Below are 54,965 nucleotides of genomic sequence, written 5' to 3' on the forward strand. Positions count from 1 at the left end.
CACAGCCTGGGCCCACCGCACCCAAACCACCGCAGCTTGACACCCCTAACAGCAGGGGTGTCTGTCGACCTTGCACCCCGACCCGCCTCCACTTCCGCCCAGACCCTGGGACACCACCTGGCGACCTCGGACACGCCGCGCCATGTCCCAGGTCCCCAGCACCTGTCCACGGTCCGCGGGTCCGGCGACTCCCACCGATCAGCTCAAGGCACCCCCGGGTATTCGGACGTTGCCGGCCACATGCCGGGCACCCAGAGCCGCCCGCGACCGGATCCGGGTCCGCTCCTGCGACCAGCACTCCCAGGGGCCAACCAACACCCACACCAAGTAGAACGGCCCCATTTCAAGGGTTAACCCATCACCTGGTGGGTTGCCCCCCGAGATTCTGAGGGGGCAACCCACCAACTCAGTGGTTAACCCTTGAGATGGTGGCGGGTGGGAGTGCTGGTGTGCTCAGCTGGGTCGGAGGGCATTGACGGCGGGTACGACAGCAGCCGCAACGACGAGTGCGGTCAGCCCGAAGGCCAGTGGGAATCCGGTCCCGGCGACCACGGCGCCGAAGATGATGGCGCCCATTCCCCAGCCACCGTCGTACGCGAGGTTCCACAACGCGCTCACCTGGCCGTAGCGGGATGCCGGGACCCGGTTGTACATCAGGGTGAGGGTAAGGTTCTGCGCGGCGCCGAAGCCGATGCCGAACAGGGTCGAGCCCACCACGATGGCGATCGGGGTGCCGATCAGTACGAGCGATCCCGCACCCAGCCCGGCGAGGACCAGGGCGGGTGCCAGCAGCTTCGCCGGGCCGACGCGGTCGCCGTACCGGCCGGCCAGCCAGCGCGCGCCGGGCGCGGTCGCGGCCTGCAGTAGCAGAGCGGTGGCGACGAGGGAGTGCTTGTCCGCGGCGACGGCCAGCGGCAGGAAGGTGACGCTGATCCCGGCTGCCACAGTCACGGCCGCGAAGACGAAGGTCGGCATCAGCAGACCGCTGCGCCGTACGCCACCGAGCACCTTCACGTGCTGCTCCTCGGCTGAGACCCGAGCCGGCAGACCCACGAGAGTGACGAGTCCGGCGAGCGAGCTGAACGCCGCGAGGACGAACAGCGCGTCGAAGCCGATCCGGTTGGTCAGGTAGACGCCGAGCGGCAGACCGATTACGGCCGGGACGCCGACTGCGATGCCATAGATGCCCAGTCCCTCGCCGCGGCGGGCCGCGGGAGTGAGGTCGGCGACGAGGGCGACCGCGCCGACGACCAAGATCGCCAAACCGGCGCCGCGGACGACGCAGACGGCGAGGACCGCCGGCAGCGACGCGGTGGTCAGGAGGACCAGCGAGGGCGCGCCGAGGAGGATCAGCCCGAGACCCAACACGACCTGGTAGCCCCAGCGGGCCAGCATCCGCGGCACAAGCAGCTCGACGCCGACCGCGGACAGCATCATCGCGCCGGTCGACAGCCCGGCCCCGATCCCGCCCGAGCCGTTGGCGGCCAGGTAGAGCGGGACGACCGAGGTGAGCAGGTACATGCTCAGCCCGGATCCGAACACCATCGCCAGCAACCGCCCGAACTGGCCGGTCACCAGGCGCTCGACGGTGGCTACCTGGACGGTGGGGATCTCGCACGCGGTGGTCATGACTTCACGCTAGAAGTGGACCGGCACGCCCTACAGATCCAGTTCCGGACCGTCCGGGAGGACCAGTTACGGCAGTTGGTCGGCGATGAGGGCGGCCAAGCGGTTGAGAGCGGCGTCGATCTGGACCGGTGTGACGGCGCTGCAGGACAGGCGGAGGGCGTGGATCGGGGCGTCGCCGTCGTAGAAGTGACTCATCGGGGTCCAAAGCACGCCGTACTCGTGGGCCGACCTCGTCAGCAGTACGTCGTCGACCGGGAACGGCACAGTGACGACCACGAAGAAGCCGCCGGACGGCACCGTCGTGGTGATCTCACCACCGGGGAACTGGGCGGCCAGGCCGTCGGTGATCGCGCGGAGGTTGCCGGCGTACGTCGCGCGCTCGCGCCGGTTCGCGGCGACCAGGCTGCAGTCGTTCGCGAGCAACTTGCCGCCGATCACCGCCTGCGCGACCGGTGAGGTGTTGACGGTGAGCATGCTCTTGAGCTTCGACAGCTCGTCGGCGAGTAGTCCGACCCTTCCGTCCGGCGCTTCCACAGTCTGGTCGGCCACGACGTACCCGACGCGCGCACCCGGCATCCCGGTCTTGGCGAACGAGCCGAGGTAGATGACGCGGCGCTCGGTGTCGAGTGCCTTCAGGGTCGGCATGCGGTCGACCCCCTCGGCCGGGAACAGTCCGTACGGGTTGTCCTCGAGCAGCAGCAGATCCTGCTCGGCCGCGACCTCCAGCAATCGCCGCCTGGTGTCCATGTCCAGGCTGAGACCGGAGGGGTTCGCGAAGTCCGGCATCACATAGCAAGCTCGCGGGCGCAGCCCGTCCGCGCGGGCTGCCTTCACCACCGCGGCGAGATCGTCGTCCTCGGTCACCGGCAGCACGGGGAAGTCGAGCAAGCGAGCCGCACCGGTGATTCCGACGTACGTCGGGGAGATCGCCAGCAGCACGTCGTCCGGGCCGGAGCGCAGTGCCCGCAGGGTGAGGACCATCGCCTCCTGGCAGCCGACCGTGACGACGATCGCCTCGGGATCGACGTGGATGTCCTCGTCGACCACGAGGTTGCGGGCGACCAGGTCGTGGATGATGCCCTTGGTCCGGCCGTACTGGAAGATCGTCCGCCGCACCGCCGGCTCGTCGTACCCCTTCGAGCGCAGGTGATCGGCGAACAGGTCCAGGTCGCGATGCAGGTCCTCGAGCGCGAAGAACTCCTCGGTCGGGCGCCCGGCGGCGAGTGAGATCGCGTCCGGGTAGTGGTGCGACACCTCGTTGAGGAAGTTCATCGAGTTCAGCGCGCGGTCGGTGAGCGAGCCGTGCAGCTCGGTCAGCTCGAGATCAGCCATGGCGTCCTCCCCGTGGTCAGCCGCGCGACCGCGGCCAGGTCCGCGCATCCGGCCAGCAGCATCGCGTCGCGCAGCTCCCGCCGCAGCAGAGTCAGCGCCTCATCCACAGCGTCCACAGCCAGTGCCCACAGCAACGGTCGCCCGACCAGTACGGCGGACGCTCCGAGGGCGAGCGCCTTCATCACGTCGACGCCGCTCCGCACTCCACCATCCAGTAGCACGGCGCAGTGTTTGCCGACGGCATCGACAACCGGTCCGAGTGCATCGATCGAGGCCGGCGCGCCGTCCAGCTGGCGTCCACCATGGTTCGACACCACGACACCGTCGACGCCCAGCTCGACGGCCCGCTTGGCATCCTGCGGGTCCAGAATCCCTTTCACCACCAGCGGAAGTTCACTTGACCTTCGCAGCCACTCCAGATCGGACCACGACACGGCGGGATCGAACGCGGACGCCGTATGCGCCGCGACCGCCGACAGCCCGGGTACGGCGGAATGTGCCTCTGTCACCATATCGACAATGTTGGCCGCAACGACCTCCGGCGGCAGTGCGAACGAGTTGCGGACGTCGCGCAGCCGGCGTCCCATCACCGGCACGTCGACGGTCACCATCAGCGCAGAACAGCCAGCCTCGGCCGCGCGATCCACCAGTGACGCGACGATCGCGCGATCCCGCAACCAGTACAGCTGGAACCACGAGGGCGCCGCAGCAGCGATCTTCTCCAGCGGGACGCTGCTCAGAGTGCTGATCACATAAGGGATACCGGCCGCCGCGGCCGCAGCCGCGAGCAGGAGTTCCCCTTCGGGGTGCACGAGCCGCTGGTAGGCCATCGGGGCGACCGCAACCGGCATCGCGAGTTGACTGCCGAGCAGCGTGCGGGACGTGTCGGGTTCGTCGATCCCGGCGAGCACGCGGGGCGTGAGCGCGAGCGCGTCCAGAGCCGCACGGTTGCCGCGCAGCGTCAGCTCGGACCCGCTGCCACCGGCAACAAAGTCCCGAACTGCGGCCGGGAGAACCGCTGCCGCCAGGGACTCGTAGTCGGCGAGGCTGTCAGCCATCGTGGCTCGGCGATTCCTCAGGCATCGCGGAAGATCTCCGCCAGCCAGGTGGACGCTTCGGCCATCGCTTTCTTGCCGCCGTCGAGGATGCCGGACATCGCGAAGAAGCCGTGCACCATCCCGTCGTACCGGCTGAGGGTGGTCGGGACGCCGGCGGCATGCAGCTTCTCGGCGTAGTACTCGCCTTCGTCGCGGAGCGGGTCGTACTCCGCGGTGATCACCAGGGCGGGCGGGAGATCCGCGTGCGACTCGGCGAGCAGTGGTGACGCGAGTGGGTTGAGACCGTCGGCCGGGTCGGTCAGGTAGTGGTCCCAGTACCAGCCGACCGAGGTCTTGTTGAACAGGTACGGATCGTCTCCGGCTCGCATCGAGATGGTGTCCGAGTCGTAGCGGGTGTTCGGGTAGACGAGCAACTGCCCGGCCAGCTCCGGACCGTTGTCGCGGGCAAGCAACGTGGTCGCTGCCGCAAGGTTGCCGCCGGCACTGTCACCGCCGACGACGAGCCGCGACGGATCGACCTGCAACTCGCCGGCGTGCGCGGCGATCCACTGCGTCGCGTCGTGGCAGTCGTGCACCGCGGCCGGGAACGGATGCTCCGGCGCCAGCCGATAGCCGACCGTGATCAACTGACAGGGAACGGCATTGGCCAGCTTGCGGCTGATGCCATCGGCGGTCTCGATGCTGCCCAGCGTCCACCCGCCGCCGAAGAAGTAGATCACCGTCGGCAGTGGACCGGTCAGATCCGGCCGGTAGACCCGCAGCGGTACGCCGCCCTCGGTCGTGAGGTTCTCGACGTGGTGAACGGGCTCGACATCCCCACCCGCGGCCTGGATGGACGCGAGGTCTGCGGCCCTGGCCTCGGCCAGGGTCTGGGTGTAGAGCTGTGGCACCTGGTTGCCCTCACGCTCGGCGCGCATCGCCTCGACCTGCGGGTCCAGCGGCATTGGTTCACCCCAATCGGATCGGCATGGAACTGTGTCCACGCAACAGCAGGCTAGGACTGCGCACGGGCTCTCCCACGAACCGCAGGTTCGGGAACCGCTGGAACAGCTGCCCGAACGCCGCACGCCCTTCCATCCGGGCCAGCGCGGCCCCGACGCAGTAGAAGGGACCCGCTCCGAACGACAGGTGTTGCAGATCGTCGCGTCCCGGATCGAAGGTGTCCGCGTCCGCATGCTTGACCGGATCGCGGTTCGCCGCGCCGGGCAGGATGAGGACGAGACTCCCCGCGCTGATCGGCTCGCCGGCCAGCTCGAGGTCGACGGATGCCTTCCGGCTGATCAACTGCACCGAGCTCTGGTGCCGGAGGATCTCCTCGACGTAGTCCGCGGCCAGCCCGGGATCGTCGCGCAGGGCCTCGACCAGCGAGGGCTGGGAGAGGAGCTGCTCGAGTCCGTTGGTGAGGAGGTTCATCGTGGTCACGAAGCTGGCGTTCACCAGCACGAGCAGGTTGTCGATCAGCTCCTGCTGAGGTAGGTCTGCATCCACCAGAGAGCTGACCAGGTCGTCGCGCGGGCGGATCCGGCGGTCGGCGATCATCCGGGCGTAGTAGTCGTTGAGTTCCCCGGCCGCCTGGTTCGCCGCCGCCAGCCGCTCGGGCGCCTTGCCGCCGAGGTCGAGGTAGTCGTCGATCCGCTGCGTCCGGTCCCGGAACCAGCCGAAGTCCGAGCGCGGGATGCCCAGGAACGTGCCGATCACCGTGATCGGCAACCGGTATGCGAAGTCGACGAAATCGATCACCTGGCCGTTGGCACCGGCCTTGCCCAGGTCGTCCAGGAGCTCTGAGGCCAACGCGTCCACCACCGGTTCGAACCCGGTCAGCCGGCGTGGCGTCAGGACCGCCTGGAACACCTTGCGCATCCGCAGATGGTCCGGCTCGTTGCGGAACATCATCGACCCGCCGAGCCGTTGCAGTACCGGCTCCTTCGGGTTCGGATCCGCCGACAGCAACCGGTGGAACCTGGTGTCCTTCAGCGCCTCCTGGGCGGCGTCGTACCCGTTGACGACGACCGCGTACGGCGAACTGCCGGGAGCGAGCCGGCAGACCGGGCCGATCCGATGCAGCTCGGCGAAGAGCGGCATCGGATCGCGGCGCCCGTCCTCGGATCCCAGCGCGGCAAGGATCTCGTTGGCGGTGCGCATCCCGGTCAGCGCACCAGGTTCAGCGGCACGGAGGCGGCCATCGCCTGGTAGCCCGTGTCGTTCGGGTGGATGTGGTCGCCGGAGTCCAGCGCCGTCAGCAGCTTCGAAGGCGCGGCCGGGTCGCGCAGCACCTTGTCGAAGTCGAGCACGCCGTCGAACTCGTGGCTCGAGCGCAGATAGCTGTTCACCGCCTGCCGGGTGGCCTCCTTCGCCGGCGTCCAGCTGTCGGTGCCGGAGAGTCCCTCGAACGGCGTGATCGTGGTGACCAGGCTGCGCAGTCCGCGTTCCTTCGCCTGGACGTTGACCTGCCGGAGCGCGCCGATGATCTCGGCCGCCGAGTCGTCGGACATCCAGATGTCGTTGATGCCCAGCTGGGTGATGACGGTGCGTGCGTCGGTCTGCGCGAACACGTCCTCGTTCAGCCGGGCCAGCGAGTTCACCCCGACCTCACCGAAACCGGGGAAGGCGCCGTTGTCGGACGGCTCGGTGCCTTCGTGGTTGAGCCGGCTCCCGGCCAGACCCGCGTTCAGCACGCTCGGGAACGGCTTGTGCCCGGCCGCCGCGGCCAACCGTTCGGCGAGCTGGTCGGGCCAGCGGTTGTTGGCGTTGAACGTGCTGTTGGTGCCGTCGGTGATCGAGTCGCCGAGCACGACGATCGAGCCGGCCGAGTCGTCGGTCTGCACGTCCACGCCGGACAGGAAGAACCAGCAGCAGCGCCGGGTCAGCGTGTACGCCGCACCGCCCGGCTGGGTGACCAGGTTCGTCGGGCCGACGAAGTTGTCCTGGATCGACGAGCCGTGGAACGTGGTCGGGCCGGTGTTCTCCGGGAAGTAGAGGCTGATGACGAGGTCGTCGAGCGTGCCCAGCCGCAGGTTCACCGGATCGCTCAGCAGTTCGCTGCCCTTCACCATCGATGCGCTGCCGGAGCCGTTGAACGTCAACGTCCGCAGGGTGTTCGGGTCGATGTCGGACAGCTCCGGCGTCGACTTGTTGGGCTTGGCAACGGTTGCCGCGCCGACGGTGACGGTCTTCTCGCCGTAGATGTTCGACAGCCGGATCCGGATCTTCTCGCCGCCGACGGTCGGCCGGACCACCAGCCGGACGCTCTGGTCGGTCAGGCCGGTGTTGGTCGAGCCGGTCGCGTCGCCGTGGGTAACCGCGGTCGCCCAGGTGCCGACCCACGCATCGTCGTGACGGCTCTGGCTGGAGCTCGCCCCGGCCAGGCTGGAGCCGGCCAGGGTCAGTGCGGCGGTCACCGCGACCGCACGCCAACTGCTGGAAATGTGCATGGACGGACCTCCTGGCGGAATCGGATGCGGACGGAACGTAATACGCGGCGAGGAATCCGGTCAATGCACAGCAAATGCATTTCCGAAATTCATCGGCCAGCGGTTAGCGGACCCCTTCCGGACCCGTTTCGCAGGGGTATTCCTTCACCCGCGCGAGGGTGTGACCGGCCGACTGCGGAGCGCGACGGTCCGCCTACCGTAGAACGGTTTCCAGCCTCTGGCGGGCGCCCGGCGCTTCCAGTAGAGTCGCCCCGACGGCTGGGGGTGGCCGGAGTCGAGGGGAACCTTACGAAATGCCGCCTGAATTCGTCATGCCCAATTACGTGCTGCGGGTATTAACGCTGTTCGAGCAATTCCCGGAGCGGCTCGCGCTGGTCCGCGGAGTTCGGCGGGCGACGTACGGCGAACTGACCGCCGACGTGCTGCGGATCGCGGCGGCGCTGCGCGACGCGGGCATCCGTCCCGGTGGCAAGGTGCTGGTGATGGCGGCGAACTGCTTCGACGCCCCGGCGCTCCAACTGGCGCTGCACCTGCACGGCTGCCGCGTGCTCTGGAGCGCGCCGATCACGTCCCGCCGTGAGATCGACCGGTTCGCGGCGCTGTCCGATGCGGACGCGTTCGTCTACGACCCCGACGGCACCGGGGACCTGGGCCGTGAGCTCGCCGCGTCACTGGCGCCGATGCCCGTGTTCCAGGTGGCCGAGCTCTTGGCCGGCGGAGCGCCGTACGTGATCGATCCGTCGGTGCCGGCGCCCGACTCGGTGCTGCAGACGAGTGGGACGACGGGCGATCCCAAGCTGGTCCACCACACGCAGAGCTTCTACGAGCAGATCCTCGAGCTGGCGGACGCCTTCGTCGCCAATGGGTTCCCGTTGCTGCGGCACTACTCGGGTTCGCCGCTGTGGCTGGCGAGCGGACAGATCACCAGCTTCTTCAACCTGTTCACGGGTGGGGTGCTGTTCCTGACCGACACCTGGTCGCCGGACGAGTTCTATCGGACTGTGTCGGCCGAGCGGATCACATCGACGTACGTGACGCCGCCGATGCTGTACGAAGTGCTCGATCATCCGGGTGGTGAGGACGTCGACTGCAGCAGCCTGTTCATGCTCAATGTCGGCGCCGGACCAGCGACGCCCGCCCGGCTGCGACAGGGGATCGCCCGCTTCGGTCCGGTGCTGCGGATCGTCTACGGGCTGAGCGAAGCGGTCGTCGTCACCGCACTACCGGGCTTGACCGAGGACCCGGCCCATCCGGAGCGGCTGGCTTCGGCGGGTACGCCGTACGGCGATGTGCGGCTGGAGATCCGGGACGACGATGGGAAGGTGCTCGACGCGGGACAGACCGGGGAGGTGTGGGTGCGGAGCAAGCTCACCTTCGCAGGGTATCTGGGCCGGCCCGAGCTCACCGCCGAGACCCTCGTGGACGGCTGGCTCCGCACCCGGGATCTCGGCTACCTGGACTCCGACGGGTACCTGTTCCTGGTCGACCGCGTGCACGACATGATCGTCACCACCCGCCGCAACTGGGCCATCTTCTGCCGCCCGATCGAGGACGTCCTCGCGAGTCACCCCGCAGTCCGAACCGCTGCGGTCATCGGCGTACCCGATCCTGTGGTCGGCGAGGCAGTCCACGCCTTCGTCGTCACGCGCTCCCCGGTCACCGCAGACGACCTTCGGCAACTGGTCACCGACACGCTGAACGAGATGTGGACTCCGGCTGCCATCGACTTCGTGGACGAGTTGCCGCTGACCCGGATCGCAAAGGTCGACAAAGTTGCCCTCCGCAAGCTCTACCGGGAACTGCGTCCGGTCCGGCGACCGGATCACGCGGAGGCGGGTTCCGACGGCCCGGCCCGCCAGCCCGCCCGGCGCGGCGTCGGCGTCGGGGAGGCGGGATGAGCGCACGGCGGGGTCTGGTCATCCTGTTCGTCGCGGACGTTCTGTCAGCGGTGGGGAGCCGGATCTCGATGGTGGCGATCCCGTGGTTGGTACTGGTGACCACGGGGAGTGCGGCGCGGATGGGGCTGGTGGCGGCGGTCGAGATGGTGCCGTACATCGTGGCCAGCATCATGGCCGGGCCGATCATCGACAATGTCGGGCCGCGGCGTACCTCGATCCTCGCGAACCTCTGCAGCGCGGTGGCGGTCGGGGCGATCGCCGCCACCACGCACCTGGGGTTCGCCGCTCTTCTGCTGCTGGTCGCCGTGGCAGGTGCCCTGCGTGGAGCCGCCGACCGCTCCAAGGACCTCCTCGTCCGACCGATGGCAGAGGCAGCCGACGTCGAACTGATCCGCATCACCTCGCTCCACGAGGCTTTCGCCCGCGGCGCAACCCTGCTCGGCGCTCCCCTGGCCGGCCTGCTGATCTACTGGACCGACGCGGCCTCTGTGCTCTGGATCGACGCGATCACCTTCCTGGTCTGCGGCCTACTGGTCGCGGGATTCGTCCGTCCACCGTCGGTGGTCGCCGCGATCAGAGACAAGTACTTCCACTCCCTCGCCGAGGGGTTCTCCTTCGTCCGGCGCGACGAACTGCTCGCCACGATGCTGATCACCACGTTCACCATCAACATCTTCGCCAGCGCGAGTACGGCGGTCTTCATCCCGGTGTGGGTCGCGGACCAGCTCGGCTCCCCGGCGGCCCTCGGCCTCACGCTCGGTGCGTTCTCGGCCGGGGCACTGCTCGGCAGCATCGTCTTCGCCGTCCTCGCCACCAAGGTGCCGCGGTACCTGACCTTCGCGGTAGGCGCCTTCGTCGGCGGCAGTCCCCGCCTGCTCGTGCTCGGCCTCAGCGACAACCTGCTCCTGGTGATGGTGGTGACGTTCCTGTCCGGCATCGGCATCGCCGCGATCAACCCCGTCTTCGGCGCAGCCCTCTACGAGCATGTCCCGAAGAACCTGCAGGCTCGGGTGATCGGACTGGTCGCGGCAACGTCGTTCGCCGGCCTCCCGCTCGGCGCGCTCCTGGCCGGTGAGCTGGTGAGCGCCGTAGGCCTGACCCCGGCGCTGATCTCTTCGGGCATCGTCTGCTTGGTCGTCAGCAGCTACCCCTTGCTCCGGCGCGGACCTGGCAAAGTCCTCGACGCCCCGGCATCGGTGGAGGCCACATGAACGAATCCACGGACCCGTACTGCCTCAAGCCCGGCGAGAGCCGCGAACTGCTCGCCGGTCACCCCTGGCGGCGATTTGTCGTGCTCGGCGACAGCGTCGCGGAGGGGTTGTGCGAACCGGTCGACGGCTACAGCAACCTGCAGTGGGCCGACCGGATCGCCGCCGAACTCCGCGCGGTCCAGCCCGAGCTCGTCTACCGCAACCTCGGCGTCAGCGGCCTGCGTACGCGCGAGATCCTGGCCACCCAACTCGAGTCGGCGCTCGTCTTCGGCCCCGACCTCGCGCTCGTTGTCGGCGGCGGCAACGACGCCTTCCCAGCCACGTACGACGCCGACCGGGTGGATCGCGAACTCACGCTGATGATCACCACCCTGCAGGACGCCGGCGCGGACGTGATGACGCTCGGCATGTTCGACATCTCCTACAGTCCCGCCGTCGCGGACTGGCTCAGACCGGGCCTCCGGCAACGAATGCGAACCCTCTCGGACCGCACCGCCGCACTGGCCGGCAAGCTCAACACCATCCACATCCATCTGACCGACCACCCCCTGTCCGCCGACCCCACCCTCTACAGCACCGACGGCCGCCACGGCAACGCCCGCAGCGACGCCGTCGCCACCGCCGAAACCCTCCGAGCTCTCGGCCGCCACCTCATAGCCGCGCCACATCAGGATTCACCTGGCTGAACGTCAGGGACTCGGTGGGTGCCGGTGGGATCGACGTGGAATCGGAAGCCATGGGGTGTCGTCCACTCCAGGGTCTGGTGGTCGAGGCGGTGGACGGTCCAGCCGCGGGCGTGAGTCTTGACCCGGTGGCCGTACCGGCCGAGGGGTGCGAGGTTGGTGGTGCTGGTTTGGCCGGGTGGGCCAAGCGGGTCGTAGGGCTGGAGGTGGTCCAGGTCCATGCCGCGGTGGGTTTCTTGGGTGCCGTAGGGGAAGAGTTCGACGGGGTGGGTGAGTTTGATGCGTTCGCGGATCCGGTCGGGGATTTCGTAGGTGTCGACGCTGACGGCAGTGTTGAGGTCGATGACCGGCTTCACGGTGTACGGCCCGTAACCGATGAGCTCAGCTAGCTGGTCGGCGAGCAGGGGCCCGATGGTTTCGGCGCGCAGGACGCCGGTCCCGGTGGCCAGGGTGTGGTCGGTGAGGTGGACGTAGATCTGGGTTTGTCCCGGGCGTAGCCGTCCACCGCGGCGGGTGCCGCAGCCGGCGGGGCCGCTGCCGGCGGGGTGGTGGGTACAGCCGGTGTGATCTGTGCTGCCGCTGGTGGTCGGGTTGGTGTAGGCGTCATGTTTGATCTGGGCGAGGCGGGCGTGCAGGGTCCGTTGGGCGGCGGCGTCCAGGGGCTCGCCGCCGCCGTCGGGGTCGAGGCGTAGGCCGGGGTCGGAGGGGTCGACGGGTTCGATCGGCACGGTGTCGGGGGTGTCGAGGGGGTCGGGCAGGTTGCTGGTGCTGGGGTGGGGTGCGTCGCGGTCGGCCTCGTCGTCCGGGCCGGGTTCGTCGCGGACGCTCGCCCGGTCGTCGAGCGGGTCTACCTCCGGGTCCACGGTGTCGGGAGCGGCGGTGTCCGTAGCGGTGCTGCCCCGGGCGGTGCTGCCCCGGGCGGTGCTGTCCCGGGCGGTGCTGTCCCGGGCGGTCGCGCCGTCCGCGGCGCCCGGAGCGCGAGTGCCCGGCTCGGTGGCGCCTGGCTCGGTGGTGCCCGCGGTGGCGTCCGCGGCGCCGGTCGTGTCCGCGGCGCCGGTCGTGTCCGCGGCGCCGGTGGTGGGTGGAGTGGTGTTGTCGTGTGCGGTGGCGTCCGGCGCGGTGTCGGTGGTGGTGTGGAGGTGGTGGTGGCGGGCTTGGGTGAGGAGTTCTTGGGTGAAGCGGGGGTCGGCGAGGATCCCGACCGCCTCGGCGCGGCGGTGCTGGACGGGGCGGGTGTCGCCGAAGGTCTTCAACGCCTCGGCGATCGCGTCGAGGGCGGCCTTGTTCCGGATGACTGCACCGGCGGCGCCTTGATGTACATGGTCTTGGTGCCGTGTGGGTCCGAGCGGCCGACGAACACACCGCGTTCGCAGGCCTGCTCGGCGGCCTCGGCCCGCGCTAGGTCGGGGTCGGCGTGCAGTTTGGCGGCGGTGACGATCTTGTTCAGCCGGTACGGGGTGATGGAGTCGATGAGGTTTGCGATCCGCTGGTCGACGTAGGCGGCGGCGTCCTGGGTCAGGTTCGCGCAGTCGGCGACGATCCGGCACGCCTTCCACGGGGTGGCCTCGCCGGCCTGGACTCTGGCCCAGGTGAAGGGAAACCGGTGCCGCAGCGCCAAGGCTTGGCCGAGGTAATTCGCCGCGACCCGCGGTGAGATGCCCAGCATGACCGCGAACTCGGCGATCGCGAACTCCAGGATCTCCGGGCAGCCGTCGCCACCCAGCACCACCGCGCGTTCTCGGCCGTCGCAGGCACGGCGGCCCGCCCGGCCCGGGTGGGCGGAGGGGTGGTGGCGGTCGGCGTAGACCTGGGCGTGCTCGAGGCGCCGCGCGTCGACCCGCCGGGCCTCGGCGTCGTGTTCGGCGGCCGAGGCCAGCAGGTCGGCCGTCGTCAGCGTCGCCAGGTCTCCATCGAACATGTGTGCGATTCTACGCACCGCTAGCGAGTCGCGGCAAATCCGACGAGACCCCAAAATCCCTTATCCACAAGGGAAAACATCACACCGCGCGCGGTGGATGCAACGGATATACAAGTTACGGAACCAGCAGGAGGCCGCTCGTCAGCGCCCCCTGGCCCACGTTGACTACCGGGCCGGCGCCGGGGACGGTGAAGCGGAGGTAGGCGCCGCACGGGGTGCCGGCGAAGAGGTACGGCGCGATGCAGAACGGTACTGCGGCTTCGTGGGTGTCGCCGGTGGCGATCTCGACGAACTGCATGGTGAGCCGGTCGACCTCGACGTACGCCTGCAGGATGTAGCAGCCTTCGTCGAGTGCGGCATCGACGGCGTCCTGCCAGGTCTGCGGGGTGACCTCGGGGCCGACGACGACACCGACTCCGCCGTACGAACCGGAAGGCTTCAGGACGAGCTGGTTCTGGTCGGTGATCGCGTGTTTGCGGAGGTCCGCGGACAACACCTCGGTGCGAGGGACGTGGCGGCGGACTACCTCGGCGGCCTCCCCAGATAGCAAGGCCAGGTCTTCCCAGAGCCAGGCGAAGATCGTCTTGCTGGCCAGTAGCCAACTGGCCGTGTGCGTGAACATCCGCACGGCACCCGTCCGGACCGCCGTGTGCAGAGCCTGCAACCCATCGCTCGGCTTCATGCCCTGCGGGACGAACATCCGGAGTACGGCGTCGATCGGGCCGTCGTCGACGCAGAGCCGACCGGCGTCGTCCAGGGTGAGCCACTCGACCGGGTACACACGCATGTCGAGACCGAGTTCGCGACCGCGGTCGCTGAACGGCTCGAGCAACTTGATCATCGCCAGCCCGTCCTGCGACCCCGGATACGTGCCGCCGGTGGTGAACACCATGGCGAGCCGATCCGACTCGGTCAGCTTCAATGCCGCCCGCACCGCCTCGTACCGTGCGTCGACAGCGGACGGCGGCGCCGTCAGCCCGACCTGATCCAGCACCGGATCACCGGCGTACGCCTCGAGGAACCGCCGGGCGACCCCGTCGGAGTCGTGGGCGCCGCCGAGGGCGCTGTCGATGTTGGCCTCGACCACGTACGGCGTCCCGTCCGCGAGCAGGATGTCCGCCCGGACGCCACCGAGAAGGTCCTCGGTCAGCGGCAGCTCCTCGTCGAGCAGGTCGATGTAGCCGACGGGTAACCCGAGCGCGCGCCGCAACTCCCCCGCGGTCGTTGCCCGGCGCAAGCACGCGTCCAGGATCAGCCGGGCCACCGTCGCCGAGATGTCGGTCAACGATCGATAGGTTGCCGCCGCCATGATCGGCGGCCGGAGCGGTCGCCACTCCTTGTTGTGCGTGGCGACCCCGTCGTACACCTGCTGCCAGGACTCGCTCCCCCGCGCGACAAGCGCCGTACGCGTTGCCTCGGGCAACTGGTGCCACAGGTCGGTCATCGTTCCTCCAGTACGGCGTGAATCGCGGAGACGAGCTGGTCGCGGCCGGGTTGGACGGCGCGGTCCAGGGCCAGGGCGAACGGGAGCACGGCTCCGTCCGGGCGGGTCACTCGGCGCGGCGGTGCGTCGAGGGTGAAGCGTTCGGCGGCGACCGCGAGGACCTCCGCGGCGAAGCCACTGGTCCGGTTGGAGTCGTCGATCACCACCAGCCGGTGGGTCTTGGTGACCGACGCTGCCAGACCGTCCGTGTCCAGTGGGTAAACGGTCCGCGGGTCGAAGACTTCGATCGAGATTCCCAGCCCGGCCAGTTCGTCCGCGACCGCCAACGCATCCTGCACGAGGTGGCCGACGGCAACAACCGTCACGTCGCTGCCGGCACGTGCGACCCGGCCGACGCCTAGCGGCACCGGTGCGAGCGTGCTGAAGTCGACATCGTCACGGACACCGAGTGCACCGGACGGCGCGAACACCACGACCGGATCGTCGTCCCGGATCGCCGAGACCAGGAGTCCGTAGGCGTCGGCCGGAGTCGCGGGTACGACGGTCTTCACACCGACATGGGCGAACAGGGAGTACGGGTGGTCGGAGTGCTGGCCGGCCCATCCGGTCCGCGAGCCCGAGCCGGGAACGACGTACGTGACCGGGACCTTGCACTGGCCGCCCGTCATCAGCGAGAACTTGTGCGCCTGGTTGGCGATCTGCTCGAAGACCAGGAACAACAGCGACGGGATCTGGAACTCGATCACGGGCCGCATCCCGGCGAGCGCGGCGCCGGTCGCGAAGTTGGTGAACGCCTGCTCGGACAGCGGCGTGTCGAGCACGCGGTCCGGGCCGAAGCGGGCGAACAGGCCGGCAGTCAGGTTGGAGGCCGCGACCCGGATGTCCTCGCCCAGCACGAAGACCGACGGGTCCCCGGCCAGGGAGTCGCCGAGGGCGCGGTTGAGTGCCTTCAGATACGAGAGTTTCGGCATCAGCGAAACACCTCCGGCGAGGCGTACAGGTAGTCGAGAGCGGCCGCCGGATCCGGATGAGCACTTCCCAAGGCGAACTCGACCGCCGCGTCGAGCAGAACCTCGACCTCCGTGTCGACCGCCGCGCGTTCGTCGGTCGTCAGTCGGGCGCCTTGGATCTCCACCGGATCGCGCGACCGGCCGGCGGCGAGCTCCTCGGGCGAGCGGTAGGTGAGCCGAGCCCGGTGCTCGAAGGTGTGGTGCGCGTCGAAGCGGTAGGTGATGCACTCCAGGAACGTCGGTCCCTTACCAGCCCTGGCCCGCGCAACCGCCGCCAAGCTTGCCTTCAGCACCGTCTCGGGATCCTGCCCGTCGATGGTGAAAGCCGGAATACCGAACGCCCGCGCCCGGCCGGTGATGCTGCCGGCGACCGCCGATTCGACCGGCATCGTCGTCGCGTACCCGTTGTTCTCGCAGACGAAGATCACCGGCACCCGCCAGAGCGCGGCCAGGTTGAATGCCTCCAGCAACATCCCCTCGTTCATCGCGCCGTCACCGAAGAACGTGACGGCGACCGAGTCACGACCGCGCTGCCGCAAGGCCCACGCCGCACCGGTGGCGATCGATCCGGCCGCGCCGACGATCGCATTCGCACCAAGGATCCCGAGGCTGAAGTCGGCCGCGTGCATGGACCCGCCACGACCTTTGTTCAGTCCGCTCTCCCGCCCCATCAACTCGGCGAACAACCGCGCCGGGTCCACACCGCGGGCCAGCACATGGCCGTGCCCGCGGTGCGTACTGGTGATCACGTCGGCGTCCGTCAGTGCTGCACACACGCCGACCGCGATCGCCTCCTGCCCGACGTACGGATGAATCCCGCCGACGATCTCCCCGGACCGCACGAACTCGATCGCCCGCTCCTCGAACCGCCGAATGATCCGCACAGTCCGGTAGAGATCAGTACTTGCCATGGTCAGCCTTTGACCGCGGCAAGGATCGCGTCCCAGAGACGGGCGCGGGCGGCGAGCGCGGTGTTGATCGTGTCTGCACACGCTTCCCACTTGGCCTGGTCGTCACCGCAGAGATCCGTGACCATCTGCATCGCCATCGGGGTGTGCTGCTCACCGTCCACCTCGATGTGCCGCTCCAGATAGTCGACGAAGGTGTTGAGCTTGTTCGACCGCTCGTTCACCGCGACCACCTGGGTGAACATGTCGGGGATCAGGTCCTCCCGGCCGAACGCGAAGGCAGCCGCCTGGCAGTGGATCGGTGCGTTCTCGATGATGTCCCAGGTCGTCCCGGCGAAGTCGATCGACGGCTGCGGTACGCCGGCCGCCCGCAGCGACTCGACCACCGAGCCGCCGTTCCGGAGCAGGTCGATCAGCCCTTCGATGGCAGCCACGTCCGCCCCGGCCTCGCGCATGCCGTTGACGTACAGCTCGAAGTGGCTGATGAAACCGTCGCCGAGTTCGTCGCTCTCCTCGACCATCACGATGTCGTTGATCAGCCTGCGGCTGCCTGAGTGCGCGGTCGGGATCCAGGGCACGGTCACACAGGTGAGTTCGCGCTGCAACGACTTGAGCAGGGACATGAAGTCCCAGACCGCGAACACGTGGTGTTCCATGAAGGTGACCAGCGCCTCGTGGGTGTCCAGGTTCGCGTAGAGCGGGTGCTGGACGACTTTGTCGCGGGCCGGGGTGACGGCCTTCTCGAGCTGTTCGATGCCGGGGTGGGTCTGACCCCAGTCGTAACGGGACATGGGCGGTTCTCCTGTCAGCGGTCGGCCCAGAGGATTGGGCAGTAGTCGGGGTCGGCGTAGTCGGGGTGGCCGGCGGGAGTACGGCGTACCAGGACGTCGTGGTTGTAGGCGGCCAGCGTTCCGTCGGACAGCGGGAACTCGCGGTAGTGGTTGGCACCGTCCTGAAGGTGCAGGGAGATCGCGCGGCGAGGGCGGTCGCTGACGTTGGCCCCGCTGCCGTGGTACGTGCGGCAGTGGTGGAAGTTCACGTGACCGCGCGGGATCGTGATCGGGATCCTGGTCACCTCGGCGTGGTTGTACGCCGCGTTCTCGGCCAGCATCTGGTCGAGTTGCGACCTGTCCCGCTCGGCGAAGTGGCGTGCGACGGTGTCGTCGGAGCCGATCTCCTGCCAGCGGTGACTGCCGTCGACCATGGTGATCGTGCCCATCTCCGGCGGACAGTCGTGGAACGGGATGAACGCGGTCAGCATCCGGTCCGATGCCGACGACGACCAGTAGTGCTTGTCGAAGTGCCAGGGCACGATGTTCGACGGCTCGCCCTTGATCGGCGGCTTGTAGATCAGCGTGGATTGGAAGATCCGGATCTCGTCGGTCTGTGCGAGCCGGGCCGCGACCGCACCGATCAGCGGCTTGCGGAGGATCTTGGCCAGTCCGTCGTGCTCGTAGTGCACGTAGTCGTTGTGCCGCTGGACGTCGCCCTTCGACGGATCCCAGTAGGCCAGCTTCGGCGGGGCGGTCGGGAGGCTGCGGTCGCGGTCGCCGGCGTAGTAACGCTCGCTGGCGTTGACGAGCTCGTCGGTCTCGTCGTCGGTGAGCAGCTTCTTGGACAGGTACCAGCCATGCTGGTTGTAGAAGGCAACGTCTTCGTCAGTGGGCAGGAGCTCGATCTCTTCTTCGGAAAGCTTGAATTCGAGGGTCATGAGGCCGACAGCTCGCGTTCCTTGGCCTCGTAGAGCGCCTTGATGTTGCCGCTGCCGAAGGTCATCGCACCGCGCCGCTCGATGATCTCCAGGAACAGCGTGCGCCGGACGTGCATCGACTCGGTGAAGATCTGCAGCAGCTGACCCCAGTGGTCCCGGTCGACCAGGATGCCGAGCTTCTCCAGGTCCTCGATCGGCGTCTCCACCTCACCGACGCGTTCCGGCAACGCCGTGTAGTACGCCGACGGCGAGGCGAGGAAGTTGACGCCCCGGCCGGCCAGCGTTCCGACCGCCTCGACGATGTCGCTGGTCCGCAACGCGATGTGCTGCACGCCGGCGCCGGCGTGCCAGGTGAGGAAGTCGTTGATCTGTCCCGGCCGGCGGTTCGGATCCGGCTCGATCAACGTGAAGGTGACGTGCTTCGACGTACTCTGCACGACCGTCGACTCCATCCCCTGCCCGGCCACCTCGATGTACTCGGCGAAGATCGGCAGGAACCCGAAGACCTCCTCGTAGAACTCCACCGTCGGCCTCAACTGCCCCGACGGCACACAGATCGCCAGGTGGTCGATCTCGCTGAACAGCTTCTCGTCCGGCCCGCTCGCCGGCTCGGTGATCTGGAACGCGCCCGGCAGGAACTCGCGGCGCGGTCCATGCCGCTCGACCAACCGGTGAATCACGTCGCCGAACCCCGCCACCTCCGCGACCACCACGGTCGTCTCCTGCTCGTCGGTGTAGGTCACCGGTTCGGCGACCGACTCGGCACCCCTGGCCAGCAGCTCGGTGTAGGCCACGGACGCGTTGTCCACCTCCAGTCCGACCACGGCGACGCCGTCACCGTGGCGCTGGACGTAGAGGCCCGCAGCGTGGTCGGCGGCCAGCCCGGACGTCAGCACGATCTGTACGGCGTCCTCACGCAGCAGCAGCGACCGCTGGTCCGGCAGACCGGTCTCCGGTCCGCCCTGCCCGTGCACCTGCAGGCCGAACGCGTGTCCCAGATAGAACGCGGCCTGCCGAGCGTCGCCCACGTACAGCTCCACGTGGTCGATCCCGTAGATCTCCATTTACGGCTTCTCCTCACTGTTGATCTGTCGCCGCTCCGGCGTCGTGGCGGTGCCGAGGAGCAGGCTCACGTTCTGGCCGCCGAATCCGAACGAGTTCGACAGCGCGTACTCGAGGTGGACTTCGCGGGGTTCCTTGCGGACGTGGTCCAGCGGGCAGGCCGGATCCGGATCGTCCAGGTGGTACGTCGGGGGCAGCAGACCGCTCGTGATCGCACAGGCGGCGGCCGCGGCCTCGACGACACCGGAGGTGCCGAGCATGTGCCCGGTCAACGCCTTGGTCGAGCTGACCGCGGGACGGTGCTCACCGAACGCCAGCCCGATCGCGACCGACTCGGCCACATCACCGAGCTTGGTGCTGGTGCCGTGCGCGTTCACGTAGCCGACCTTGCTGGGATCTATTGCTTTGAAGGCCTTTCGCATGCACTCGGCGGCTCCGGTCCCATCCGGCCGCGGAGCGGTCGGGTGATGCGCATCCGAGTTGACGCCGTACCCGGCGACGTCCGCGTAGCCACGCGCACCTCGAGCGGCCGCATGCGCGGTGCTCTCCAGCACGAGGAGTGCGGCACCTTCACTCAGCACGAACCCGTTGCGGCGCAGATCGAACGGCCGGCTCGCCTCGGCCGGGTCATCCCACCCTCTGGCCAGGGCTCGCGCGTTGGCAAAGGTCTCCGCGAACGTCGGAAACAACGGCGCCTCACTCGCCCCGCACAAGACCACGTCAGCCTCGCCGCACCGGATCAACCGAGCAGCATCCGCTATCGCCTGAGCCCCGGACGCACACGCCGTACCAACCGCGGAGGTGTAGCCCCGCAACCCGAACCGAATCGCGACTCGGGCGGCGGGCATGTTCGGCAGGACCCCCGTCAAGAGGTACGGACTGACGGCCGCCCGCCCACGCTCGGCCCGCGCGAGCACCTGCTGCTCGAGGGTCGCCATCCCTCCGACCCCACCGACAATCACACCGACGCGGTCGGCGTCGACGTTCTCCCCGATCGTCAGGCCGGCGTCCGCGAGTGCGTCCTCCGCAACCAACTGCGCGAGGATGACCGTCCTGTCCATCACCTTGCCGTCAGGCCCGGAGGCGATCTTGCCCGCGTCGAAGGGTGGCAGGATCCCGGCCAGCTCGATCGAGTTGGCGATCGCGTGCTCGGGCGGCGGCTTCACGATCCCGGATCGCCCGTGCAGCAAGGCGTCGTACACCTCGTCGATGCCGCGGCCGACCGGGGTGAGCAGACCCATTCCCGTGATGGTGATGCCGCCGACCGGGCTCATGCGTCTGCTCCGGTCAGGCGTTCCGCACGCAGGGCGACCTTGCGGACCTTGCCGGTGACGGTGACCGGGACGTCGTCCGCCCGGACCACGCTCACGCGGCGGATGATCGCCGCGACCTCCGCGCGGACCGCCTCCTTCACCGCGTCCGACCGGTCCACGTCCGCGGCATCCGGTGACAGCTCGAGCAGTACGTCGGCGACGTACTTGCCGTTGTCCGGAACGATGACGACGGTGCAGTCGGCAACCTCCGGAAGAGCCGCGAGGATGCGTTCCTCGGACATCGACGTGAAGAGTTGCGGGCCTTCGAAACCGGCGACCGCATCGGGGACCCGGTCGAGGTGGAAGTAGTGACCGGTGTCGTCGCGGTAGACCAAGTCACCGGTGAGGAACCACCCGTTCAGCCGGAAGCGGTACGTGTTGACCGAGTCGTTCCAGTAGCCGGGTGACACCGACGGTGAGCGGAAGCCGAGCAGGCCGACCTTGCCGAGCGGCAGTTCCTCGCCGGTCGACGTCAGTACGGCGGCCTCCGCGAACTGGTACGGCTTCCCGATACACCGCCCGTAGTGATCACTGTCGATCGTGTGCGTGATGTGGAAGCCATTGTGCCCCATCTCGCTCGACCCGAGACCGTCGACGAAGTGACTGCCCTTGACCGTCACCCGCCCTTCCCGCGTGACGGTCTCCCGGGTGCCGACGGCAACGAGTTTGCGGATGTGCGGCTCATGCGCACAGTCGCCCGTGTTGAACCACATCCGCACCGAGTCGAGATCGTGCTTGCCCAGATCCTCGCGCGCCAACCCCGCCCACGTGACGGCGAACCCGTAGACGGCACGCGGTTTCCACCGCTCGATGTGCCGCAGGACGTACAGCGCGTCCTGGCTGGACAACAGCAGCATCTCGGCGCGGTTCCCGAGCACCTGGTTGACCATCAGGATCGTCGCGGTGTGCGGGATCGGGAGCGCGTTGAGGATCCGATCCGTGCCTTGCGCCTGTGGCATGGTCAGCAGGTGCTTGAGAGCGGCGTACAAGGTGGTGTGCGTGTGCAGAACAGCCTTGGGTACGCCGGTTGTGCCGCTGGTGTGGGTGATCACGATCGGGTCGTCGCGGTGGTGCCGGTAGTGCTCAGGTGCCTTCGCCGGATCACCGGTACCGAGCTCCTTCGGCTCCGCGAGGACCTCGGTCTGCAGGAGCGGACGATGGGCCGCGTCGGCCAGGACGCCGTGACGCGTAGGCGCCGGATGTATTCGTCCGCGATGGCCGGCGCCATCTTGCCGTTGAGCAGGGCGGGAATCGCGCCGACTCGGGTCAGCGCGAGGAAGCTGAGCACGATGTCCACCGCCTCGGTGGCCCAGATCGCGACCACGTCCCGGCGGCCGATGCCGTGCTCGTGCAGCCACGCCGTACGGGCCTGGACCCGGTCGTCCAGCTCGCCGAGCGTCAACGGGTGCTCGGCCGGGAAGTGGTCGACGGCTGTGTCGAAGGTCAGGCCGGGGCCGTCCGGGTCGGCGCCGTGCTCGATCACCCGGGCGAGGACGTTGCCGGCGCCGATCGCCGGATCCGCGGCGAGCCGGGCTCGCAGGTTCTTCATGTCGGGTCTCCCCCAGTCACGATCACGGCGGACGCCTGGCCAGCCCCCACCTGCACGATCAGCACCTGATCGGCATCCCCGTCACCGATCAGCAAGGCGGCCTCGTCGAGGCCGCCGTCCGTCACACACACCACCGGGCCGCGCAGGTCCCACCGCGCGGCGATCCATCCCGCCACGCTGTTCGGCACCGACTGGAAGAAGAACAACGGCCCGAGTCTCTTGCCCTCAGCAACCGTTTGGCGCACATGCTCCGCACTGACCCGGTCCCCGTCGCTCACCAGCACGATCCCGGTCCGCGCCGTACGGTCGCTCAGCCGCCCAAGGCATCGCTCCGCGACCACCGCCGCCAACGGACTGAACGCCGACAACACAAACCCAGGCAGCGCCGGCGGCTCACCCGCATCACCTGCTTCGGGCCAATAGCCCTCGGCCAACACCACCAGCTCATGGACTTCCAGCAGCCCGCTCATCCCACCCGCACCACCAACGCCGTATTGGCTCCCCCGAACGCCGAGTTCAGTGACATCCCGTACGGCGAACCCGCCGGCCGCGGCGCATCCAGAATCAGATCCAGCCGACAGGCGGGATCCGGCTCGAGGAACCCGGCGTTCACCGGCAACTTTCCCTCCCGCAACGCCTGGACGGTCACCACGAACTCGACCAGCCCGGACGCTTCCAACGCGTGTCCGTGCAGGCCCTTGGTGGAACTCACCGGCGGAGTACTGCCGAACGCGGTGTTGATCGCCGCCGTTTCCGCCGCATCGCTGAAGGTTGTGCCGGTGGCGTTTGCGTTGACGTAGCCGATGGCTTCTGGTGGTAGGCCGGCTCGTGTGAGGGCACGCTCGATGGCTGCGGCTAGGCCTCGGCCGTCGGGGGATGGTTGGCAGGGGTGGTAGGCGTCGCCTGCGCGCGACCAGCTGGTCAGCTCGGCCAGGCCTTCGCCGGGTTGGAGGACTACTGCGGCTACGCCGTCGCCCAGGAGGGTGCCTTGGCGGTGGCGGCTGAAGGGGCGGACGGCGGCGTCGGTGGACAGTGCTCGACCGGCGTCGAAGAGCGCGTACTGGTAGGGCTCGACGAGGTAGGCCGCGGCTACGACGACGCGGTCGACCCGGCCGGCGCGGATCAACGTTGCGGCGTCGGCCAGCGCCGTACTGGCTGAGACGCAGGCGCTGGTGTAGACGCGGCGCTGGCCGAAGTCGCGAGGCGGGGCAGTGTGGAGGGCGAGCAGGAGCGGCGTCGTGCTGCGGTCGACGCCGGCCTGCGCGCAGGCGGTCGCGATCGCCTGGTCCAGTTCTTCTTCCAGCGTGCCGGTTTCGGCTACCGTCGCGGCGTGGTGCACACGGCGGCTGCTGGTGTCGAAACGGCTGACCTCGGTGAAGGCCGGCGTACCGGTGAGCTGCGCCTCCGGTCCGCGGCCGAGCGCGGTCAGGATCGAGAGGCCGGTGACGGCGACCGGTCGGGGTTCAGACATGGCTGGTCAGCACCTCGGCGATCACGGTGACGGCGTCGCCGATGGTGGCCATGCGTTCGAGCTGGTCGTCGGCGAGCTCGACGCCGTACCGCTGCTCGACCTGATGGACCAGCCACGCCAGTTCCATCGAGTCGAGCCGCTCGGCACCGGGTGGGCGCTCGCCGAGACCGGCCAGCCAGGTGAGGATCTCGTCCCGCGTAATCATCAGACCTGCTGGGCTACCCGGCCGGCCACCTCGGCGGTGAACTCGCCGACCGTCATCAGCGCCAGTTGCTCGGACTCGTCGTCGGAGAACCTGACCCCGAACCGGTCCTCGACCCGCACCGACAGATCTGCCAGCGCAAGTGATTCCAGGTCCACCCCGGCCGGGCCGAGCGTGGTGTCGTCGTCGATGCCTTCGGTGTCGTAGTTCATGTCCTGCAGTTGCGCGATGACGAACGCGCGAACCTCGTCCTTCATTCGGATACCTTCTTTCGGTGGGTGATTCCGTACATGTCTGGTTGGCGCCGGCCGGCGATTCACGTCTCTCGGCCCACGAACTCCTGCTCGCGCTCGCGAGCACCCTTGTCTCTGACCCGGTCCTCAGCCATGACCCGGCCGGGCGGCCGCACATCCCCGGTCTCGCGGTGAGCATCAGCCACACCCACCACCTGCTCGCCGTCGCCGCGTCGTACGCCGGCCCTCTCGGCGTGGACGTGGAGGAGGTGCACCCGCGGGAAGTGCGCGCCCTGGCCGAGCGCTGGTTCCACCCGGCCGAGCTGGCGTGGATGACTGACCAACCCGACGAGCTGACAGCTTTCCTTCACATCTGGACCGCGAAGGAGACAGTAGGCAAGGCGCTCGGCCAAGGTCTGCGCAACTCCGGCTTGCGCCGCCGAATGCCACTCCCCGCCTCCCCTGCTGCCGGCATGGTTACTGGCGAAGCCGGCCTCGCAGTTCTCCATGTGCCTGTGGAGCAGGCGGTTCTGGCGGTGGCTCTGGCCTCGACAGCTTCCGAGGTGGTGGTGACTGTGCATCACGAGACGGCCTTGCGGAGCGTGGTCAGGTCGCGGACGAGCTTTCCAGTGGTTGTTCGGGGCAACTGATCGAGGAAGTGGAGGGTTCGGGGGCGTTTGTAGGGGGCGAGGAGTTGGGCCAGATCGCTCTCCAGCTGGGAGACCGTCCGTGGGGCACTGAGCTGGACGTAGGCGGTGATGGCGCCGTCGAAGGCCACGACCGCCGCGTCGACGCCGCGGAGTGAAGCGAGCGTGTACTCGACCTCGGTGAGGTCGACCTTGAGACCGCCGACAGAGACCTGGGAGTCGAGGCGTCCCTTGATGCTGACCAGTCCGGTCTTCTCGTCCACCACCCCGGCGTCGCGGGTGTGCAACCAGCCGTCGGACCAGCGGGTCGGGTCGGACAGGCCCAGGTACGGCGATTCCGGTCGGCGGACCTGCAGTTCGCCGTCGACCGCGCGGACCTCCATCCCGGGCGCGGGCCGGATCGCCGGCCGGTGCTCGCCGTACAGATCGGTGCCGATCACCCCGACCTCGGTCATCCCGTACATGTTCCCGAGCGGTGCGCCGTACTTCTCCTCGAAGGACCGCGACACCGCCGCCGGCACCAGCTCGCCGCCGGTCGTCATCCGCTTGAACTGCGGCAACGACGGCGGATCCTGTACCGACGCGAGCAGCCCGATGTGGAACGGCACCCCGAGTACCGTCGCCGGAGTGGTGGCCGACCCGATCGCCTGGACGATCGCATCCCCCGTCAGCCGGGCCGGCGGCACCAACTCGACGCCCGCATGCAGGCCGTAGAGCAGACCGCCGACCAATCCGAGCACATGCACCATCGACGGCAGCAGGATCAGCCGCTCCCCCCGCTGCGGTACGCCGTCGATCCGCGTGTACCGCAGCACCTCCTCGACCAGGTCCTCGGCACTCCGGCCGATCACCTTCGACGGCCCGGTCGACCCGGAACTCAGTTGTACGACGGCGTGCGTCGTACCGGCCGGATGACCGGAGTAGCTGGCCAGGTCGGCGTCGACCTCGACGAAGGTCCGCAGCCCCGCCGGCACCGGCCGCGCCGGTGACACCACCACCTGCGGGACCAGCCGCTCGATCGCGCGCCGGACCTCGTAGTCGGTCAGCCGGTGATCCAGCAGGATCGCCTGGCCGCCGCTGCGCCAGACCGCCAGCAAATGCGTGACCAAAGCCATCGACGGCGGCAACCGCAAAGCCACCGCCCCGCCCGGCCTGAAACCGGACCGAGCCAGTTCCGTTTGCCGATCGCGGACCAATCGGCGCAATTTGGCCCGGTCGATAGGATCGGGTAACCGAAAGCAAATGTCACCGGCCGGACCGGCCAGCAGGATATCGTCGACCCACTCCGCACCCTGGCTGGTTCCGGGCACCACGACAGTACCGTCCATGGTCATCCGAGCTCCAAAGTTTCTTTGCACACAAAGGATTCGAAGACCAGAACCCCCACCAAGGCCTGGCGATGACGCGACGATACGACACGATCACCCAACTGCGCTATGGACCAGCAGTAATGACTCCATTACCGCCCGCAGTCACTGCGCCGGCGTGTTTCCGGAGGCTCAAAGCACACCTGGACAAAGGCTTGCAGAGGTTAGTAATCGTCCCAGACATTTCGCCCACCGCGGGTTTACCCGCAGACCAAACAAACGCAGAGATCCGATGCAAAAGGCGGACCCGCGATGAGGAATTTCGGTTGCGCTCGCGGAGGCCTCACCGCTTGACTGCGGGACTGCTTGTATCGGGGCATCGGTGATGCGGGCCGGCGGTCGTCCGGTCGGCATCGACAACTCAGCCGAGCAGCTCGCGACCGCCGAAGCGCTCCAACAGGAGTTCGGCCTGGTGTTCCCACTGATCCACGGCAACGCCGAGCAGGTTCCGCTGCCGGACAACAGCTCGACGTGGCGATCAGTGAGTACGGCGCCAGCAGTTGGTGTGACCCGACGCTGTGGATTCCAGAAGCCGCGCGGCTGCTCCGGCCCGGCGGCCAGCTGATCTTCCTGCGCAACTCCACCCTCGTGGAACTGTGCACGGCCCCTGATGCCGAAGCTGCAGGAGACCGCCTCAGCCGACCGTAGGCAGACGTCACACGGATCAACCGGCCCGATGGCGGCACCCACTTCCAGCTACCAACCGGCCCGATGATCAAGCTCCTTCGCGAATCCGGATTCCAGCTCGACGAACTCACCGAGTACGTCACCCCAGCAGATGCCCACTCCGACTACGGCTACCGTCCCACCCGAATGGGCCTCGACTTGGCCGAGCGTCGAGCTGTGGAAGGCGACGTACCAGTAGGACCGTCGGCAGTCGGGACCCGATCCAAATCGGTTGAGCGACTGGCCGGCTCGGGCGATGCTGGGCGCGCCGATCCACCCACGGGAGGTTGCAGTGCGACGACGAGAGTGTCGGCTGCGCCCCGGAGTACAGGCGGCGAGGGCTGGGCCAGGCGGTCAACCTTGCCGCGCTGCACGCTTTGCGCGAGGCGGGTGGCACCGACGCGCTGGTCTGTCCGCGCGGTGACGACGGCTATCCGCAAGCGCGGGCGCTGTACCAATCCATCGGCTTCAACCCAGGAGCAAGAACCAAGCTCTACATCACCTGACGCACGAGCCGCTCCGCATTCGGCATGACCGGACGAGGAAGGCTGCTCCATGGTCGAGATGGAAGCTTCGGCATTCTTTGCCGTCGGCAAGCACCGCGGCGTCCGAGTCGGGCAACTCCTGTACGCCGGCGACACACTCGCTGCGGACGACTGGGACGGCCGCGACTGGACCAGCGCCACCCAGACCCGGCAAGCGCTGTTCGACATCTGCCTGGACGCCGCCGCCGGCCTCACCCAGGATCCACGCCAGCCGGAAGAAAGTCGTGACCTGCGAGGTTGGGGCTGGTATGACCACACTTGTCGACCGCGCCGTCGCGGCGCTGCGCGCCAACCACGACACCCTCGCCGCACTGGTGCCGACCTTGTCCGAGCAACAGCTGAGGGGCCGCAGTGGGGCGACGGAGTGGACCGTCGCGCAGGCGCTCTCGCACCTCGGAAGCGGTGCCGAGATCTCCCGCAGGCCGATCGCGATCGCCGCGGGCGAGCAGGTCGAGGCTGAGGACAACCAGTCGATCTGGGCCCGGTGGAACGCCGCGTCCCCGGCCGACCAAGCGGCCGGGTTCGTCAAACACGACGCGGCGTATCTCGACACGGTCGAGGCGCTCAGCGCCGAGCAGCGCGATCGCCAGATCGCCATGGGCATCCTGCCCCAGCCGGTGCCGCTGGTGGTCGCGCTCGGCATGCGGCTCACCGAGGTCGCCAACCACGCCTGGGACGTGCGCGTCGGAGTCGACCCGTCGGCGACCGTGGATCCGGACTCGGCCGAGCTGCTCGTCGAGCTCTACGGTGGGCCGCTGGCCTTCCTTCTGGGCTTCGCCGGCAAGGCCGACCAGGTCGAGCGGGAGGTCCGCCTGGCGATCCCGGGCGGCGGCATCCAGATCACCGACACGGTCACTGTGACCGACGCGCTCGACGACCCGACGGCCACATTCGAGGGTCCGGCGGAGGCTGTGGTGCGGCTGCTGAGCGGACGCCTCCGCGCGGAGCACGCCGCCGGCGTGAGCGTGACCGGCAACGTCACGCTGGACGAGCTCCGGAAGGTGTTCCCCGGCTACTAGGCCGCGAGGCTTTTGAGGCCGCGCCAGACCGCGCTGGGTCGGTTCAGTGGCGCGTGCTCGGGGGCACCTCGCGCACCATCACGCAGTTGCCCTGGCCCTTGGGCCGGTCGTAGGTGAAGCCCTCGCGCTCGTACATCGTGCGGGTGCCGTTGTAGAGGAACGACGAGTTCTTCTTCCGGACCCCGCCGGTGTCGTGCGGGTAGCCCTCGACCAGGCCGCCGCCGGCCTGCGCGATCAGCTCGACGGCTCCGCGCAGGGCGGTCGCCGCCAGGCCCTGACCGCGAAGGCCGCGCTCGACCAGGATGCAGGTGACCCGGTAGTCGGGCAGTCGCTCGGCAGTGGCGACGTACTCCTTGCGGTGCTGGATGTCGGGCAGTTCGTCGGGTGATCCGTACTCCGCCCAGGCGACGGCCCGGTCGCCGTCGTAGACCAGCGCCGCGTGCGCGATCCCGTCCGCCACCAGACGTTGCTTGAGCGCCCGGTTCCCCTCGGCGCTCTGGCCCTTCTCCGCGCAGTCGGGATGGAACTTCGTGCACCAGCAACTGGCGAACATGCCCTTGTTCCGCTCGACGAGAGCGGCGAAATCGTCGAACGTCTCCGGCGTGAGCGCCTTGATCGTGAAGTCGGACATGCCGGCAACGTACCCCCGATTCCGGACGTTCAGCGTCCGGTAGCTCAGCTGCCGGGGCGGCGTATCCGCTCGAGACGACTCTCGTCGAAGATCGCCGCATCGCAGACCGCAAGCACGGCGGGCGAGCACTGGAGGAATTGTTGCGCCACCTGCCCATCGGCTGCTCCGAGCGGATCGCGGGATGTGCGTGTGTTCCAAGGGGCCCTGCGACCGGCCTCTCCGAGGTGGCCTAATCGGCTTGTGCGGGGTGTCGAGGGCTGCTTCGCTGTTGCCCGTGACCGAACTTCGTACGCCGCGACTGCGCTTGCACCCCATCGACGCAGCCGAGGGGGAACGCATCGTCGGGCGGCACGCCGGAGCCGGGGATGCCTGGGCCGAGGACTATCCGTTCGACGGCGACGTCATCGGCGTCATGGCTTTCCTCGCAGCCACGGCCGCCCACGGGGACCAGCGCCCGTTCGGGCACTACCGGATCACCCGGACCGCCGACGGGAAGGCCATCGGCGGAATCGGTTTCAAGGGTCAGCCGGACGACGGATGTGTCGAGGTCGGTTACGGCCTCTCCCCATCGGCCCGTGGTCACGGCTATGCAGCGGAGGCACTCGTCGCCCTGCTGACCGTCGCGGCCGATCACGGATTGTCTCGAGTTATCGCCGACACCACGGGGGACAACATCGCTTCCCAGCGGACCCTCGAACGCGCCGGGTTCCACCAAACCGGCACCAACGGTGACCTCTACCTCTACGAAGTACTCGTCGACGCCCCTGCGAGACCGGCTCAGACGCAGTAGCCCGATAGCCCGTTGGGCTTAGGCCGGGGCGCCGAGCGCGGTTAGGGCTGTGGCTACCCGGCCGTGGGCGGCTTCCAGGGCGGCTCGGGCGGCGGGGATGGGGGTGCCGGTGAGGAGGTGGACGAGAGCCGGCTTGAGTTCGCCGTCGGCTTCGGCGAGGGCGGCCTCGCAGGCGTCGGGGTCGGCGCCGGTGGCTTCGGCGAGGATGCGGAGCATGCGGCCGCGGAGTTTCTTGTTGGTCGCGACCAGGTCGACCATCAGGTTCGACCAGGTGCGGCCGAGTCTGATCATCAGCGTGGTCGAGAACGCGTTCAGGATCAGCTTCTGCGCGGTGCCGGCCTTCAGCCGGGTCGACCCGGCGATCACCTCAGGGCCCGTGTCCGCGGCGATCACGATGTCGGCCAGCGGCGCCAGCGGGGCGGACGGGTTCGACGTCACCAGCACGGTGGTCGCCCCGGCCGCTCGCGCGGCCTTCAGTGCCCCGGCGACGTACGGCGTACTCCCGGAGGCGGCGAGTCCGATCACGAGGTCCCGGCCGGTGACGGTGACCGCGTCGGCGGCACCGCCCTCCTCGGAGTCCTCGACGTTCTCGACCGCGCGGAGCAGCGCCTCCATGCCGCCGGCGTGGTGGGCGACCACGAGACCGTCCGGCACATGGAACGTGGGCAGCAGCTCGGCGGCGTCCAGGACCGCCAGGCGCCCGGACGTCCCGGCGCCGAAGTAGTGCACCCGGCCGCCGCCGCGGATCGCCTCGACGCCGGCGTCGACCGCGCGCGCCAGCTCGGGGATCACGACCTCGACCGCACCGGCGACCCGAGCGTCCTCGGAGTTGACCATCCGGAGGATCTCGGTCGTGCCCACGGCATCGATGGCGAGCGTCCTGGGGTTGCGCTGCTCCGTCGGTGTGGTCACAGGTCCGATGTTAGTTTTCTACTGAAGGATTTTCAATTCCGTTCATCGTTGACGGAACCGGTTGACATCATTCGGAGCCCTTGAGCCGGTGCCCGCGGACCGCGCTGGCGGTCTCCTCGAGTGCCTTCCGGGCGTCCGGCAGCACCTGCTGGGCGACCCCGATGAACAGGCAGTCGATCACGGTCAGCTGAGCGATCCGCGAGGCCATCGCCCCGGACCGGTACGTCGTCTCCCGGGCGGCCGTGGTCAGCACCAGATCGGCCGTCTTGGCCAGCGGCGAGCGCGGGAAGTTCGTCACCGCGACCGTGGTGGCGCCGTGCTTGGCCGCCTCCTCGAGCGCCTCGACGACCTCGACCGTCGTACCGGTGTGGGAGATACCGATCGCGACGTCGCCCTCACCGAGCAGCGCGGCGCTGGTCAGCGCGATGTGCACGTCCGACCAGGCGAACGCGACCCGGCGGATCCGGTGCAGCTTCTGCTGCAGGTCCAGCGCGACGAACGCGCTCGCGGCGAACCCGTAGATATCCACCCGCTGCGCCTTCACGACCGCGTCGACGACCTTGGCCAGCGCATCGACGTCGACCTGCTGCGCGGTCTCGCGGACCGCCCGCTCGTCGGCGAAGGCGACCTTGCTGACCACATCGGCCAGCGAGTCGCCGGGCTCGATGTCACCGCCCACCTCCGGGCGGATGCTCTCCTGCGCCGACTGGGCCGCCAACTGCAGGCGGAGCTGCGGATAGCCGGGGACGCCGATCTGCTTGCAGAACCGGATGACCGTGGTCTCCGAGGTGGACGCCACCTCGGCCAGTTCGGAGATCGTCATCGCAGCCACTCCGCCCGGGTCCGCGAGGACCGCGTTCGCCACCCGCTGCTCGGCCGGCGCCAGCGCGGGCATCACCGCGCGGACCCGGACCAGCAGCGGCCCCGTGGGTTCTGGAGAGGTTGTTGAATTCATGACAGCCACGGTACGGCGACTATGCACGAAGTGGGGTCACCGACGCGAAAGTCTCCAACCTGTTGCGGTAAATGATTCAGGCGTTCGTTCACCGTCGAGAAGTTCACCAGTCCCGCTGGTGATTTTCACACCGTCGACGTAGACACCGCGGCCCTGGTACAGCGGATCGGAGGTATAACGCCACCGGATCGTCTGCTCACCCGCCCCGAGTTCGGCCGTCACCTGGTGCCAGTGCCGATCACCGGAGCCGCTGATCGACCCGTCATGGTCGATCACCGATCCGCGGTCCCGGACGGTGAACGGCACCTTCGTCCAGGTCGTCCCGTCGGCGGACGTCTCCAGATACAGCAGGTCCGTGTCCTCGGTGTCGACGAACAGGTCGAATGCCAGCTTGGCACCATCCGCCGGTACGGCGACCTTCGTCGAGAGGGTCGTGGTCGCGTTGTCCGTCGTACCGGAGAACCAGGCGTCCTTGCCGTGCCGCGGCCCGACGCCGAGCGCCAGGGCGAGGCCTTGCACGACCGCCCGCCGGGCCGGGTTGTTGCTGCCCCAGTCGCGGCTCGGGTGGACCCGGTTGGTCAGCAGGATCGCGAACGAGCGCGAGTCGAAGTCGATCACGATCGACGTCCCGGTGTAGCCGGTGTGACCGGCGGTGCGCGGCCCGGACAGACCACCCATGTACCAGCGCTGGTTCAGCTCGAAGCCCAGGCCGTGGTCGTTGCCCGGAAAGGCCTGATTGAAGTTGGTGATCATCGCGGTCACCGAGGATTCCTTGAGAATCCGGGCGCCCCGGTAGCTGCCGCCGTTCAGGAACGTCTGGGCCAGTACGGCGAGGTCGTCCGCGGTGCTGAAGACACCCGCGTGCCCGGCGACGCCGCCGAGCGACCAGGCGTTCTCGTCGTGGACCGAACCCCACACCATGCCGCGCGGCGGTGCGGTCTGGAACTCGGTCGCGGCGATCCGCGGCTTCTTCTTCGGATCCGGGTTGTAGCCGGTGTCGCGCATCTGCAGCGGCTTGGTGATGCCGTCGGCGACAAGCTTGTCGAGCGTCTTGCCGGTCACCCGGTGCGCGACCTCGCCGAGCGAGATCAGGTTCAGGTCGCTGTACAGGTAGGTGCTGCCGGGTGGATTCTGCAGCTTCGCGGTGAGCGCGAGCTGGAGCCGCTCCTCCGGCGTCTTGCCGGTGCTCCACAGCGGCAGCCAGGCAGGGAACCCGGTGGTGTGAGTGAGCGCCTGCCGGACCGTGATCGCCTCCTTGCCGTTCGCCGCGAACTCCGGCACGTAGGTGGCGATCGGCGTGTCCAGGCCGACCTTGCCCTTCTCGATCAGCTGCATCACCACGATCGAGGTGAACAGCTTGGACACCGACGCCATGTCGAAGATCGTGTCGGTGCGCATCGGGATCTGCTGGTCCGCAGGGAGCTCGGTCCCGCTCCCGTCGGCGTACTTCAGCGCCAGCCCGGTCGCCGTGCGGGTGACGATCTTCCCGTCGTGGCCGAGCAGCGTGACCGCGCCGGCGTAGAGGGGTTTCGCCGTACCGCTGGGCCGGGTCCAGGCGTCCACCTGGGCCAGCGCCGCGTCGATCGGCGCGGGGTCGAGGCCGGCCTTCGCCGGGGTCGTGTCACGCAACAGCGTCCCCTTCGGTGCATAGCCGTCGTACGGCTGGTCGAACCGTCCAGATCTGTTGCCATTGGCAACTGCAGGGCTTGCCATCGTCAGCATCACCGCAGAGGCTACCGTGAGCGCGGCCAGTCTTCTCACTGGTGCGCTCCCTTGTAGAGAAGGTACTTCGCCCGGCGGGCCGTCCAGGCGTCGGTCTCGGACTTCCAGGCCGCGACGATCTCCTCGGCGGTGGCGCCGGCCGTGAGCATGGTGCGGAACCGGTCGGACCCGGTGAGCAGGTCGATCCACCGGCCGGGCGGGGTCTCGGCGCGCCAGGCGAAGTCGGGGTAGAGCCTGCGCGCCTCGACGATCATGTGGGTGGCCGCGGTGATCGCCTCGACCCGGTGCGGATCGGTGATCTGCACCTGGACGCCGCCGCAGAGCAGGTTCGCGTTCTTGCTGATCGACGGCGTGAAGTACGCCTCCCGGAACTCGATGCCCGGGATCGTCTTCGTCTGCAGCGCCTCCGCCCACTTGTAGTCGACGTACGGCGCTCCGATCAGCTCGAACGGCCTCGTCGTACCGCGGCCCTCGGACATGTTGGTCGCCTCGAACAGGCACAGGCCGGGGTAGAGCAGCGCGGTGTCCGGGGTCGGCATGTTCGGGCTCGGCATCACCCAGGTCAGGCCGGTCTCGTCGTACAACTGGTCACGCTTCCAGTTCTTCACCGGGATGACCTGGAGCTCCTTCAAGCGGGCGCCATCCGCGTCGAGCGGCAGGTACTCGGCGTTGAACAGCCGGGCCAGCTCGCCCACGGTCATGCCGTGCTGCTGGATGATCTCCTCCTTGCCGACGCCCGAGGTATAACCAGGCTTCAGCATCGGGCCGCGCGCGTACCCGCCGACGGGGTTCGGTCGATCCAGTACGACGAAGCGCGCGCCGGTGCGGACCGCGGCCAGCATCGCCTCGTACATCGTCCAGATGTAGGTGTAGAACCGCGCCCCGACGTCCTGGATGTCGAAGACCACGGTCTCCACGCCGGACTTGGTGTAGAGGCTCACGAGCTTGTCCGCGTTCGCGCCGTACGCGTCGTAGACCATGATCCCGGTGCGCGGGTCGACGTGGTCCTGCTCCGATCCGCCGGCCTGCGCCGTACCGCGGAAGCCGTGCTCGGGGCCGAAGACCGCGACGATGTCGACCTTCCCGGACGCGTGCATCGTGTCGACGATGTGGGACAGGTCGGGCAGGATGCCGGTCGGGTTGCTGATCACGCCGACCTTCTGCCCGGCCAGCGCCCGCCAGTCGTCGTCTGCCAGGACCATCGCACCGGTCATCACCTTCCGATGATCCGTCGCGTGGGCGGCCGGTACGTCGATCAGCGGGGCGGCGGCGAGCACACCGGCACCCGCGAGCAAACTGCGGCGCTTCATCAGATCTCTCCTTCGGGCAGGGATGTCAGGGACGGAACGACAGGGCGGCGACCACGGGACGGTGGTCACTGGCGGCAAGCTCCGCAGGTACGGCGAACCGCCGCACGTGCAGGCCCGTGCCGACGGCGACGACGTCGATCCGCTTGACCGGATCGACCGCCGGATAGGTGTTCGGACCGCCGGAGGTGGACTCGGCGACGGCCCAGGAATCGGTGAGCCGGGTCCACAGCCCGGCGAGCTCCGGCGCGGCCGGATCCGCGTTGAAGTCGCCGACCAGGATCTGCAGGTCCTTGCGCGGGTCCCGGGCCAGAATCTTGGTCGTGTCGCCGACCTGAAGCGCCCGGACCGACGGGTCCGCGCGGTAGTCCAGGTGCGTGCAGTACACATGCACCCGGCGGCCCCGGACATCGATCTCGGCCTCGAGGAAGCCCGGCGCGAGGGCCGGCACCGGATTCGGGTCCTGGGTGGACAGCCGGGTGATCGGATGGTTCTCGGTCCGCACGAGCGGGAACCGGGACAGTACGCCGACGCCGTACTGCCGGCGTGGTTGCCCGGCGGCCGGCGGGTCGAAGTCGTAGATCGGGGCGAACCCGGCGAACATGCCGAGCTTCGCAGCCAACTCGGCGAGGGTGTCTCGCCACTCGCTGCGGGCGTCCCAGTGGACGTCGACCTCCTGCAGCCCGATCACGTCGGCGTCCAGGGCCTTCAGCGCCTGAGCGGTCCGCTCGAGGTCGAACACGTTGTCCTCGCCGGCGCCGGCGTGAATGTTGTACGAGGCAACGGTTATCCGGGTCTGCCGCGGATCGAAGGTCAGCCCGTGGCCGAACGGGTGCAGGGTCTGCGCCGGGTCCGGCTGGGCGGGGATCGCCACCGGTAGCTTGCCGGCCGGCGCGATCTCGCCGTACAGCACCTTGGCCAGTGCCTCCATCGACACCGCCGCGGTGCCGTAGGTGACCAGCGTGGTCGGTGCCGCCGGGAAGTACGCGACGTCGTAGGGATCGCGGACGGGGATCACGATCACGGGCCGACCGGTGTCCAGCAGGGCGTTCACGAGCTTCTGCTGCTTCGCCTGCTTGTCGGTGACCTCTGTGTCCCAGGCCTTGTTCGTCAGAACGACGGTCAGATCAGCGTCCCCAGCGGCCGCCAGCGCGTCGTCGATCTTCGCGTCCGTCGGCGTCGTACCAGTGTCCTTCACGACCGCGGTCGCTCCCCGGTCCTGCAACACAGTACCGAGAGCCGCCGGGCTGTAGCCGGCGACGAGGATCTTCCGGGGCGCCGGGGACAGCGGCAGCAGGCCGGCGTCGTTCTTCAGCAAGGTCGTGCTGCGGTCGGCGATCCGCTGGGCGTCGGCGTAGTTCGCTGCCGTGCCGACGACCTTGGCGACGCGGGCCAGGTCGACGTACGGGTGGTCGACGACTCCGGTCTCGAGCTTCAGCTTCAGGATCCGCTCGACGCTCTGGTCGATCCGGGCCTCGCTGATCCGGCCGCCGCGGACCGCGGACAGCACCGAGTTGTAGGCCAGGCCGGGGTCCACGGGCATCAGCAGCTGGTCGACACCGGCCTCGATCGCCCGGAGCGGGATCTCGGCGTCGCCGTACTTGTCCCGGACGCCCTGCATGCCCAGCGAGTCGGTGATGACCACACCGTCGAAGCGCAGTTGCTCACGCAGGATCCCGGTCAGGATCGGCTTGCTCAGCGTCGCCGGGTCGCCGGACGGGTCGAGCGCCGGGACCACGATATGCGCGGTCATGATCGCATGGATGCCGGCCTTGATCGCGGCCTCGAACGGCGGCCGGTCGATCCGCGTCCACTCCTCCAGCGAGTGATCGATCACCGGGATGCCGGTGTGGCTGTCGGTCGCGGTGTCGCCGTGTCCCGGGAAGTGCTTCGCGGTCGAGACGATCCGCCCGTCCCGCTGGTAGCCCTTGACCTGCTCGGCAGTGAGCTCCGCGACCAGCCCGGGGTCGGACGAGAAGGAACGGACGCCGATCACCGGGTTCAGCGGGTTGACGTTGACGTCGGCGACCGGCGCGAAGTCGGTGCTGATCCCGACCGCCTTCAGTTCCCGCCCGCCGATCCCGGCCGCCAGCCGGGCGTACTGCGCCGACCTGGTCGCGCCGAGCGCCATCGCGCCCGGGAACTGCGTCGCGGGCGGTCCGACGCGGAACACGACGCCGTACTCCTGGTCGGTGCTGATCTGCAGCGGAATGCCACTGTCGGCCAGGGCGGCGCCCTGCAGTCCGTTCGACAGCCGGGCGATCTGCTGCGGGTCTTTCACCGAGTCGGTCCAGGCGAAGTAGATCACCCCGCCGAGGTGGAACTTGCGCACCACCTCGGCCGGCGTCGCGACGCCGTACAGGCTGGTGTTGCGCGCGTCGGCCGTGTCCGCCGTCGGCCCGTAGGCGTAGCAGACGAACAGCTGGCCGACCTTCTGCTCCAGCGACATCCGCCGCAGGGTCTCGCGGACCCAGCGATCGGTGCCGGCGTGTGCGGACGTCGTACCTGCGATCGTGGTCCCGGCGACGGCGGCCGCCGCGAGTCCGAGGGATTGGCGTCGGGTGAGTTCCATCGGCGGACCCCCATCGGTAATTGAATTACAGGCGCTCCCCCGCACGCGAAAGTTACCCACACCGCCACGGTGGGTCAAGTGCCAACTACTAAGTGACGCTGCGCAGCCGCCTCCGCAGGGCAGTTGCCGGGGGCGTGAACAGGAAGTGGTGAGCTGCGACAGGCTCTTTCGCACCCGGTCACCGAGGAGACCACCGGGCTGGACCTGGTCGCGCTGCAGTTCGCGGTCGCCGTGGGTGAGCGGCTCCCGGCGGATCAGCCGCCGACGATCGGTCACCCGATCGAGGTGCGGCTGTACGCCGAGGAGCCGGCGGAGGACTGGCAGCCGCAAACCGGCCGCCTGCACCGCTTCGGCATTGGGGATGACCGACTGTGGGGAAACAAACTTGCACCAGGTGACGAAAACTTTCCCCACAGCAGCAGCGGACCTCGGCTGCGGGTTGAGGCCGGGGGGCTGACGGGTCGGCGGTTCGGGTACCGAGTGGGTGGCGGAACCTGGCCTCACGACCGCAGCGGAAGAGTTTCCGGATTGGTGAGGAGGAGTGGGTTGGCGGTGGTCGCAGTTCGATCAGAGACCACGACGTTCATTCGGGGCGCGGGGGTGCGACGGTTCCGCCGGGGATGAGTTTGGCGGGGATGAGCTGGGGTGGCAGGGGGTCGGCGTTCTCCAGTTGGCGGATGAGGGCCTCGGTGCCGAGCTGGCCGAGCTCCGGGCCCGGCGTACGCATGATGGTGAGCTCGGGGTCGCTCATGGCCGCGGTCTCCGGCACCATCAGGAGCGGCAGGACCGAGAACTCTCCCGGTACGTCGCGACCCAGCCGCCGCAGGCCGCTGACGACGCCGAGGGCGGCGTACTCGTTCAGGACCAGGATCGCGGTCGTCTCCGGATGCTCGTGGATGAGACGTTCGGCCGCTGCCTGGCCGGCGCGCGTGGTGTCACTGCACGGCATGACGACGGTCCGCAGGCCGTGCTCGGCCACGATCCGCCGGTACGCATCCTCGGTCCGGACCCAGGGTCCGTACGCGTGGAAGCGCGGGTCGGCCAGATCTCCGGACACCAGCATCAGCTCCCGGTGGCCGAGGTCGTACAGGTGCCCGATCGCATCCTGGACCGTCGTGTCGAAGTCGATGTCCACGTGGGACAGACCTTCGAGCTCCGTGGTCCGGCCGATCAGCGCGAACGGCGTACCGGTCTCGCGCAGGACGTCGACGCGGGGATCGTCCAGCTGGACCTCCATCAGGACGACGCCGTCGACCAGGCCCTGCCCGAGCAGCTCGCGCAACTCGAGGCCGTCGTTGCCGACCGGCCACAGCACCAGGTGGTACGACTCCCTGCGGGCCGCTTCGGCCGCGCCGGTGAAGAACTCCGCGGTCGACATCCCGAACCGGTGCTCGAGCGCCGGGTAGGCCATCGCGATGATGTGCGTCTTCCGGCTGGCCAGCGCCCGGGCCACCGCGTTGCGGCGGTAGCCGAGCTCGGCCATCGCCTGCTCGACCCGCGCCCGGGTCGCCGCGGTCACCGGCTTGGTGTCGTTCAGCAGGAAGGACACGGTCGCGATCGACACGCCCGCTCGGTCGGCAACGTCCCGCATGGTCACCATCGGATCCCGCCCCCTCTGAACTCTTGACAACAGTGTGACCCAAGGAACATAGTCCTGAGACATCTCAGTTAAGCGGTTTACCACCCCTTAGAGCAAGCGACCGGCGATCTTCCACAGCCCGTGGTTAAACGCTTTGATCGAAGGAGCCCGATGTCATGATCAGCAAGCGGATCACCGCTGCACTGGCGGGTACGGCGACGCTGTCGCTCGTGCTGGCCGCCTGCGGTGGCAACGGTGGCGACGCGCCGTCATCCTCGTCCGGTGACAGCGTCAAGAGCCTGACCATCCTCGACTACTACAACAACGACCCGGACAAGTCGCTCGTGCAGAAGGGTCTCGACACCTGCGCGAGCCAACTCGGCATCACCATCCAGCGGGAGACGGTGCCTGGTGACACCTTGATCCAGAAGGTGCTGCAGCAGGCGTCGTCCAAGACGCTGCCCGACGTCCTGATGCTCGACAACCCAGATGTCCAGCAGATCGCCGCGACCGGTGCGCTGGCGCCCTTGAACGACATGGGTCTGACCGGAGACGGAGTCATCCAGGGCATGGTCGACGCGACGTCGTACCAGGGCAAGCTCTACGGACTGGCGCCGGTGACGAACACGATCGCGCTGTTCTACAACACGCAGATGTTGCAGGAGGCCGGCGTACAGCCGCCGAAGACGTGGGAAGAGCTGAAGGCAGCGGCCAAGAAGCTGACCAAGCCCGGCCGGTACGGGATCGCGTTCAACGCCAACGCGACGTACGAAGGCTCCTGGCAGTTCCTGCCGGCGATGTGGACCAACGGCGGCGACGAGACCGACCTGACCAGCCCGCAGGTGGCCGAAGCCCTGCAGTTGTGGACGGATCTGGTGAAGTCGGGGTCGGCGTCGAAGAGCGTGATCAACTGGACCCAGGGTGACGCGAAGGACCAGTTCGTGGCCGGCAAGGCCGCGATGATGGTGAACGGCCCGTGGCAGATCCCGGCGCTGGCGAAGTTCCCGAACATCAAGTGGGACGTCGTGCAGTTCCCGGTGAACAAGACCGATCAGACCCCGGTCGCGCCGCTCGGCGGTGAGGCCTGGACGGTCCCGCTGAACAAGGACCAGGCCAAGCAGCAGAAGGCCGCCGACTTCGTGAAGTGCCTGAACTCGGACCAGAACGAGCTGACCTGGGCGAAGGCCCGGTTCACGATTCCGACCAAGACCGCGCTGCTCGACCAGTACGTCAAGGACGTGCCGTCGATGAAGGCATTCACCGAGCAGGTCAAGACCGCCCGGTCGCGGACCGGCAAGCTGGGCGAGAAGTGGCCGGAGGCGGCGAAGGTGATCTACCAGGCGATCCAGCTGGCGCTGACCGGTAAGGCCTCGCCCCAGGACGCCTTCAAGCAGGCGTCCGGCGGCTGATCGCGATGGCGGCATCGACCTTGATGCAAGACGACCCCAAGGTGGCCGGCCCGAAGCCTGCTCGCAGGCCTCGTGGCCGGCGCCACCGGGGGGAGGATCTGACCAAGCTCCTCTTCGTCCTGCCGGCCGCGGTCGCGATGATCGCGCTGTTCGGCTACCCCGTGGTGAAGAACCTGCTGATGAGCCTGCAGGACTACAGCCTGCGGACGTTCTTCACCGGGGACGCCCCGTGGGTCGGACTGAAGAACTACAGCACGGTCGTGACGGACAAGCTGTTCTCGGACGCGATGCTCAACACCGCGCTGTTCACCATCGGGTCGATCGCGTTCCAGTTCGTGATCGGACTCGGGCTGGCGCTGTTCTTCCGGAAGCGCTTCCCGCTCGGCGGGCTGCTGCGCTCGCTGCTGCTGCTGCCGTGGCTGCTGCCGCTGATCGTGTCGAGTGCGACCTGGCGATCGATCCTCGAGCAGGACAGCGGCATCCTGAACCGGACGTTGTCCTGGCTGCATCTGATCAACGAACCGGTGCCGTGGCTGAACTCGCCGTCGGTCGCGCTGATCGCGGTGATCGGCGTCAACATCTGGATCGGCATCCCGTTCAACGTGACGCTGCTGTACTCCGGTCTCACCGAGATCCCGGACGAGCTCTACGAGGCCGGTCAGCTCGACGGCGCGACCGGGTGGCGTGCGTTCCGGTACATCACCTGGCCGAACCTGCGGGCGGTGGCGGGCGTGGTGCTGATGCTCGGGGTCGTCTACACGATCAAGGTCCTGGACATCATCCTCGGCCTGACCGGCGGTGGACCGGCGAATGCGACGCAGACGCTCGCGACCCAGTCGTACGAGCGGTCCTTCATCGACTTCAAGTTCGGTGAAGGCGCGGCGTTGAGCAACATCCTGATCGCGATCTCGTTCCTGTTCGCGATCTTCTACCTGCGCAGCACCCGCCGCGCTGTCGACGAGTAGGGAGGCCACGATGCGACGTACGGCGTACACCGTGATCGGTGTCCTGATCCTGTGCGTGATGCTGTTCCCGGTGTACTGGATGGTGAACGCTTCGCTGCAACCCTCCGGGAACACGTTGACCGCGGGCTTCCTGCCGTTGCACCCGACGTTCGCCGGCTACAAACGTGCCCTCGACGAGCAGGGCGGCAACCTGGTCACCAGCATGATCATCGCGGCCGGGACCGTCGTACTCAGCCTGGCGATCGCGACACCGTGTGCCTACGCGCTCTCGCAGTTCCGGTCGCGCTGGGTATCGGTCGGCCTGCTGGCGATCCTGATCTCACAGATGATCCCGGGGATCGTGATCGCCAACGCGCTCTACACAGCGTACGAACGGATCGGGTTGCTGAACTCGATCCCGGGCCTGATCGTGGCCAACTGCAGCAGCGGTATCCCGTTCGCGATCCTGATCCTGCGCTCGTTCATGATGTCGCTGCCGCCGTCGCTGGTGGAGGCCGCGCGGGTGGACGGCGCCGGGCTGTTCCGGGCCTTCGTCGCGATCGTGCTGCCGATCAGCAAGAACTCCCTCATCACCGCCGGGCTGTTCAGTTTCCTCTTCTCCTGGAGCGACTTCCTGTTCGCGCTGACGCTGACCACCAAGGGCGGCGTCCGGCCGGTGACGCTGGGGATCTACCAGTACCTGGGCACCCAGGTACAGAACTGGAACGCGGTGATGGCGACCGCGGTGCTCTCGGCGATCCCGGCCATCGTGCTGCTGATCGCCGCGCAGAAGTACATCGCCGCCGGTGCCATCGGCGGAGCCGTCAAGTAAACCTAAGGACTGAAGATGACGATTCGCGTACTCGTCTGGGGCGAGAACCGGCACGAGCAGGTCGAGCCGCATGTCGCCGAGATCTACCCGGACGGCATGCACAACACCATTGCCGCCGGCATCAGCGAGAATCTGGGCGACGAGGCCGAGGTCGCCACGACGACCCTCGAGGAGCCCGAGCACGGACTCACCGAGGAGGTGCTGGCCGGCACCGACGTACTCGTCTGGTGGGGTCACGCCGCGCACGGCGAGGTCGAGGACAAGGTGGTCGAGCGCGTGTACCAGCACGTGCTGTCCGGGATGGGCCTCGTCGTCCTGCACTCCGGTCACTGGTCGAAGATCTTCGGCAAGCTGATGGGTACGTCGTGCACGCTGCGCTGGCGCAGTGAGCGCGACCGCGAGCTGGTCTGGACGGTGAACCCGACGCACCCGATCGCGCAGGGCGTGCCGCATCCGATCGAGATCGAGCAGCAGGAGATGTACGGCGAGTTCTTCGACATCCCGGTGCCGGACGAACTGATCTTCGTGTCGTCCTTCTCCGGCGGCGAGGTGTTCCGGTCCGGGTGCACGTTCCGCCGCGGGCACGGGAAGATCTTCTACTTCTCGCCCGGCGACCAGGACTTCCCGGTCTACCACCACAAGGACGTCCGCAAGGTGATCGCGAACGGCGTCGCATGGGCGAAGTCCGATCGTCCGGAGCGGGCGGTGCCGACGCTGCTGCGGTACGAGACCGGCGACTTCTTCAACGGCCACGGCTATCAGGGCCCGATCGAGGAGCCGGCGGATGCCTGACCCGTTGCGCCTCCTCCAGGTCGGCGCGGGCGGGATGGGCCGCGCCTGGCTTCGTACGATTGCCGACAATCCTGATGTCGACCTGGTCGGATTGGTCGACCTCGACGTGGACGTCGCCCGGGCGGCCGCCGACGAGCACGGGTACGCCGACGTGCCGGTGGCGGCCTCGATCGACGAACTGGCCGGCAACGCTGACGCGGTCATCGACGTCACCGTGCCGGCCGCGCATCCCAAGGTCAGCGTGGATGCCTTGCTACGTGGGCTTCCCGTGCTCTGCGAGAAGCCGCTGGCCGAGACCGTGCGAGAGTGCCTGGCGATGGTCGCGGCGTCGGAGGTGAGCGGGAAGCTGCTGATGGTCTCGCAGTCCCGCCGCTACTTCCGGGCCGGCGCCGCGTTCGGGCGGCAGCTCGCCGAGCTCGGCACGATCGGGTCGCTGTCGTGCGAGTTCTTCAAAGCCCCGCATTTCAGTGGGTTCCGGGAACGGATGGCCGAGCCGCTGCTGGTCGACATGGCGATCCATCAGTTCGACCTGAGCCGCAAGCTGATCGGCTCCGAGCCGGTGTCGGTCTACTGCGAGTCGTACAACCCGGACTGGAGCTGGTTCGACGGCAACGCGGCGGCCAACGCGGTCTTCACCTTTGCCGACGGCACCCGCTTCGCCTTCACCGGAAGCTGGTGCGCACCGGGTCTGGAGACGTCCTGGAACGGCCGCTGGCGGGCCAGCGCATCCGCCGGTACGGCGACCTGGGACGGGGACAACCCACCCGTCGCGGAACTCGCTTCCGGCGAAGCCCTGCCGGCCGTCATGGTCGACGACCCCGAGCAGATCGCCGGCTCGCTGGTCGAGTTCGTCGCCGCGGTCCGCGCGTCGACCGTCCCGCAGTCCGAGGTCCACTCCAACGTCATCAGCGTCGCCATGGTCGAGGCCGCCGTACGCTCCACGTCCTCGGGTACGCCGGTCCGCATCGCCGACGTACTGGAGTCCGCGTACGACGAAGCACTGGCGACTACCGAGGACCCAGCTCTGCAAGCAGCCCTGAAAGCCTGGCCGAACGTGCTCAAGGCAGTCGGTCTGGAGTCCTGAACGCAGTGCGCCGGAGAAGCCGGGGTGCGGCTTCTCCGGCGTACCTACTCGTGCTTCAGAGTTTCAGCGAGGTGGCGACCACGTCGGCCAGGGAGTGGGCGATCTCGTGGGCCGTGTCCGAGGACTCGGCTTCGACCATGACCCGGACCAGCGGCTCGGTGCCGGACGGGCGGAGCAGGACGCGGCCGGTGTCGCCGAGGCGGGTGGTGGCTTCGGCGACGGCGGACTGGACCGCCGGGTCGTCGCCCGCCCGGGATTTGTCGACGTTCTTCACGTTGACCAGGACCTGCGGGAGGCGGGTCATCGCGCTGGCCAGGTCGCTCAGACTCTTGCCGGTCTGGGCGACCCGGGCGAGCAGCATGACCGCGGTCAGCGTGCCGTCGCCGGTGGTCGCGTGGTCGGACAGGATCACGTGCCCGGACTGCTCACCGCCGAGCTTGTGACCGCCGGCTTTCATTGCCTCGAGCACGTAGCGGTCGCCGACCTTGGTCTGCTCGACCGCGATCCGCTCCCGGACCATCGCCTGGACGAAGCCCAGGTTGCTCATCACGGTCGCGACCACGGTGTCGTTGGACAGCCGGCCGCTGTCGCGCATGGCCAGCGCCAGGATCGCGAGGATCTGGTCGCCGTCCACGAGCTCGCCGTTGGCATCCACGGCCAGGCAGCGGTCCGCGTCGCCGTCCAGGGCGATGCCGAGATCCGCCCGGTGGCCGATCACCTCGCGCTGCAGACCCTCCAGGTGGGTGGATCCGCAGTTCAGGTTGATGTTCAGTCCGTCGGGTGCGGCGGCGTACGTGATCACCTCGGCACCCAGCCGGCGCAGGGCCTCGGGCGCGGTCTCGGAGGCGGCGCCGTTGGCGCAGTCGATGACGACCTTCAGACCGTCGAACCGGTTCGGCGCGGAGCGGACCAGGTGCGACACGTACGTCTCGAAGCCCTGCCCGTCCTCGAGCACACGACCCACGGCCGCGCCGGTCGGACGCTGCCACTCCTCGCCCATCCGGGCCTCGATCGCGTCCTCGATCACGTCGTCGAGCTTGATCCCGCCACGGGCCAGGAACTTGATGCCGTTGTCCGGCATCGGGTTGTGGCTGGCGGACAGCATCACGCCGAGGTCGGCGCCGGTCGAGCCGGTCAGGTAGGCCACGGCCGGCGTCGGCAGTACGCCGAGCTTGACCACATCGACGCCGGCACTGGCCAGACCGGCCACCACGGCGGCTTCCAGGAACTCACCACTGGCGCGCGGATCCCGCCCTACAACGGCGCGTGGCCGGTGCCCTTCGAAGGCACCGGCCTCGCCGAGTACGTGAGCTGCCGCGACCGAGAGGTCGAGCGCCAGCTCCGCGGTCAGGTCCACGTTCGCCAGGCCACGGACTCCGTCCGTACCGAACAAACGCCCCATCAGGTGATCAGCGCTTGCTGTACTGCGGCGCCTTGCGGGCCTTCTTGAGACCGGCCTTCTTCCGCTCCTTGATCCGCGCGTCGCGGGTGAGCAGACCGGCCTTCTTCAGACCCGGGCGGTTCGCCTCCTCGTCGGCGGCGTTCAGGCACCGGGCCACACCGAGCTGCAGCGCACCGGCCTGGCCGGTGATGCCACCGCCGTTGATCCGGGCGATCACGTCGTACGAGCCCTCCAGGCCCGCGACGACGAACGGCTCGTTCACGTGCTGCTGGTGCACCTTGTTCGGGAAGTAGACGTCCAGCGGCTTGCCGTTGACGGTCCACTGGCCGGTGCCGGGCACCAGGCGGACGCGGGCGACAGCCTCCTTGCGGCGGCCAGTGGCGCCGGCCGGGTTGATGACCGCGACACGACCCGTCTCGGCGCGCTGCTCCGGAGTCGGGTTCGTCTCGGAGGTGTAGGCGACCGGGCCCTCGGTGTCGATGGGGACCTCGGTGTCGAACTCTTCGGTCTCGGTGGTGATGTCGCTCACGCTGTGAATCCTCGTTTACCTGGCTCGTCGATCGCTTACTGGGCGATCTGGGTGATCTCGAACGGCTTCGGCTGCTGGGCGGTGTGCGGGTGCTCCGGACCGGCGTACACCTTCAGCTTGGTCAGCAGCTTCCGGCTCAGGCGGTTCTTCGGGAGCATGCCCCAGACAGCCTTCTCGACGGCCTTGCGAGGGTCCTTGTCGAGGATCTCGCCGATCGGCGTGGCCGTCAGACCACCCGGGTGACCCGAGTGGCGGTACGCCAGCTTGTCCGTCCGCTTGGTCCCGGACAGGGCGACCTTGGAGGCGTTGATGACGACGACGAAGTCACCGCCGTCCACGTGGGGAGCGAACGTCGGCTTGTGCTTGCCGCGCAGCAGGGTGGCGATCTGGACGGCGAGCCGACCGAGCGTGACGTCGGTGGCGTCGATCACGTGCCACTCACGGGTGACGTCAGCAGGCTTCGGGCTGTACGTGCGCACGGTCGTTGACCTTCGTTTCTCAGAGGTTGACAAAACTGGTACGTCGGCGAGCGGTCCGCCGACGTGGCTGTGCTGATGCCAGACCTGGAACGCACAACAGCAGCCCAGAATACCGGCGTCGGCACCCCGGGGTCAAAGCGAGCCCAGGCTGTTCGGGGACCCCAGCTTGGAAGGAGCTGAGGACAGCACTAGTTTAGCGGTGAAGATTGCAGTCCGAACCGCGTCCCGCCGGCTGACGATAACCCTCACTCACCAGGCGATGACGCCAGCTTCCGAAGAGGGCATTGTGACCGAACAGTCGCTCACCGTCCGGGACAACCGGACCGGCAAGGACTTCGACCTTGCCATCACCGATGGCACAATCCGTGCCGCCGATCTCAAACAGATCAGTGCCGAAGACGGCGACGGTGGCCTGGCCACCTACGACCCCGGCTTCGTCAACACCGCCTCCTGCCGCTCGTCGGTCACCTTCATCGACGGCGACAAGGGCATCCTGGAGTATCGCGGCTATCCGATCGAGCAGCTCGCCGAGCAGTCGAACTACCTCGAGGTGGCCTACCTGCTCGTCAACGGCAAGCTGCCGAACAAGGCGGAGTACGAGGCCTGGGCGCACGACGTGACGTATCACACGTTCGTGCACGAGAACCTGAAGACCTTCATGCAGGGCTTCCGGTACGACGCGCACCCGATGGGGATGCTGCTCGCGTCGGTCGGGGCGCTGTCCACCTTCTATCCCGAGTCGCGCAACGTCTTCGACGAGGAGTCCCGGGCGCTGCAGATCCGGCGGCTGATCGCGAAGATGCCGACGCTCGGCGCGTTCGCGTTCCGGCACGCCCAGGGCAAGCCGTACGTCTACCCGGACAACGAGCTCAGCTACACGGCGAACTTCCTGTCGATGCTGTTCAAGATGAGCGAGCCCAAGTACGCCTCCGACGATCGCCTGGTGCGGGCGCTGGAGATCCTGTTCATCCTGCACGCCGACCACGAGCAGAACGCCTCCACCAACGCTGTCCGGGCGATCGGCTCCACCCAGGTCGACCCGTACACGGCGGTGGCCGGCGGCATCGGTGCGCTCTACGGCCCGCTGCACGGCGGCGCCAATGAAGCCGTGCTGAAGATGCTCCGCCGGATCGGCTCGGTCGACCACGTGCCGTCGTTCATCGAGGGCGTGAAGGCCGGCGAGGAGCGGCTGATGGGCTTCGGCCACCGGGTCTACAAGAACTACGACCCGCGGGCCAAGATCATCAAGAAGGCCGCCGACGACGTGTTCGAGGTGACCGGGATCAACCCGCTGCTGAAGATCGCCGTCGAGCTGGAGAAGATCGCGCTGGAGGACGAGTACTTCGTCTCCCGCAAGCTCTACCCGAACGTCGACTTCTACTCCGGCCTGATCTACGAGGCGCTGTCGTTCCCGCCGGAGATGTTCACCGTCCTGTTCGCGATCCCGCGCACCTCGGGCTGGCTGGCCCAGTGGCTGGAGATGCTCGGCGACGGCGACCAGAAGATCGCCCGCCCCAAGCAGATCTACACCGGCGCCCGCGGCGTCCAGTACGTCCCCATGGGCGACCGCTGACCCACCGCCGCCACGGCCCCTCGACCGCGGTCGAGGGGCCGTTTTGTGTCCGCGGCCGCTGCTAGCTTCGGTGGATGGGAACGCTGGCGGGAAGGGTCGCGCTCGTCACCGGGGCGAGCCGCGGTGTCGGGAAGGGGATCGCTCTCGGGCTCGGCGAGCAGGGAGCGACCGTCTACGTCACCGGCCGGACGGAGACCGGCGGGCCGGCCCCGACGTCGCTGCCCGGCACTGTGCGGGAGACGGCCGAGGAAGTGACGGCTCTGGGCGGTCGCGGGGTGGCGATCACCTGCGACCACCGTGACGACGATCAGACCAGGCGGGCCGTCCAGCAGGTGGTGGCCGAGGCCGGGCGTCTCGACGTACTGGTGAACAACGTCTGGGGTGGCTACGAGTACTTCTGGGACGGCACGGAGTTCTGGCTGGAGGCCGGATTCTGGACCCAGCCGGTCGAGCGCTGGGACTCGGCGTTCCAGGCTGGGGTGCGCGCCCATTACGTGACCACCGTGGCGGCGGCTCCGACGATGGTGGCCCAGGGATCGGGGCTGATCGTCAACGTCTCCTCGGAGGGCGCCGTGAAGACCGACACCGGCGTCGCGTACGGCGCGGCGAAGGCGGCCACCGACCACATGATCGCCTGTATGGCGCACGAACTGCGCGAGCACGGAGTGACCGCGGTGTCGTTGTACCCAGGCCTGGTCCGCACCGAGTCAGTCCTGCGCGCCGCCGAGTACTTCGATCTGTCCGACTCGGAGTCCCCGCTGTTCGTAGGCCGGGCAGTAGCCGCCCTGGCCGCCGATCCCTCAGTCAGCCGCCACACCGGCCAAGTCCTCCGCACGTCCGAACTCTCCCGCGAGTACGCCTTCACCGACGTGGACGACCACTGAAGGCCCGCGCGTTGAAGACGACCGTACGACGCCTGGACCTGACGGGCCGCCTGCTCGAGTGACTACTCCCCCGGACCTCAGGGTCTCCCTGAGACGTACCGCGGACGGCGTAGCGGAAGTGCCGTCGCCTGACCGACGCGGTAGGGGAGGCCGGACGGCGACGCTGTTGCGACATCGATCGCAACAGGGAGACCATCATGAATGCCTTGATCTACAAGGGGAATCGGGTTGCCGACTGGCTCGGGCGGCGCAGCGTCGACATCCTGCGGGTCAGCCTCGGGCTGATCTTTCTCGGGTTCGGCGTGCTCAAGTTCTTTCCCGGGGCCAGCCCGGCGGAGGCGCTGGTGATGCGGACTGTCGACACACTCACCGTCGGAATCATCCACGGGCGGCCGGCGGTCTTGCTGACCGCGGTGATGGAGTGCTTCATCGGGATCACGCTGATCTCCGGCCGTCTGCTGCGGACCGGACTGCTGGTGCTCGGGTTCTCGCTGGTCGGGATCCTGTCGCCGCTGGTGCTGTTCTTCGGCGATCTGTTCCCGGGCACCCCGACGCTGGAGGCGCAGTACGTGCTGAAGGACGTCGTGCTCGCCGCGGCCGGGCTGGTGGTCGCGGTGAAGGCACTGACCGCGATGCCGGTGCGGATTGGAGATGGCCCCGGGCGGGCTTGATGCCTCGGTCCGGGGCCATCCGGCGCCTCTGCCGACTACGACGCGGCGGGGGCGCCGGCCGGTTCCCGCAGGGCGGTGATCAAGTGCTCGGTCAGGCCGCGGGCGCGGGTCATCGCGACGTGGTCGATGTAGTCACGGGACTCGACGATCTGGTCGTCCCGGACCCGCAGCACGATGACGTTCGATGCGGAGAAGGGCTCGCCGGTCGCGATCACCGTGCCGACATAGTCGAACTCGGCCACGATCACCTCGGGATCGGTGGTCCGGTGGATCCGGATGTTCTCCGGCTGGAACCGGATCACCTCGGTCGCCCGCGCACCGGTGCCGCGGAAGTGCTCGCGGAGCGCGTCCCGGGACAGCAGCGGGTGGTCGCCGTAGGGGTTCATCGGATGGCGTACGTCGGTCCGCTCGGCGTACAACTCGGGCAACGCGGCGAGCTTGCGGTCGCCGATGCCGCGGACGAGCTTCAGAAAGACCTCTTCGGGAGTCATCGGATTCCTCACAGGAGTTAAGTGGAGTAGCGACTCCGAATATACGGAGTCACAACTTCGTTTACAACCACCGGGGCACGCGGAGCGTCTCCTAGGCTGAGGGGCGACGAAGGGACCAGGGGTGCGAGCAGACGCGCGGGACAACCGGGCCAGGATCATGACCGCGGCGGACGAGGTGTTCGGGCGCTCGCCCGGTGCGTCCACCGACGACGTGGCCCGGCTGGCCGGTGTCGGGATCGCGACCGTGTTCCGGCACTTCCCGACCAAGACCGAACTGCTCGAGGCGGTCCTCACACTGCGCCTGGAGCGGCTCCGTGACCGCGCCCTGGAGCTGGCTGACAGCGACGACCCGGGTACGGCGTTCTATGCGTTCTTCACCCAGGTCGTGTCGGAGTCCGCGTCGAAGCTGGCGATCGCCGAGGCGCTGGCCGCAGCCGGCACGGCGATCGGCGCGGACACGCAGAAGGCGGGCCAGCGCATGCGGGAGGCGTTCGACGGGCTCCTCACCCGGGCCCAGCAGGCCGGCGCCGTACGGGCGGATGCTCAGTTCCCCGAGACCTACGCGCTGCTGATCGGTGCGTCGCGGGGTACGACCGCGGCCGCGCTCGAGCCGCACGTCCGGGACCGGATGCTGGCGCTGATCTACGACGGCCTGAAGCCGCGTTCGTGAGGCGGCGCCGGCGGACGTGGTCGCGCCGCCGCTACGTCGTGACGGCTCTGGCGCTGATCGTCGTACTGCTGCTGTCGGCGTACCCGATCTCACTCTGGCTGGCGTATGCCGGCGAGCCGTCGACGGAGGCACGGACGCGCAACCACGACGCGTTGTGGCTAGGGCATGCCTGGGTGGACGGGCGGAAGACGACGGCTGATGTGGCTGCGCTGGCGAAGCAGCTGGATGGCACGGGGATCCGGGATCTGTACGTGCACGCAGGCCCGTTGGAGCATGACGGATCGTTGCCGTTGGCAAAGGTTTCACCCAGGGCCCGGTGGTTTGTCGCGGCCATGCGAGCCGCGGCGCCCGACGTCCGCGTGCAGGCATGGCTGGGTGACGTCGTCCAGCCCGCGAAGAGCCCGGGCATGGATCTGGACGATCCGGCCGTCCGGAGCCGAGTGGTCGCCTCGTCGGCCGCCGTACTCGACCAGGGGTTCCAGGGCATCCACTTCGACTTCGAGCCGGTGCACTCCGGGTCGGCCGGCTTCCTCGCCGTACTGGACGAAACACATGCGCTCACGGCTGCGCACGGCGTACCCCTGTCCGTCGCGGCCGCGCAGATCGACCCGCTCTGGCGTTTGAACGTCCTGGGCAAGTGGTGGTCGCAGGACTACTTCGGCGAGGTCGCCCGACGCGTCGAGCAGATCGCCGTCATGTCGTACGACACCGCGATGCCCTTGGAGTCCTTGTACGGCGGCTACGTTGCCAAGCAGACCCAGCTCGCTCTGAAGGTCACTCCCGCGTCGACGGACCTCCTCATGGGCCTACCGGCGTACTGGGAGAGCAACCCATCCCACTGGGGCCGCGCTGAGACTGTGTCGGCCGCAGTCCGAGGAGCCCGCCTCGGACTGGGCACCTCGAACCGTCAGAATTTCGGCCTGGCCCTCTACGTCGACTTCACCGCCACTCCGGCCCACTGGGCGGCGTACCGCGACGGCTGGTGTGTGGCGCCCTAGCGAGAGCGCTCGACGCGGCCCTCGTCCCAGACCGGCTCGTCGGACTCGTAGACGGAGCCGTCGGCGCCGAAGACGAGGTGGCGGTCGAAGCCGCGGGCGAACCAGCGGTCGTGGGTGACCGCCAGGACAGTGCCGTCGAAGGAGTCGAGACCTTCCTCCAGCGCCTCGGCCGACTCGACATCGAGGTTGTCGGTGGGCTCGTCGAGCAGGAGCAGCGTGGCGCCGGACAGCTCGAGCAGGAGGATCTGGAACCGCGCCTGCTGCCCACCGGACAGACTGTCGAAGTTCTGCTCTGCCGCATGGGCCAACTCGTACCGGTCCAGCTTCCGCGACGCCAGCTCGCGGCCCATGCCCTCCCGGTGGTCGTCACCGCGGTGCAGGATCTCCAGCAGCGTGCGGCCGACCAACTCCGGGTGCTCGTGCGTCTGCGCGAACCACCCCGGCCGGACCCGCGCACCAAGCTTGGCGTTGCCTGTGTGCGCGACCGGAGTGATCTGTACGTCGCCTACCGGCTGGTGCTCGACATCCGGATCGGAGCCGCCGTTGGCGAGCAGCCGGAGGAAGTGCGACTTCCCGGAGCCGTTGGACCCGAGTACTGCGACGCGTTCGCCGTACCAGACCTCCAGGTCGAAGGGCTTCATCAGACCCGTCAGCTCCAGGCCGGTGCACACCACCGCACGCTTGCCGGTTCGGCCGCCGCTGAGACGCATGCTGACCTTCTGCTCACGCGGCAGCGCCTGCGGCGGCCCGGCCTCCTCGAACTTGCGCAGACGGGTCTGCGACGCCCGGTAGCGCGACGCCATGTCGGAGTTGTACGCCGCCTTCTGCTTGTACATCAGCATCTGCGCCCGGAGCTTCGCGTGCTCCTCGTCCCAGCGCTTGCGCAGCTCCTCGAACCGCTCGAAGCGATGGCGGCGGGCCTCGTGATACGTCCGGAAGCCGCCGCCGTGCGTCCACGCGGTGTTGCCTGCGGCACCTAATTCGACCGTGACGATCCGGGTGGCGGTGTTGGCCAGCAGCTCGCGGTCGTGGCTGATGTAGAGCACGGTCTTGTCGGTGCTGCGGAGCTGGTCCTCCAGCCACCGCTTCCCTGGTACGTCGAGGTAGTTGTCCGGCTCGTCGAGCATCAGGACCTCGTCCGGGCCGCGCAGCAGGGCCTCCAGGACCAGGCGCTTCTGCTCACCGCCGGACAGTGTCTTCACCTCGCGCCAGCGACAGCGGTCGAACGGTATGCCGAGGGCGGACGTCGTACAGACATCCCAGAGGACCTCCGCGTCATACCCGCCGACCTCGCCCCAGTCCGACACCGCCTGCGCGTACTTGAGCTGGGTCTTCTCGTCGTCGGCCTCCATCATCTTCAGCTCGGCTTTGTCCAGCTTGGCCGCGGCCTGCTGGATCGCCTCCGGCGCGACCCCGAGCAGCAGGTCACGCACGGTCGAGGAGTCTCGCACCGAGCCGACGAACTGACGCATCACGCCCAGGCCGCCGGACCGCGAGATGCTGCCGCTGTGCGGCTTCACGTCGCCCGCGATGATCCTGGTCAGCGTGGTCTTGCCGGACCCGTTCGCCCCGACCAGGGCGACCTTGGCCCCGTCCCCGACCCGGAAGGTGATGTCGTCCAGCAACACCCGCCCGTCCGGCAGCTCGTACCCCACCCCTGCGACATCAACGTGACCCATCCCACCAGTCTGACCGCCCAACCCCCACCATGCGAACCGTTATCGACCCCCTGAGGCGGAAAGATCTGCGTGGTCCTGAGGTGACGGAGGGTGCGAATGCGGACCAACGCTCAGTACGAGATGGTCGAGGCAGAGCTCCAGCGACAACTGGACCGCCTGTACGGCGCGGATCCGGCGACCGTTGCGGCCGCGACGGATCGGTTGCGGGAGCTGGCGGCGCAGGTCGGGGACGAGCTCTGGCGGCAGCGTGCGATGCAACGGGCCGAGCAACTGCCCGATCTGCTTGCCGGTCCGCCGGAAACGACCGGCAGGGCGTATCACGAAGCTCAACGCCTGTACGCAGAGGCGGTCAACTCAACGGCGCCCGCCGAGGAGCGGATCGCCGAGCTCGAACGGATCATGCGGCGGATCGCCGAGCTGTCCGAGAAGGCACCGACAGCGGAGGTGGGTGCGGTGCTGCACCTGAACAGCTCGCTCCGGCGCCTGCACACGTCGCTGCGGCAGACAGACGGATGACGGACGGTCGCACCCACGATGTGCCGCTCGGCACACTCGGTCCGGAGATCCTGCCCGGCACATGGGAGCACGGGTGGGTGGCCGGCGTGGTACGCGCGGTCGAGCGGCGTACCGGAGTACCTTCCCGCTGGAACGGGCGGCTGTACGAGGAGCCGAACAGTCTTTTCCTCGCCACCGCACACGAGGACGGCGCGATGAGCGTCAGTCGTGCGCTGATCCTCGAGCCCGCGCAGTGGGCGCACACCGCGGACCGGCCGCTGACATACGACGAGAACGCCGCGGCCCGCCGGGCGGTGGTGACTGTGGCACATGAGGCGAAGCACCTGGCGAACGACCTCGGCGACGACAGCGTTCCAGGGGCGGTCAAGCGCGGATCGAACGCGGATCGGGCCCTGGAGGAGGGACTCGTCGACACCTGGTCGCACCGCAACGGCGACGCGGTCATCATGGACGTCGGGATGGACCAGGTCGCACCAGGCGTACTCAAGGTGCGGTTCGCGGCGAGCTATCCCGGGTTCATGAAGGCCACGGACGGTGTGCTGCACGGGCTGTCCGAGTGCACCGGACTGCCTCCCGACGAGATTCGCGCGGCTGTCGACCGCACCGAACGGCCGCAGCGCTACAACGCCATGGCCGACCTGGTGCTCAGGCATCGCCTAGGTGAGCTGGTGCCGGCCGCGCACCGCGTCCAGCTCCAGTACCGGCTGGGCGCGCCACTCGAGCGACAGCTCGGTGGGATGACCGACCTGGAGTACTCCGGCGCCTTCGACGCGGCAACACTGGCCGGCATCGGTGCTCAGACGGCGCAGCAGGCGGTCGACGAGCTCGGCGTCCAGATCGGCGCGATCGAGGCGCACTACCGGACCTGGCACGAGCAGAACCCGGGTGCCGTGGCCGAGCCGCCCCGGATGCGAATGTCGCGGGGTGAGCTGATCCGGATCCGTCAGGAGGCTGCCAGGGCGCAGAGCGCGACCGAACCCGAGCCATCGACAGGTGGCGAGATGTCGACGGGTGACGGCCGAGCAGGTGGCGGTGCTGGGGCGGGTGGCGGCACTGCGGCCGGCGGGGCCGCGGCGTCCGGAGCCGAGGCCGCGGCACCGGTCGATTCAGAGCTCATGGATCTGCAGCGCTTCCTCGGCTCGCACACCTCGGCCGTCCGGCCGGTCGTCCCAGCGGTGTCCGCGGATCAGCTCCCGGACAACGTGCGAAGGCTCGACGCTCGCCGCGGTCCGGGCCG

General features: G+C 68.5%; 55 protein-coding genes (1 of these 55 running past the window's edge). 21 read left to right on the plus strand and 34 right to left on the minus strand.

The genetic code is table 11. From position 1 onward, the window contains the following. Window positions 1-453 precede the first annotated feature (453 nt). The 6 genes from ACXC9Q_RS26495 to ACXC9Q_RS26520 all read right to left on the minus strand — a co-directional run bounded on the left by ACXC9Q_RS26495 (window position 454) and on the right by ACXC9Q_RS26520 (window position 7,450). Entirely contained in the window at window positions 454-1,629 is a 1,176-nt protein-coding gene (locus tag ACXC9Q_RS26495) for an MFS transporter (RefSeq protein ID WP_457059356.1), read from the minus strand. Between the two features lie 66 nt (window positions 1,630-1,695). Beyond that, the gene (locus ACXC9Q_RS26500) at window positions 1,696-2,961 is read right to left on the minus strand and encodes an aminotransferase-like domain-containing protein (protein WP_457059357.1); all 1,266 of its coding nucleotides are present in this window, start codon (window positions 2,959-2,961) and stop codon (window positions 1,696-1,698) included. Continuing rightward, window positions 2,943-4,019 carry an alpha-hydroxy acid oxidase gene (locus tag ACXC9Q_RS26505; protein WP_457059358.1) on the minus strand — a complete coding sequence of 359 codons (1,077 nt, stop codon included), beginning with the start codon at window positions 4,017-4,019 and terminating at the stop codon, window positions 2,943-2,945. Before ACXC9Q_RS26505 ends, ACXC9Q_RS26500 begins: the two co-directional genes overlap by 19 nt. Window positions 4,020-4,036: 17 nt before the next feature. After that, complete coding sequence (locus ACXC9Q_RS26510; protein WP_457059359.1) at window positions 4,037-4,963, minus strand: alpha/beta hydrolase; 927 nt, start codon at window positions 4,961-4,963, stop codon at window positions 4,037-4,039. Between the two features lie 4 nt (window positions 4,964-4,967). Further along, window positions 4,968-6,161 (minus strand): cytochrome P450, encoded by a 1,194-nt coding sequence (locus ACXC9Q_RS26515; protein ID WP_457059360.1) that lies wholly within the window; start codon window positions 6,159-6,161, stop codon window positions 4,968-4,970. Window positions 6,162-6,166: 5 nt separating this feature from the next. Beyond that, window positions 6,167-7,450 (minus strand): SGNH/GDSL hydrolase family protein, encoded by a 1,284-nt coding sequence (locus tag ACXC9Q_RS26520; protein WP_457059361.1) that lies wholly within the window; start codon window positions 7,448-7,450, stop codon window positions 6,167-6,169. Between the two features lie 311 nt (window positions 7,451-7,761). Here ACXC9Q_RS26520 and ACXC9Q_RS26525 point away from each other — a divergent pair, with 311 nt between their 5' ends. Genes ACXC9Q_RS26525 through ACXC9Q_RS26535 form a run of 3 tightly spaced genes read left to right on the plus strand, consistent with a single transcriptional unit; the run spans window position 7,762 to window position 11,245 of the window. Then, a complete protein-coding gene (locus tag ACXC9Q_RS26525) occupies window positions 7,762-9,348 on the plus strand; it encodes a class I adenylate-forming enzyme family protein (protein ID WP_457059362.1) in 1,587 nt (528 codons plus the stop codon). Next, the gene (locus tag ACXC9Q_RS26530) at window positions 9,345-10,559 is read left to right on the plus strand and encodes an MFS transporter (protein ID WP_457059363.1); all 1,215 of its coding nucleotides are present in this window, start codon (window positions 9,345-9,347) and stop codon (window positions 10,557-10,559) included. Before ACXC9Q_RS26525 ends, ACXC9Q_RS26530 begins: the two co-directional genes overlap by 4 nt. Continuing rightward, window positions 10,556-11,245: an SGNH/GDSL hydrolase family protein gene (locus ACXC9Q_RS26535; protein ID WP_457059364.1), complete on the plus strand. Its 690-nt coding sequence runs from the start codon at window positions 10,556-10,558 to the stop codon at window positions 11,243-11,245. Before ACXC9Q_RS26530 ends, ACXC9Q_RS26535 begins: the two co-directional genes overlap by 4 nt. On the opposite strand, the gene ACXC9Q_RS26540 is transcribed toward ACXC9Q_RS26535, so the two are convergent. The 15 genes from ACXC9Q_RS26540 to ACXC9Q_RS26610 form a co-directional block, all read right to left on the minus strand. Beyond that, window positions 11,227-12,495, minus strand: a complete 1,269-nt coding sequence (locus ACXC9Q_RS26540; RefSeq protein ID WP_457059365.1) for a hypothetical protein — start codon at window positions 12,493-12,495, stop codon at window positions 11,227-11,229. The two genes, ACXC9Q_RS26535 and ACXC9Q_RS26540, sit on opposite strands and share 19 nt — an antisense overlap. Continuing rightward, window positions 12,492-13,160 (minus strand): DUF222 domain-containing protein, encoded by a 669-nt coding sequence (locus tag ACXC9Q_RS26545; RefSeq protein WP_457059366.1) that lies wholly within the window; start codon window positions 13,158-13,160, stop codon window positions 12,492-12,494. Before ACXC9Q_RS26545 ends, ACXC9Q_RS26540 begins: the two co-directional genes overlap by 4 nt. A gap of 115 nt (window positions 13,161-13,275) precedes the next feature. After that, window positions 13,276-14,604, minus strand: a complete 1,329-nt coding sequence (locus tag ACXC9Q_RS26550) for a hypothetical protein (RefSeq protein ID WP_457059367.1) — start codon at window positions 14,602-14,604, stop codon at window positions 13,276-13,278. Continuing rightward, window positions 14,601-15,575, minus strand: a complete 975-nt coding sequence (locus ACXC9Q_RS26555; protein ID WP_457059368.1) for an alpha-ketoacid dehydrogenase subunit beta — start codon at window positions 15,573-15,575, stop codon at window positions 14,601-14,603. Before ACXC9Q_RS26555 ends, ACXC9Q_RS26550 begins: the two co-directional genes overlap by 4 nt. Next, the gene (locus ACXC9Q_RS26560) at window positions 15,575-16,525 is read right to left on the minus strand and encodes a thiamine pyrophosphate-dependent dehydrogenase E1 component subunit alpha (protein ID WP_457059369.1); all 951 of its coding nucleotides are present in this window, start codon (window positions 16,523-16,525) and stop codon (window positions 15,575-15,577) included. Before ACXC9Q_RS26560 ends, ACXC9Q_RS26555 begins: the two co-directional genes overlap by 1 nt. A gap of 2 nt (window positions 16,526-16,527) precedes the next feature. After that, the gene (locus ACXC9Q_RS26565; RefSeq protein WP_457059370.1) at window positions 16,528-17,313 is read right to left on the minus strand and encodes a DUF3050 domain-containing protein; all 786 of its coding nucleotides are present in this window, start codon (window positions 17,311-17,313) and stop codon (window positions 16,528-16,530) included. A 14-nt stretch (window positions 17,314-17,327) separates the two neighbouring features. Further along, window positions 17,328-18,233: a phytanoyl-CoA dioxygenase family protein gene (locus ACXC9Q_RS26570; protein ID WP_457059371.1), complete on the minus strand. Its 906-nt coding sequence runs from the start codon at window positions 18,231-18,233 to the stop codon at window positions 17,328-17,330. Continuing rightward, window positions 18,230-19,297: a 4-hydroxyphenylpyruvate dioxygenase gene (gene hppD, locus ACXC9Q_RS26575; protein WP_457059372.1), complete on the minus strand. Its 1,068-nt coding sequence runs from the start codon at window positions 19,295-19,297 to the stop codon at window positions 18,230-18,232. The genes ACXC9Q_RS26570 and hppD overlap by 4 nt, the downstream gene beginning before the upstream one ends. Then, window positions 19,298-20,569 carry a beta-ketoacyl-[acyl-carrier-protein] synthase family protein gene (locus ACXC9Q_RS26580; RefSeq protein ID WP_457059373.1) on the minus strand — a complete coding sequence of 424 codons (1,272 nt, stop codon included), beginning with the start codon at window positions 20,567-20,569 and terminating at the stop codon, window positions 19,298-19,300. After that, window positions 20,566-21,756, minus strand: a complete 1,191-nt coding sequence (locus ACXC9Q_RS26585; protein WP_457059457.1) for a class I adenylate-forming enzyme family protein — start codon at window positions 21,754-21,756, stop codon at window positions 20,566-20,568. The genes ACXC9Q_RS26580 and ACXC9Q_RS26585 overlap by 4 nt, the downstream gene beginning before the upstream one ends. Further along, entirely contained in the window at window positions 21,657-22,157 is a 501-nt protein-coding gene (locus ACXC9Q_RS26590; protein WP_457059374.1) for an AMP-binding protein, read from the minus strand. Before ACXC9Q_RS26590 ends, ACXC9Q_RS26585 begins: the two co-directional genes overlap by 100 nt. Further along, on the minus strand, window positions 22,154-22,627 hold the full coding sequence (locus ACXC9Q_RS26595) for a beta-ketoacyl synthase chain length factor (RefSeq protein ID WP_457059375.1): 474 nt from the start codon (window positions 22,625-22,627) through the stop codon (window positions 22,154-22,156). Before ACXC9Q_RS26595 ends, ACXC9Q_RS26590 begins: the two co-directional genes overlap by 4 nt. Continuing rightward, complete coding sequence (locus ACXC9Q_RS26600) at window positions 22,624-23,628, minus strand: beta-ketoacyl-[acyl-carrier-protein] synthase family protein (protein ID WP_457059376.1); 1,005 nt, start codon at window positions 23,626-23,628, stop codon at window positions 22,624-22,626. Before ACXC9Q_RS26600 ends, ACXC9Q_RS26595 begins: the two co-directional genes overlap by 4 nt. Beyond that, window positions 23,621-23,833 carry a phosphopantetheine-binding protein gene (locus tag ACXC9Q_RS26605; RefSeq protein WP_457059377.1) on the minus strand — a complete coding sequence of 71 codons (213 nt, stop codon included), beginning with the start codon at window positions 23,831-23,833 and terminating at the stop codon, window positions 23,621-23,623. Before ACXC9Q_RS26605 ends, ACXC9Q_RS26600 begins: the two co-directional genes overlap by 8 nt. After that, complete coding sequence (locus ACXC9Q_RS26610) at window positions 23,833-24,087, minus strand: acyl carrier protein (protein ID WP_328526176.1); 255 nt, start codon at window positions 24,085-24,087, stop codon at window positions 23,833-23,835. The genes ACXC9Q_RS26605 and ACXC9Q_RS26610 overlap by 1 nt, the downstream gene beginning before the upstream one ends. A gap of 17 nt (window positions 24,088-24,104) precedes the next feature. On the opposite strand from ACXC9Q_RS26610, the gene ACXC9Q_RS26615 reads away from it, so the two are divergent. After that, the gene (locus ACXC9Q_RS26615) at window positions 24,105-24,713 is read left to right on the plus strand and encodes a 4'-phosphopantetheinyl transferase family protein (protein ID WP_457059378.1); all 609 of its coding nucleotides are present in this window, start codon (window positions 24,105-24,107) and stop codon (window positions 24,711-24,713) included. Here the strand turns inward: ACXC9Q_RS26615 and ACXC9Q_RS26620 are convergent. Further along, window positions 24,644-26,044, minus strand: coding sequence for a class I adenylate-forming enzyme family protein (locus tag ACXC9Q_RS26620; RefSeq protein WP_457059379.1), 1,401 nt, complete (start codon window positions 26,042-26,044; stop codon window positions 24,644-24,646). The genes ACXC9Q_RS26615 and ACXC9Q_RS26620 overlap by 70 nt on opposite strands. A gap of 292 nt (window positions 26,045-26,336) precedes the next feature. On the opposite strand from ACXC9Q_RS26620, the gene ACXC9Q_RS26625 reads away from it, so the two are divergent. From ACXC9Q_RS26625 to ACXC9Q_RS26635, 3 genes are all read left to right on the plus strand, one after another. After that, the gene (locus ACXC9Q_RS26625; RefSeq protein ID WP_457059458.1) at window positions 26,337-26,642 is read left to right on the plus strand and encodes a class I SAM-dependent methyltransferase; all 306 of its coding nucleotides are present in this window, start codon (window positions 26,337-26,339) and stop codon (window positions 26,640-26,642) included. A 388-nt stretch (window positions 26,643-27,030) separates the two neighbouring features. Beyond that, window positions 27,031-27,249 carry a GNAT family N-acetyltransferase gene (locus ACXC9Q_RS26630; RefSeq protein WP_457059380.1) on the plus strand — a complete coding sequence of 73 codons (219 nt, stop codon included), beginning with the start codon at window positions 27,031-27,033 and terminating at the stop codon, window positions 27,247-27,249. 287 nt (window positions 27,250-27,536) lie between these two features. Next, complete coding sequence (locus ACXC9Q_RS26635) at window positions 27,537-28,307, plus strand: maleylpyruvate isomerase family mycothiol-dependent enzyme (RefSeq protein WP_457059381.1); 771 nt, start codon at window positions 27,537-27,539, stop codon at window positions 28,305-28,307. Window positions 28,308-28,350: 43 nt separating this feature from the next. Here the strand turns inward: ACXC9Q_RS26635 and ACXC9Q_RS26640 are convergent, their stop codons facing one another. After that, a complete protein-coding gene (locus ACXC9Q_RS26640; RefSeq protein ID WP_457059382.1) occupies window positions 28,351-28,938 on the minus strand; it encodes a GNAT family N-acetyltransferase in 588 nt (195 codons plus the stop codon). Between the two features lie 274 nt (window positions 28,939-29,212). On the opposite strand from ACXC9Q_RS26640, the gene ACXC9Q_RS26645 reads away from it, so the two are divergent. Next, window positions 29,213-29,728: a GNAT family N-acetyltransferase gene (locus ACXC9Q_RS26645; RefSeq protein WP_457059383.1), complete on the plus strand. Its 516-nt coding sequence runs from the start codon at window positions 29,213-29,215 to the stop codon at window positions 29,726-29,728. Window positions 29,729-29,746: 18 nt separating this feature from the next. Here ACXC9Q_RS26645 and murQ read toward each other — a convergent pair whose 3' ends face one another. The 5 genes from murQ to ACXC9Q_RS26670 form a co-directional block, all read right to left on the minus strand. Then, window positions 29,747-30,640: an N-acetylmuramic acid 6-phosphate etherase gene (murQ, locus tag ACXC9Q_RS26650; protein WP_457059384.1), complete on the minus strand. Its 894-nt coding sequence runs from the start codon at window positions 30,638-30,640 to the stop codon at window positions 29,747-29,749. A gap of 67 nt (window positions 30,641-30,707) precedes the next feature. Continuing rightward, window positions 30,708-31,595, minus strand: coding sequence for a MurR/RpiR family transcriptional regulator (locus ACXC9Q_RS26655; RefSeq protein WP_457059385.1), 888 nt, complete (start codon window positions 31,593-31,595; stop codon window positions 30,708-30,710). 36 nt (window positions 31,596-31,631) lie between these two features. Further along, a complete protein-coding gene (locus tag ACXC9Q_RS26660) occupies window positions 31,632-33,317 on the minus strand; it encodes a serine hydrolase (RefSeq protein ID WP_457059386.1) in 1,686 nt (561 codons plus the stop codon). Between the two features lie 35 nt (window positions 33,318-33,352). Further along, window positions 33,353-34,627: an exo-beta-N-acetylmuramidase NamZ family protein gene (locus tag ACXC9Q_RS26665; protein ID WP_457059387.1), complete on the minus strand. Its 1,275-nt coding sequence runs from the start codon at window positions 34,625-34,627 to the stop codon at window positions 33,353-33,355. Between the two features lie 25 nt (window positions 34,628-34,652). Beyond that, window positions 34,653-37,196, minus strand: a complete 2,544-nt coding sequence (locus ACXC9Q_RS26670; RefSeq protein ID WP_457059388.1) for a glycoside hydrolase family 3 N-terminal domain-containing protein — start codon at window positions 37,194-37,196, stop codon at window positions 34,653-34,655. Window positions 37,197-37,349: 153 nt separating this feature from the next. Here ACXC9Q_RS26670 and ACXC9Q_RS26675 point away from each other — a divergent pair, with 153 nt between their 5' ends. Beyond that, window positions 37,350-37,820: an ATP-binding protein gene (locus tag ACXC9Q_RS26675; RefSeq protein ID WP_457059459.1), complete on the plus strand. Its 471-nt coding sequence runs from the start codon at window positions 37,350-37,352 to the stop codon at window positions 37,818-37,820. On the opposite strand, the gene ACXC9Q_RS26680 is transcribed toward ACXC9Q_RS26675, so the two are convergent. Continuing rightward, the gene (locus tag ACXC9Q_RS26680; RefSeq protein WP_457059389.1) at window positions 37,780-38,787 is read right to left on the minus strand and encodes a LacI family DNA-binding transcriptional regulator; all 1,008 of its coding nucleotides are present in this window, start codon (window positions 38,785-38,787) and stop codon (window positions 37,780-37,782) included. The two genes, ACXC9Q_RS26675 and ACXC9Q_RS26680, sit on opposite strands and share 41 nt — an antisense overlap. A gap of 164 nt (window positions 38,788-38,951) precedes the next feature. Between ACXC9Q_RS26680 and ACXC9Q_RS26685 the strand changes: the two genes are divergently transcribed. From ACXC9Q_RS26685 to ACXC9Q_RS26705, 5 genes are read left to right on the plus strand one after another with little or no spacing between them, the layout of a single operon-like run. Then, window positions 38,952-40,184, plus strand: a complete 1,233-nt coding sequence (locus ACXC9Q_RS26685; protein ID WP_457059391.1) for a sugar ABC transporter substrate-binding protein — start codon at window positions 38,952-38,954, stop codon at window positions 40,182-40,184. A 5-nt stretch (window positions 40,185-40,189) separates the two neighbouring features. Further along, entirely contained in the window at window positions 40,190-41,149 is a 960-nt protein-coding gene (locus ACXC9Q_RS26690; RefSeq protein WP_457059392.1) for a carbohydrate ABC transporter permease, read from the plus strand. A 10-nt stretch (window positions 41,150-41,159) separates the two neighbouring features. Next, window positions 41,160-41,960 (plus strand): carbohydrate ABC transporter permease, encoded by an 801-nt coding sequence (locus ACXC9Q_RS26695; protein ID WP_457059393.1) that lies wholly within the window; start codon window positions 41,160-41,162, stop codon window positions 41,958-41,960. Between the two features lie 15 nt (window positions 41,961-41,975). Further along, window positions 41,976-42,752 carry a ThuA domain-containing protein gene (locus ACXC9Q_RS26700; RefSeq protein ID WP_457059394.1) on the plus strand — a complete coding sequence of 259 codons (777 nt, stop codon included), beginning with the start codon at window positions 41,976-41,978 and terminating at the stop codon, window positions 42,750-42,752. Further along, window positions 42,745-43,836 carry a Gfo/Idh/MocA family protein gene (locus ACXC9Q_RS26705; RefSeq protein ID WP_457059395.1) on the plus strand — a complete coding sequence of 364 codons (1,092 nt, stop codon included), beginning with the start codon at window positions 42,745-42,747 and terminating at the stop codon, window positions 43,834-43,836. Before ACXC9Q_RS26700 ends, ACXC9Q_RS26705 begins: the two co-directional genes overlap by 8 nt. A 55-nt stretch (window positions 43,837-43,891) precedes the next feature. Here the strand turns inward: ACXC9Q_RS26705 and glmM are convergent, their stop codons facing one another. The 3 genes from glmM to rplM are packed head-to-tail and all read right to left on the minus strand — an operon-like array spanning window position 43,892 to window position 46,246. Then, window positions 43,892-45,238, minus strand: coding sequence for a phosphoglucosamine mutase (gene glmM / locus ACXC9Q_RS26710; RefSeq protein WP_457059396.1), 1,347 nt, complete (start codon window positions 45,236-45,238; stop codon window positions 43,892-43,894). Window positions 45,239-45,245: 7 nt separating this feature from the next. Next, window positions 45,246-45,767, minus strand: coding sequence for a 30S ribosomal protein S9 (rpsI, locus tag ACXC9Q_RS26715; protein WP_328526145.1), 522 nt, complete (start codon window positions 45,765-45,767; stop codon window positions 45,246-45,248). A gap of 35 nt (window positions 45,768-45,802) precedes the next feature. Next, complete coding sequence (rplM, locus tag ACXC9Q_RS26720) at window positions 45,803-46,246, minus strand: 50S ribosomal protein L13 (protein ID WP_131360941.1); 444 nt, start codon at window positions 46,244-46,246, stop codon at window positions 45,803-45,805. 286 nt (window positions 46,247-46,532) lie between these two features. On the opposite strand from rplM, the gene ACXC9Q_RS26725 reads away from it, so the two are divergent. The 3 genes from ACXC9Q_RS26725 to ACXC9Q_RS26735 all read left to right on the plus strand — a co-directional run bounded on the left by ACXC9Q_RS26725 (window position 46,533) and on the right by ACXC9Q_RS26735 (window position 49,374). After that, complete coding sequence (locus ACXC9Q_RS26725) at window positions 46,533-47,819, plus strand: citrate synthase (RefSeq protein WP_328526144.1); 1,287 nt, start codon at window positions 46,533-46,535, stop codon at window positions 47,817-47,819. Between the two features lie 74 nt (window positions 47,820-47,893). Continuing rightward, window positions 47,894-48,703: an SDR family NAD(P)-dependent oxidoreductase gene (locus ACXC9Q_RS26730; protein ID WP_457059397.1), complete on the plus strand. Its 810-nt coding sequence runs from the start codon at window positions 47,894-47,896 to the stop codon at window positions 48,701-48,703. Window positions 48,704-48,900: 197 nt separating this feature from the next. Then, on the plus strand, window positions 48,901-49,374 hold the full coding sequence (locus tag ACXC9Q_RS26735) for a DoxX family membrane protein (RefSeq protein WP_457059398.1): 474 nt from the start codon (window positions 48,901-48,903) through the stop codon (window positions 49,372-49,374). Window positions 49,375-49,409: 35 nt separating this feature from the next. Here ACXC9Q_RS26735 and ACXC9Q_RS26740 read toward each other — a convergent pair whose 3' ends face one another. Then, window positions 49,410-49,865: a nuclear transport factor 2 family protein gene (locus ACXC9Q_RS26740; RefSeq protein WP_457059399.1), complete on the minus strand. Its 456-nt coding sequence runs from the start codon at window positions 49,863-49,865 to the stop codon at window positions 49,410-49,412. Window positions 49,866-49,986: 121 nt separating this feature from the next. Between ACXC9Q_RS26740 and ACXC9Q_RS26745 the strand changes: the two genes are divergently transcribed. Then, the gene (locus tag ACXC9Q_RS26745) at window positions 49,987-50,535 is read left to right on the plus strand and encodes a TetR/AcrR family transcriptional regulator (RefSeq protein ID WP_457059400.1); all 549 of its coding nucleotides are present in this window, start codon (window positions 49,987-49,989) and stop codon (window positions 50,533-50,535) included. Continuing rightward, on the plus strand, window positions 50,532-51,533 hold the full coding sequence (locus ACXC9Q_RS26750) for a hypothetical protein (protein ID WP_457059401.1): 1,002 nt from the start codon (window positions 50,532-50,534) through the stop codon (window positions 51,531-51,533). Before ACXC9Q_RS26745 ends, ACXC9Q_RS26750 begins: the two co-directional genes overlap by 4 nt. Here ACXC9Q_RS26750 and ACXC9Q_RS26755 read toward each other — a convergent pair. After that, complete coding sequence (locus ACXC9Q_RS26755; protein WP_457059402.1) at window positions 51,530-53,212, minus strand: ABC-F family ATP-binding cassette domain-containing protein; 1,683 nt, start codon at window positions 53,210-53,212, stop codon at window positions 51,530-51,532. The two genes, ACXC9Q_RS26750 and ACXC9Q_RS26755, sit on opposite strands and share 4 nt — an antisense overlap. 96 nt (window positions 53,213-53,308) lie before the next feature. Between ACXC9Q_RS26755 and ACXC9Q_RS26760 the strand changes: the two genes are divergently transcribed. Continuing rightward, window positions 53,309-53,728 carry a hypothetical protein gene (locus tag ACXC9Q_RS26760; RefSeq protein ID WP_457059403.1) on the plus strand — a complete coding sequence of 140 codons (420 nt, stop codon included), beginning with the start codon at window positions 53,309-53,311 and terminating at the stop codon, window positions 53,726-53,728. Next, window positions 53,725-54,965, plus strand: partial view of a hypothetical protein gene (locus tag ACXC9Q_RS26765; RefSeq protein WP_457059404.1) — the 5' portion only. Its footprint extends 10 nt past the window's final position; 1,241 of the gene's 1,251 nt are visible here — the first part of the coding sequence; its start codon is at window positions 53,725-53,727; its stop codon lies off the right edge, out of view. The genes ACXC9Q_RS26760 and ACXC9Q_RS26765 overlap by 4 nt, the downstream gene beginning before the upstream one ends.

This window comes from Kribbella sp. CWNU-51, from assembly GCF_054073265.1.

Excerpts from the sequence above, each read along its gene's own strand:
- ACXC9Q_RS26495 (WP_457059356.1), bottom strand. The coding sequence starts at position 1,629 with ATGACCACCGCGTGCGAGATCCCCACCGTCCAGGTAGCCACCGTCGAG.
- ACXC9Q_RS26500 (WP_457059357.1), bottom strand. The coding sequence starts at position 2,961 with ATGGCTGATCTCGAGCTGACCGAGCTGCACGGCTCGCTCACCGACCGC.
- ACXC9Q_RS26505 (WP_457059358.1), bottom strand. The coding sequence starts at position 4,019 with ATGGCTGACAGCCTCGCCGACTACGAGTCCCTGGCGGCAGCGGTTCTC.
- ACXC9Q_RS26510 (WP_457059359.1), bottom strand. The coding sequence starts at position 4,963 with ATGCCGCTGGACCCGCAGGTCGAGGCGATGCGCGCCGAGCGTGAGGGC.
- ACXC9Q_RS26515 (WP_457059360.1), bottom strand. The coding sequence starts at position 6,161 with ATGCGCACCGCCAACGAGATCCTTGCCGCGCTGGGATCCGAGGACGGG.
- ACXC9Q_RS26520 (WP_457059361.1), bottom strand. The coding sequence starts at position 7,450 with ATGCACATTTCCAGCAGTTGGCGTGCGGTCGCGGTGACCGCCGCACTG.
- ACXC9Q_RS26525 (WP_457059362.1), top strand. The coding sequence starts at position 7,762 with ATGCCCAATTACGTGCTGCGGGTATTAACGCTGTTCGAGCAATTCCCG.
- ACXC9Q_RS26530 (WP_457059363.1), top strand. The coding sequence starts at position 9,345 with ATGAGCGCACGGCGGGGTCTGGTCATCCTGTTCGTCGCGGACGTTCTG.
- ACXC9Q_RS26535 (WP_457059364.1), top strand. The coding sequence starts at position 10,556 with ATGAACGAATCCACGGACCCGTACTGCCTCAAGCCCGGCGAGAGCCGC.
- ACXC9Q_RS26545 (WP_457059366.1), bottom strand. The coding sequence starts at position 13,160 with ATGTTCGATGGAGACCTGGCGACGCTGACGACGGCCGACCTGCTGGCC.
- ACXC9Q_RS26550 (WP_457059367.1), bottom strand. The coding sequence starts at position 14,604 with ATGACCGACCTGTGGCACCAGTTGCCCGAGGCAACGCGTACGGCGCTT.
- ACXC9Q_RS26555 (WP_457059368.1), bottom strand. The coding sequence starts at position 15,575 with ATGCCGAAACTCTCGTATCTGAAGGCACTCAACCGCGCCCTCGGCGAC.
- ACXC9Q_RS26560 (WP_457059369.1), bottom strand. The coding sequence starts at position 16,525 with ATGGCAAGTACTGATCTCTACCGGACTGTGCGGATCATTCGGCGGTTC.
- ACXC9Q_RS26565 (WP_457059370.1), bottom strand. The coding sequence starts at position 17,313 with ATGTCCCGTTACGACTGGGGTCAGACCCACCCCGGCATCGAACAGCTC.
- ACXC9Q_RS26570 (WP_457059371.1), bottom strand. The coding sequence starts at position 18,233 with ATGACCCTCGAATTCAAGCTTTCCGAAGAAGAGATCGAGCTCCTGCCC.
- hppD (WP_457059372.1), bottom strand. The coding sequence starts at position 19,297 with ATGGAGATCTACGGGATCGACCACGTGGAGCTGTACGTGGGCGACGCT.
- ACXC9Q_RS26580 (WP_457059373.1), bottom strand. The coding sequence starts at position 20,569 with ATGAGCCCGGTCGGCGGCATCACCATCACGGGAATGGGTCTGCTCACC.
- ACXC9Q_RS26590 (WP_457059374.1), bottom strand. The coding sequence starts at position 22,157 with ATGAAGAACCTGCGAGCCCGGCTCGCCGCGGATCCGGCGATCGGCGCC.
- ACXC9Q_RS26595 (WP_457059375.1), bottom strand. The coding sequence starts at position 22,627 with ATGAGCGGGCTGCTGGAAGTCCATGAGCTGGTGGTGTTGGCCGAGGGC.
- ACXC9Q_RS26600 (WP_457059376.1), bottom strand. The coding sequence starts at position 23,628 with ATGTCTGAACCCCGACCGGTCGCCGTCACCGGCCTCTCGATCCTGACC.
- ACXC9Q_RS26605 (WP_457059377.1), bottom strand. The coding sequence starts at position 23,833 with ATGATTACGCGGGACGAGATCCTCACCTGGCTGGCCGGTCTCGGCGAG.
- ACXC9Q_RS26610 (WP_328526176.1), bottom strand. The coding sequence starts at position 24,087 with ATGAAGGACGAGGTTCGCGCGTTCGTCATCGCGCAACTGCAGGACATG.
- ACXC9Q_RS26620 (WP_457059379.1), bottom strand. The coding sequence starts at position 26,044 with ATGACCATGGACGGTACTGTCGTGGTGCCCGGAACCAGCCAGGGTGCG.
- ACXC9Q_RS26635 (WP_457059381.1), top strand. The coding sequence starts at position 27,537 with ATGACCACACTTGTCGACCGCGCCGTCGCGGCGCTGCGCGCCAACCAC.
- ACXC9Q_RS26640 (WP_457059382.1), bottom strand. The coding sequence starts at position 28,938 with ATGTCCGACTTCACGATCAAGGCGCTCACGCCGGAGACGTTCGACGAT.
- ACXC9Q_RS26655 (WP_457059385.1), bottom strand. The coding sequence starts at position 31,595 with ATGAATTCAACAACCTCTCCAGAACCCACGGGGCCGCTGCTGGTCCGG.
- ACXC9Q_RS26660 (WP_457059386.1), bottom strand. The coding sequence starts at position 33,317 with ATGCTGACGATGGCAAGCCCTGCAGTTGCCAATGGCAACAGATCTGGA.
- ACXC9Q_RS26665 (WP_457059387.1), bottom strand. The coding sequence starts at position 34,627 with ATGAAGCGCCGCAGTTTGCTCGCGGGTGCCGGTGTGCTCGCCGCCGCC.
- ACXC9Q_RS26670 (WP_457059388.1), bottom strand. The coding sequence starts at position 37,196 with ATGGAACTCACCCGACGCCAATCCCTCGGACTCGCGGCGGCCGCCGTC.
- ACXC9Q_RS26680 (WP_457059389.1), bottom strand. The coding sequence starts at position 38,787 with ATGCGGGACGTTGCCGACCGAGCGGGCGTGTCGATCGCGACCGTGTCC.
- ACXC9Q_RS26685 (WP_457059391.1), top strand. The coding sequence starts at position 38,952 with ATGATCAGCAAGCGGATCACCGCTGCACTGGCGGGTACGGCGACGCTG.
- ACXC9Q_RS26690 (WP_457059392.1), top strand. The coding sequence starts at position 40,190 with ATGGCGGCATCGACCTTGATGCAAGACGACCCCAAGGTGGCCGGCCCG.
- ACXC9Q_RS26695 (WP_457059393.1), top strand. The coding sequence starts at position 41,160 with ATGCGACGTACGGCGTACACCGTGATCGGTGTCCTGATCCTGTGCGTG.
- ACXC9Q_RS26700 (WP_457059394.1), top strand. The coding sequence starts at position 41,976 with ATGACGATTCGCGTACTCGTCTGGGGCGAGAACCGGCACGAGCAGGTC.
- ACXC9Q_RS26705 (WP_457059395.1), top strand. The coding sequence starts at position 42,745 with ATGCCTGACCCGTTGCGCCTCCTCCAGGTCGGCGCGGGCGGGATGGGC.
- glmM (WP_457059396.1), bottom strand. The coding sequence starts at position 45,238 with ATGGGGCGTTTGTTCGGTACGGACGGAGTCCGTGGCCTGGCGAACGTG.
- ACXC9Q_RS26730 (WP_457059397.1), top strand. The coding sequence starts at position 47,894 with ATGGGAACGCTGGCGGGAAGGGTCGCGCTCGTCACCGGGGCGAGCCGC.
- ACXC9Q_RS26735 (WP_457059398.1), top strand. The coding sequence starts at position 48,901 with ATGAATGCCTTGATCTACAAGGGGAATCGGGTTGCCGACTGGCTCGGG.
- ACXC9Q_RS26740 (WP_457059399.1), bottom strand. The coding sequence starts at position 49,865 with ATGACTCCCGAAGAGGTCTTTCTGAAGCTCGTCCGCGGCATCGGCGAC.
- ACXC9Q_RS26755 (WP_457059402.1), bottom strand. The coding sequence starts at position 53,212 with ATGGGTCACGTTGATGTCGCAGGGGTGGGGTACGAGCTGCCGGACGGG.
- ACXC9Q_RS26760 (WP_457059403.1), top strand. The coding sequence starts at position 53,309 with ATGCGGACCAACGCTCAGTACGAGATGGTCGAGGCAGAGCTCCAGCGA.